We start from the raw sequence: 54,843 nt of genomic DNA, 5'->3' as shown, positions 1-54,843 counted from the left end.
TCAGAGGGGGCCGGAGGCCCAAATCCTCTATCACCGACCACTTTCAGAACCAGCCCTGGTCGCATGACCGGGGCTTTTTCGTTTCTAACGCACAACGCTGTTGTGCGGGTCAGAGGCCTGGGCGGGAGATCCCATTGCCCTCGCCGCTCAGCGCTTGCGCAACCAACACCAATATCCCATGATGTCTGCCTGCAACTTCTCCAGGACATCGGCATGACCGTATTGATCGACACCGAGCGACTGCGGATGCGCCACTTTACCCTGGCGGATCTGGAAGCCGTATACGCCTTTTCCAGCCATGAAGAGGTGACTCGCTATACTGGCGATGCCGGCATGGTCCGCAGTCGCGACGACGCTCGAAGAATCATTGAAGAGGTCTGGTTAGCGGAATACCAACGTTATGGCTATGGCCGCTACGCTCTGGTGCACAAAGGCGACAACCGGGTCATAGGCTTTTGTGGCATGAAGTATGAAACTCACATCGGGGCCACCGACATCGGCTATCGAATGCTGCCTCAATACTGGGGACAGGGCCTGGCCAAAGAAGCCGTTGCTGCCTTACTGCCTTACGCCCGAGACGTGCTGGGACTGAAGCGCATCGTTGGCGACGTGGTCGATGTCAATCTGGCCTCGGCGCGGCTGCTGCAACGCGCGGGCTTTAAGCAGATTGACCAGTTCGAAGATCAAGGCTTTACCCTGCTGCGATTTGAACTCAACCTCTGATCGGGGAGGGCAGCAAATCCTTCCCCGACTCGCGCAGCTTTACTAAGTGGGTTCAGCGAAGAAACAGTGCATAACCCACTGTTTAACTGTCTCATTTTTTATAGAATATGGACTAACTTGCCCTTAGAAGCCTACCGACAATGCCGACTAACCCAAACAACCGTGACCTGTTTGACCCCTTAACCAAGCTGGTGACCCAACTGGCCTGGCTGCTGGGCGGCCTGAGCCTGATCTTCGCCATTTTAGCCACGCTGTTTGTCCACACGCGTTTTCGCCACCTGGATGGCATCGAGGGGGCGATCATCAAGACCACCCAGGCCTTTGGTCAATTGGGACAGTCGGAGCTATTGACTCAAATCTTGATGCTGCCACTGGTGCTGCTGGAGTGGATAATTGACACTCCTAATGGCTGGATGATCGCCGCTGGCGTAGTTCTGGCGGTGGTGTTGTCCTTTGTCATCAGTGCCATCCCTCAGTGGTGGCAATCCCTGCTGCGACTGGTGATTATCACCCTGATCTACGGCTGGGTAGCACTGGCGGTGTTTGCTTTGGCCAGCACCTACATTGTCGACCCCAAAGCCGTGCTGGAGATGATTCGAGCCCTCTGGTATGTGGTGATGTTCTTGGTAGGGCTGCCCATCGCCTTAAAGGTTCTGGGCGTCACCTACCTAATCACGGAATCCTCATAAAACCCCAGGCAAGCCGGATGGGGTAACAGGCTGGCGTCAGGCTTTGAACTTCGCCAGTAACGCCCCCAGCTCGGCCGCCGTACCGTTTAAGCTGGCGGCGGTGGTTGCCACCGATTCTGACTGGCCGGACAGCAGCAGCGCGTCTTCGCGAATGCCGGCGGTACTCTGACTCACTTCGGCGGTGGCCGCCCGCTGCTCCTCGGCGGCAGCGGCAATCTGCTCAGACATCGACAAAATCTGCTCGATGGCTGAGGTGATGCTGGAGAGACTGTCGGTCACCGCGGTGGTCTTTTCCACACTCATCTCGGCCATCTGCTGCCCCTGATTCATGGCGCTCACCGCTCTGTGAGTATTGGCCTGCAGAGTTTCGATCATCTGTTGTATCTCCTCGGCCGAGCCCTGGGTCTTTTGTGACAACACCCGAACCTCATCGGCCACCACCGCAAAACCCCGGCCCTGGTCACCGGCACGGGCCGCTTCAATGGCAGCATTCAAAGCCAGCAAATTAGTCTGCTCGGCAATGGTCTGGATGGTTGCCAGAATCTTGTTGATCTCCTGAGCATTGCCATCGAGCTGAGTGATGATCACCGCCGCCTCTTCCACCTGCCCCGCCAAACTGCGAATGGTGTCGTTGGACTCACTCAGCACCACCTGCCCGCCATCGCAGGACTGACTGGCATGCTGAGCCGCCTCGGCAGTACTGGCGGCGTGATTCGCGACCTCATGGGCGGTCATGGCCATCTCTTCGACGGCGGTGGCCACCTGATCCACTTTCCCCTGCTGGCGATCAATCGCCTCGCTCTGTTGCACCACCACGTCACGGTTACTCTGTGACTGAGCATCCATGGATTGAGCCACGCCGCGAACCTGAACGATCATCTGTGCCAGTTGCGCCATAAAGGCATTGAGCTTTTCCGATACCCGGCCAAACTCGTCCCGGCGAACCACCTCGAGACGACGGGTCAGGTCCCCATCCCCGTGAGTCAGATCGTCCATGGCCAGCTCCAGATCCTGCAGCGGCTTCAACAATCGCTTCAGCATGAACGACGCCAGCATCACCGCCAGCAACAGACCGACCAGGGTAATGGCCCCAAGCCGCATCAATGCCGAGCTCATCTGCGCCTGCTGTTTGCTCAGATCCAGCGCCACCAACACCTGCCAGTCCATACCGGCAATCGCTACCATCGACACTTGAGTGGCCTTACTGTGACGTTCGATGGTCATCACCTCGCCAGAGGCCAACCTGGAAAAGGCACCAGGCTGCTGCAACACGCTGTTAAGGGGCTGCATCAGCTCATTGCGATCATTGGCGGCAATCACCCGCTGTTGCCCATCCACCAGCAACAGTTCCCCCTGCTCTTTGGGGAGCAATTGCAAAATCTCCTGGCTCAATGTGGCCAGGCTCAGATCACCACTGACCACCCCGGCCCGGCTGCCCGGCAGCGGCGTGGTCAGGGTAACCACCATCTTGCCGGTAACGGCATCCTGGTAGGGCGCCGTTAATACCGTGGCACCGGCACGCTGAGCGGTCTGAAACCACACCTGCTCCTTCACCCGCATCGCCGGCGGCTGGCCGTCGGCACTCCACACAATGCGGTCGTTATCGGCGTAACCCAGGTAAACCAGATCGAAGCCAAACGCCTTAATCAACTGCAACTGTTCCTCGATGGGCACGACCTGCGCCGACTGACGCGCCAGCTCCTCCAGCAGGACGCTGTGATCCTCAATCCAGGTGGACAACAGATCGGTGGCACTGCGCTGTGACAAGGTACGGGTCTGATCGACGGCATCGGCCTGGGCCTGACGGTATTGGGACAGCCCCAGGAAGGAGCCCACCATGGCCATGGTAAACACCGCCAGGGCGATAAGAAGTTGAAGTTTACGATTAAAGGTCATCAATGCTGCCTGAAAGAGAGAGAATCCGGAGGCCCGTCTCTGTCCATTGAATCGGTCTAACCGCTTAAGCATCCTGCTAAGTGCCTCATTTTCCAGCGAACCCTAGCACAATTCCACTCACAAAGATCAATCCCAGTCGCTCATTCAAGCAAAAAAATGCCGCCCTGCTTGGCAAGGCGGCATTGGCTCTAAGTGTTTATTTTAACTAAATATCATAATGAAGCCCGCATTCACGGCGAAAACCGGCGAAGCGGCTGTCCTCTTCGCTCATGCCCAGCTCCATCGGCCGGCTGGTGTGGACATCGCCCACTGACGCGTAGCCCTGATGCCATAACGGGTGGTACGGCAACTGATGCTGCTCCAGGTACTGGTGCACATCCTTATTGGTCCACTCCAGGATCGGCAGCAACTTGTAGCGTCCGGAGCGAATGGCCAGAAACGGCAGCTCGGCCCGGGATTGCGCCTGCTGGCGGCGCAGGCCGGCAAACCAGGTGCCCACCTGCAACTGTTCCAGGGCCTGTTGCATCGGCTCAACTTTATTGAGGCGGTTGTAGGTATCCAGCCCCTCCTGCCCTTGCTCCCACAGCTGGCCAAAACGAGCCTCCTGCCAGGCTGGCGTCAAGTGACTGCGATACACCTTGAGATTCAGCTTCAGTCGTTCAGTCAGCTCATCAATAAAGCGGTAGGTTTCAGGAAACAGGTAACCGGTGTCGGTGAGAATCACCGGCGTATCCGGCTTAACCGAGGTCACCAGATGCAGCATCACCGCCCCCTGAATACCAAAGCTGGAAGAGAGCGCATGCTGCCCAGGCAGCTCCTGCAGCGCCCAGGCCACCCGCTGCTCGGGCGTCATCGACGCCAGCTCAGTATTGACCTGTTCGAGCTGATGACGCTGCGCCTCACTGGGCAAGCGCTGCAACAGGGCATTCAAACTTTGACTAGGCATAGAAGTCCGTCCTCGACACAATCACCTCGGGCACAATCCCGATGCGAATCACAAAGTCACCGAACCCCTCTCCGTCGAGGCGCTCACGAGCCCAGCGGCCACTGAGGCTGTCCAGCTCCGCCAGGATGGCGTCTTCATCCAGGTTTTCTTTGTACAGTTTTGGCACTCGGGTGCCCGCCAGGTTGCCCCCCAGGTGCAGGTTGTATTTACCGGGCCCTTTGCCCACCAACCCCACTTCGGCCAGCATCGCCCGACCACAACCATTGGGGCAGCCGGTTACTCGAAAGATAATGGCGTCATCGGCGATGCCATGGCCAGCCAGTACCCCTTCGATGCGAGTGACAAAATCCGGCAGGAAACGCTCGGCTTCGGCCATGGCCAACGGGCAGGTCGGCAGAGACACACAGGCCATGGAGCTTTTACGCTGATTGCTGACGCCCTCATCAAATAAGCCATGCTCGCGTGCCAGTTGTTCAATGGCCGCCTTGTCTTCGCTGGCCACCCCAGCCACCACCAGATTCTGGTTGGCGGTCATGCGGAATTCGCCCTTGTGCTGACGGGCAATGCGCGCCATGCCAGATTTGAGCGGCTTACCCGGGTAATCCAGCAATCGACCGTTTTCGATAAACAGGGTCAGGTTATGCTTGCCGTCAATACCAGCCGTCCAGCCAAAGGCATCGCCACGGCCGGTCAGTTCATAAGGTCGAGTGGGCTCAAACTGGAAGCCGGCGCGTCGCTCCACTTCGGCCTTGAACACCTCCAAACCGACCCGATCCAGGGTGTATTTGGTCTTGGCATTCTTGCGGTTAACCCGGTTACCCAGGTCCCGCTGAGTGGTCACCACCGCTTCGGCGATGGCCAGAGTCTTGTCCAGCGGCAAATAACCAAACTCATCGGCTTTTCTGGGGTAGGTCGCCTCATCGCCGTGGGTCATGGCCAAGCCGCCCCCCACCAACAGGTTGAAGCCCACCAACTGGCCGTTATCGGCAATGGCGACAAAGTTCATGTCGTTGGCGTGCAGATCCACGTCATTCTGTGGCGGCACCACCACGGTGGTTTTGAACTTTCTGGGCAGGTAGGTCTTGCCCAGAATCGGCTCATCCCGCTCGGTGGTCTCCACCTTCTCCCCATCGAGCCAGATCTCGGCGTAGGCGCGCGTCCTGGGCAACAGGTGCTCGGAGATCGTCTTGGCCCACTCGTAAGCCTGGCTGTGCAGTTCCGACTGCTCCGGGTTGGAGGTGCAGAGCACATTGCGGTTGACGTCGCCGGCGGTGGCGATGGAGTCAATGCCGATCTTATCCAGGGTCTGGTGCATCAATTTAATGTCACGCTTGAGCACCCCGTGAAACTGGAAAGTCTGGCGGGTGGTCAAACGAATGCTGCCGGCGCCGGTGTGACTCTCGGCAAACTCATCGATGGCCAGCCACTGTTTCGGGGTGATCACCCCGCCGGGCATCCGCGCCCTGAGCATCACCGTGTGCAGCGGTTCCAGCTTCTGCTCGGTGCGCTCCTGACGAATGTCCCGATCGTCCTGCTGATACATGCCATGGAAGCGAATCAACTGAAAATTGTCTGACGTAAAGCCACCGGTCAGGGTATCGGTCAGATCCTCGGCGATGGTGCCTCGCAGCAGATCGCTGTCGCCCTTAATGCGCTCGTTATCCGCCAGCTTGCCGCTGACCTGCAGTTTGCTAATGTCGGTCATCAGTACACATCCTTCTGATAGCGTTTGCTGCTGCGCAATTCGCTCAAATAATCCTGGGCGGCTTCGATACTGAACCCCCCGTGTTGGGCCACCACGTCAATCAGTGCCTGCTCCACGTCCGCCGCCATGTGGTTGGCATCGCCGCACAGGTACAGGTGGGCACCGCGCTGCAGCCACTGGTACAGCTCTGCGCCCTGCTCCCGAATCCGGTCCTGAACGTAGATCTTCTGCTGCTGATCGCGGGAGAAGGCCAGGCTGATGTGGGTCAACAAGCCACTCTTGACGTAACCCTGCCACTCCAGTTGGTACAGGAAATCTTCGGTAAAGGTGGGGTTGCCGAAAAACAGCCAGTTCTGCCCCTGAGCACCACGGGCGTCACGCTCCTGCAAGAAGGCCCTGAATGGGGCGACCCCGGTACCGGGGCCAATCATGATCACCGGCGTGGTGTCATCACAGGGCAGGCGGAAGTTGTCATTGGCCTCCACATACACTCGCACCCCATCGCCTTCCTGCAGTCGATGAGCAAAGGCACCAGACACCGTGCCCTGGCGAACATGGCCGTCGCGTTCCTCCTCCACCAGCGCCACCGTCAGGTGAACCTCCTCATCGACTTCCGCCTGGCTGGAAGCGATGGAATACAACCGTGGCGTCAGTTTTCGCAGGGTTGCCAACAGGGCCTCGGCGTCGACGCTGGCTGGATAACGCTGCGCCAGGTCAATCAGTTGATGCTGCCCAATGAAGGTTTTCAGTTGGTCACGATCGGCGACGATCGCCGCCAGCGCCTCGCTGCCACTGAACTCGGCCCAGGCACCGACCAGGGCCGGATGCAGTAGCGTCAACTCGTAGTGATCCGTCAGCGCCTGGCGCAGCGACAGCGTCTGATCTTTCACCTCAACCTGCTGCTCGCCTTCCAGGGCCAGTAGCCGCAGTAAGGCTTCCACCAGCTCGGGGTCATTGCTCATCCATACGCCCAGCGCATCACCGGGTTGGTAGCTCAGGCCGGATCCCTCCAGGCTCAGCTCCACATGACGGGTGTCCTTGACCGAACCTCGGCCGGTGATCTTCTGACTGAGCAGCAGGGACGACTCAAACGGAGTACTGCGGCTATAGCCACTGGCTTGGGCCGGCGGGGCAGAAGCCACGGCGGCGCCGGTCGCCGGCGACACGGTCGCCAACCGCTCCAGCACCTGTGCCTGCCACTGGGCCGCAGTGTCTTCAAAATCCACATCACAATCGGCCCGCTCCAGCAGCCGCCGAGCACCCAGTTGATGCAGGCGCTGATCGAACTCCAGCCCGGTCTGGCAGAAGTTGTCGTAGCTGGAATCCCCCAACGCCAGTACGCTGTAGCTCAACTGCGGCAACTTAGGGGCTCGAGCAGAGTGCAGAAACTTGTGCAGCGCCATGGCATCGTCCGGTGGATCGCCTTCGCCATGAGTACTGACCAGCACCAACAGTTGCTGCTCCTCCTTCAGTTGCCGGGGCTTGTAATCCGCCATCGACACCAACTTCACCACTCGCCCCTGAGACTGGGCCTGCTGCGCCAAGGCCGAGGCCAGTGAGCGACTGTTACCGGTCTGGCTGCCGTAAAGGATGGTTAGAGACGACGACGGTGGCTGGTCTTCGGCAGGCGACTGCCCCGCGGCCCCCTGATTGGCAAAGGCCGCCAGGTAGCCGCTGACCCAGGCCAACTGCACCGGTGACAGGCCAGAAGCCAGCTGCTGCAACTGTGTTAATTGCTCCTGGCTCAGGCCGCCGGCCCCCTGTTGTAACTGCTGTAACTGCATGCTCTGCGCTCTTCTGATTATGGGATTGACACAGAGTAGGCTCAGTGGAATATATAAAAAAGAATAAAAAAATTCTTTTTATTCCATATAAGAATATAACGATAGCGGCGAAAAACTGTTCACATTTCACAAAAAATGCATTAAATGTAGATAGAGTAAAATAGTTGCTAAAAATGTGACTAATGGAATGGAAGCCTGAATCACATTCTGTCAGGGCGGCATGACCCCCGCCTCAGCACAGAATGCCAGCAAGCTGTCACCTCGACAGCGTGATAACCAGACGACTTCCATTCAATAAGACGATTGTGGCGATTGGGTTTTTTGACTTAGCATCGCATATTAATTAGTTCAAAATACTCAGTGGTTTGCGCTTAAAAGCCAACAATTAGTAATCGATAAACCCATCTGCTAGAGGATAGCGTTGTGAAGATCGCAGTGATCAAGGAGCAACTCGCCGGCGAAACCCGCGTCGCTCTGTTACCCGCCAACGTCACCAAGCTCGTTAAGGCGGGCGCCCAGGTAACGATTGAAACCCAGGCCGGATTCGAAGCCGGCTTTACCGATCAAGACTATCTCGACAGTGGAGCGACCATCGGCTCTGACCGCCAGCACACCCTGGACGGCGCCGAATTGATTTTGACCCTGCATGCCAAAGGCGAGCAACTGGAGCTGCTGCTCAACCAGTTGCAGTCAGGCCAGACCCTGATAGGCATGATGGATCCTCTCGGCCACCCGGACAGTGCCCAAAAAGCCGCCGACAAAGGGATCAACACCCTGGCCCTGGAGCTGATTCCACGTATCACTCGAGCCCAAAGCATGGACGTGCTGTCCTCCAACGCCACCATCGCCGGATACAAGGCGGTGATTCAGGCGGCCGAACTGACGCCGCGACTGATGCCGATGATGATGACCGCCGCCGGCACCCTGAAACCAGCCCGCACCTTTATTATGGGCGCCGGTGTAGCCGGTCTGCAGGCCTGTGCCACCGCCAAACGTCTCGGTGGTGTGGTCGAGGCCTACGACATCCGTCCGGCGGCCCGAGAGCAGATCCTCTCCGTTGGTGCCCGTCCGGTGGAGTTGGACATTGAAGACGCCGATACCGAATCCAGTGGTGGTTACGCCAAGGAGCAATCCGCCGAGTTCATTGCCAAGCAACAACAGGCCATGGCCAACGTGCTGGCACAGCAAGACATCGTCATCACCACCGCCGCCATTCCCGGCCGTAAGGCACCGACGCTGATCACCAAAGAGATGGTGGCGCAGATGAAACCCGGGGCGGTGATCGTCGACCTGGCCGCCGAAGGTGGTGGTAACTGTGAACTGACCGAACTGGGCAAGGTGATCACCGTCAACGGTGTCATCATCTCCGGTCCCGATAACATCGTCGCCAGCACCGCCAACCACGGCAGCCAGATGTTCGGCACCAACCTGGAAAACCTGATTCGTCACCTGATCACCGACGACGGCGATCTGTACTTCGATTTCGAAGACGAAATTGTCCACGACACCGTCACAGCCTACCAGGGCCAGGTGGTCAATGGCCGCATTCGTGAACTGCTCAACCTGCCCGCCATCGACAAGGAGGAGGCGTAAATGGAAACCCTGCTGTTGTTATTAACCCTGTTTGTTATCGCCATTTTCCTTGGCGTCGAACTGATCACCAAGGTACCGCCCACGCTGCACACGCCGCTGATGTCCGGCTCCAATGCCATCTCCGGCATCACCCTGGTGGGGGCCCTGTTGTCCGCAGGCTCCGGCTCCGGCATGCTGGTTAATGTGCTCGGCTTCATCGCCGTGACCCTGGCCACCATCAACGTCATCGGCGGTTACATGGTAACCAACCGCATGCTGGCCATGTTCAAAAGGAAGTAAGACACGATGAATACAGCCATAATCTACCTGGCCTACCTGGTGGCCGCGGTGTTCTTCGTGCTCGGCATCAAGAACCTGACCAAACCCAGAACCGCCGTACGCGGTAACCGTCTCTCGTCACTCGGTATGTTCATTGCCGTGGTGGTAACCCTGTTTGACCAGCAGATCCTCAGCTATGAGTGGATCATCGCCGGTGTGGTCACCGGTGGCGCCCTGGGCGCCATCATGGCCAAGCGGGTACAGATGACCTCCATGCCACAAATGGTGGCCGCCCTGAACGGCTTCGGTGGCGGTGCCTCGCTGTTTGTGGCCCTGGCCAACTTCATGGATCCGGCGGCAGCCACCGGCCTGGTGGCCCAGGTGTCGGTCGGCGCCACCATACTGATCGGTGCCGTAACCCTGTCCGGCTCCTTTATCGCCTTTGGTAAATTGCAGGAGATCATCTCCGGTAAGTCCATTGCCGTACCCGGCAACACCCTGGTCAACGGCCTGTTGCTGTTGGTGTCCGTCGGCCTGGTGATCGCCCTGGTGATGGATCCGAGCCCAATGCTGGTGTATGCCCTGGTGGCCGCAGCCCTGCTGCTGGGCATTCTGCTGGTACTGCCCATCGGCGGCGCCGACATGCCGGTGGTCATCGCCCTGCTGAACTCCTACTCCGGCATCGCCGCGGCCACCGCTGGCTTTATCTCCAACAACACCGTACTGATTGTGTCCGGTGCCCTGGTGGGGGCCTCCGGCCTGATTCTGACCCAGATCATGTGTAAAGCGATGAACCGCAGCCTGACCAACGTCCTGTTTGGGGTGATGGCCGAAGCCGGCGAGATCATCGATGCCGACGAGGTGTATCAAGGCAAGGTTAAGTCCTCCTCCCCGGAAGAGGTGGCGATGATGCTGGAAACCGCCGAGCGAGTGGTGATTGTCCCCGGTTTTGGTCTGGCCATGGCCCAGGCCCAACACGCGGTGCGGGAACTGGCCGACGTACTGGAAGGCCGGGGTACCGAAGTGAAATACGCCATTCACCCGGTGGCCGGACGGATGCCGGGTCACATGAACGTGTTGCTGGCCGAAGCGGAAGTGCCCTACGACCAACTGGTGGAGATGGACGCCATCAACCCTCAGTTTGAACAGACCGACGTGGCCATCGTGATCGGCGCCAACGACGTCACCAACCCCATGGCCCGGGAAGACAAGGGCAGCCCGATTTACGGCATGCCAATTCTGAATGTCGACAAGGCCCGCACCGTGGTGGTGGTAAAACGCTCCCTGAGCCCGGGTTTTGCCGGCCTGCCGAATCCGCTGTTCGCCAAAGACAACACCCTGATGCTGTTTGGCGATGGTAAAAAGGCGATCATCGACCTCACCGGTAGCCTCAACGAAGCCGACTAACGATTTGCTAGCGCAGCAAACAACCCAAAACGGAGCCATTAGGCTCCGTTTTTTTCATGGTCATCATTCAGAGCCAGGACAGCCCCGCCAGCAGCCCCCACTGGTTTGACGCCGGTGGCGTTGACCTTGGCCAATAACCACCAAACTCCCCGCCCCTTCGGCAAACATGCACCGGAAAACCGTAGAAAAAACAGGGGCAATTACCGTCTGAACCGCACTGCTCATCCATGGCAAAGCCAGATTTCTCGACTAGACTAGATTACCGAACCCCGCTCATAGCGGATGCGACTCCTCTCCAGCCCCGTCCCAAAGGAGAGCAGGTTACCGGTTACCAAACCAAGCCCGGATAGCATTGCCTGAGCCCTGTCACCCTTTTCTGGCCCGGATGGCTCGAGGGGAATGGCAGGCCTTTCACCCCCGTAGGGAGGCAACAGCCCCCCATGAAGTTCGACAGCAGGAGTAGCTGATGAAGAATGTAGTGCGCCTATTCGTTGCCGCAGTGGCAGTTGTGACCAGCCTGAGCGGCGTCGCAAACGGCAACGAGCAAGACCAGATTCTAATCAAGAACGTCAACGTGTTTGACGGCAAAAACGACTCACTGATTGAAAATGTCGATGTTCTGGTCGAGGGCAACCTCATCGCCAAGGTAGGCCGCGACACCGGCGCGCACACCAACGCCACCCTCATCGACGGCAAGGGAATGACCCTGATCCCGGGGCTTATCGACATGCACGCTCACTTCTGCATTCAGGAGGGGATGCTGGTGGGACGAGATGCCTATGACCAGATGGCGATGGGCGCCAGGGCTCACCAATCGATGATGCAGTACCTGGACCAGGGCTTTACCACCGCCCGGGACACCGGTTGCAACATCCTTGGCCTGGCCAAAGCGATCAACAATGGCCTGTTGCAGGGTCCCCGGCTCTATCCATCCGGAGGCTTTCTCAGCCAGACTGGCGGCCACGCCGACACCGGTAGCTTCAATGACGTGCCAGGACGGGTGGATGATCTTGAGCGTCACGGCTTCGGCTACATCGTCGATGGTGTTACCGAGGCCCGCCGGGCCGCGCGACAGAACCTGCGCGCCGGAGCCACTCAGATCAAGATCATGGCCGGCGGCGGCGTCGCCAGTGAGTTCGATCCCATCCACACCACCCAGTTCTCCGAGGAGGAGATGAGAGCCATCGTCGAGGTCGCCGAGGACTACGGTACCTATGTGATGGCCCACGCCTACCACGATCGCTCAGTCAACCGGGCCATCGACGCTGGGGTCAAGGTTATCGAGCACAACTTCCTGGTCTCGGAGAAAACCATTAAGCGAATGAAGAAAGAGGGAGTGGCATTATCAGCACAAGCGGTGATGTCTCTGGAAGCCTTCGCCGAACCGGAATCAATCACCTTCTTCAGCCCGGACCAGAAAGCCAAGGCCGCCTCGGTAAACAAGGGGGCCACCCAGATGTTCCAATGGGCTCGCAAACACGACCTGCTGATCGTCACCGGCGGCGACATGTTCGGCCCAGCCTACAATCTACGCCAGGCCGACAACATGGTGTGGATGTCCAAAGTGGGCTTCTCACCCTTTCAGATCATGAAGATGGGCACTTCCAGCGCGGCGGAGGTACTGAGCTGGTCCGGCGGCATGAATCCCTACAAGTACGGCAAGCTGGGGGTGATCGAACCGGGGGCGTACGCCGATCTGATCCTTGTCGACGGCAATCCGCTCGAGCAGATCGCCATTCTTAATGACTACACCGACAAGTTCAAGGTGATCATGAAAGATGGCAAGATCCACAAGAACTCCCTTTGATTCCAAGCACCTGACCGACCACCTTCAAGAGGGTTTGCGATGCACAACGGTTATCATCCCCATGCGGCGCTTGTGGGCCTGCTGTTGCCACTGGTTGTCACTGGTGCGGCCGCCAGCGATACCAATTTTGGCGGTCCCGACGCCGTCGACAACCAGATCAGCGCCGATAAAAGCGATCAGCAGACGCCCCTTCGGGAACAGTGGTCTGCCAAAGGGATTGAGTTAGGCCTCGACTACTCGGCGGTGGGTCTGTACGCCGACACCGTGCTGCCGGGCTCCGACAAGGAGGCGGTCAGCGGCATGGTAAGGTTCTACGGCTCCTGGCGCCCTCAGGGACAGCCGCAGAACGGGGGCGGCTCCCTGGTGTGGAAGCTGGAACACCGGCACAGCTACAGCGACACCTCGGTGAAGAATTTTGAGTTTGGCGCCGGCGGCCTGGGGTTGGTTACGCCCCCCTTCAGTGACGAGAAGGGCAGACTCACCAACCTCTACTGGAAACAGACCCTGTCCGACGGCGAGGGTACTCTGATCGCCGGCTTTATGGATGTCACCGACTATGTCGATGTCTACGCTGCCGCCAGTCCGTGGACCGGCTTTATGAACTTCGCCTTCAGCACTGGCACCAACACCATCGCCCTTCCCAGCGACGCCACCTTCGGCGTGGCCATGGGTCACATGCTCACCGACAGCCTGTTTGTCATCGCCGGCATCAGCGACATGGAGGCGGATCCCACCCGTCCCCTGGAAAGCGTCGACAACTTCTTCAGCGACAACCGTTACTTTAAGAGCTTAGAACTCGGTTGGACCTCTTCACAGCAGCAGATCTTCCTCAACAACATCCACCTGACCCTGTGGCAGTCGGACAACAGCGACTTTCTCAACCAGGCCAGCGACCAGGGTTTCAACCTCTCAGCCTCGGTGATGAAGGGCAACTGGCTGCCCTTTGTCCGCTACGGTAATGCCCAGGATGGCAGCCTGCTGGGTATCAAGGAGTCACTGAGCCTGGGCGTGGTCTACTACGGCATGCTGGCGCCCAAAAACCACTTCGGCTTTGCCGTCAACTGGGCTGACGCCGGCAGCGACCAGTACACCGCCGAAGCCTTCTACTACATGAAACTGGGCCAACACCTCGAGCTGACACCGGATCTGCAGCTTATCGTCGATCCCGCCCTCAACCCGGACCAGGACCAGATCTGGATCGCCGGCATTCGGGCCCGACTGTTCTGGTAATCCCCTCGACACCCAAGCCGCGGTTGGGCAAGCCTAGGGGACGAAGTCCAGCGCATCCGTATCACTTTAGTGATGCCGCCACCTCAAGCATCAAGCCGTTTGTGGTTATTGAGCCGGGCGGTAACGGAGCCCGTAAAGACTCAGAGGTGCCGAATCGCCTGGTCAACCTGATGGCCGCTGTCGGTCACCAACGCCTCCAGGGTTTCAATGCGCCGGCGGTCGTTTTCCGACTGCGCCTTGAGCGCCGCCAACTGCTGCTCGAGTTGCTGCAGGCGCTGCGCCATCGGCTCGGATTCCGCCTCCCCTGACGCATCCATCTCAGCGGCCAAATCGCCGCTCCCCAGCACCTTGTTGATAACGGAAGTGTACTTGTCGTAATGCTGCTTCAGCTTGGACTTGTTGCTGTCGTTCAATACCAGCGAGCCGAGGCCCCACAGGATCAACCCGGCAAATACCAGGATCAGAATCATGGATTCCATAGCCCCTCCCTATCCCAGCCGGGATATCTCCTGCTTGAGATCAAAGCCGGAATCGGTGACGATCTTCTCCAGCACTTCGACCCGCTCCTGCAGCGCCAGGGTCTGCTTGCGCGCCTGTTGCAACTCCTGCTGCAGCTTCTCCAGCTGGCCCCGGCTGGCCCGGCTCTGGCTCTTGTGTTTTGATTCAATCATCGCCACCAGGCATCCCATCACGATGGCGACGACTGCAATAATGGTTCCCGAGCTAAACATATCCGCTCCCTTTGGTTGTGTTGTTCTCGTCAATGCCCATCGCCGCCGAACCGAGGTCCAGCGGCGATGGGCGGTCGTTGTCGTCAAGGCGGGGGGTTTCCCGTCGCTGCCGGGAGGTCAAGCCCGGCAGTAACCACAATGTAGCAACTTTTACACCAAAAAAGTTAAACCATTGATTGGTTTGGAATTTTAAATTTGGGGTCAGCAGGGCAGTGACGAAAATCACCGTGAATTAGCGGATTTCACCATCATCGACTCCACCCGCTGACGATAGCTTGGGTAGTCTGCCGCCAGCAACAGCGACAGGGTCGGCTCCAGCATTCGCCACCAACGTTGCACCAGCGGCGGTGGCACATAGGGAAAGCCGCTGCTGTGGGGCGAGCCGCCAAATTGACGCTGGCCCAGCATGCGGTAATGATTCAGGTCTGACAGGGTAAAGCGACTCTCGAGCAGCATCGACTCGAACGATGCCTCGGCGGCACGCTGCAATCGCCGTGGCTGCGACAACCAGGGATACAGCACCGGCACACTCCAGTGGCTCCAGTCCGGTGCCGATTGAATCAGATTGATGTTGCGCAGGTGATACAGGCGCCAGGCCATGTCAAGCTCGCCGCGGCGGGCGCTCTGCCAAAGCAGATGCAGATCGGCCACCACTTCGTCGGCCCAGGGGCTGGGCCAATGGGGGGCTCGAAACGCCTGTCCCAGAGAGCGGGGCAGCAGGTGCCCCTGTTCATGAGCCAGGGCCAGAGACGGGCTATGAACACTGGGCCATTCGATGACCCTGCCGTCCAGCAACACGATGTGTGGTTGGGCAATGCGACGACGATCGGTCACGATCAGTGCCTGCTGTTCGAGCAGCAGGGTTACCGCACCCTGACCGTCCAGTTGCCGGCTCAAATGGGCGGCCTGTTGCTCGGCAGACTGCCCCCAGAGGGACGGAAACGATCGCCGCAGTGACGGCGGCAATGACGCCACACAGGCCGGCAGTTCGGCGCGATCGCACACCGGCGCCGACGGCATGGTCAACCCTGCCGCCAACAGCAGGGTAACCAGCATCAGTCGGCCCGGGACTGAATCGAGTTGATAATGGCCGTGGTGGAGCAGCCATCCTCAAAGCCCAGAATTTTAACCTCGCCACCGTTGGCCATCACCTCCTGACCGCCGGCAATCTCCTCGACCCGATAGTCACCGCCTTTGACCAGTACCGACGGCAACACCTCACCGATCAACCGCTGCGGGGTGTCTTCAGCGAACGGTACCACCCAATCCACCGCACCCAGTCCAGCCAGGACCGCCATGCGACGATCGACGCTGTTGACCGGACGGCCGTCCCCTTTCAGCTTGCGCACCGAGGCATCGGTATTGACCGCCACGATCAGGCGATCCCCCAACTCCCGCGCCTGTTGCAGGTAACTGACGTGACCGGCATGGAGAATGTCGAAACACCCGTTGGTCATGACCACGGTTTCGCCGCGAGCCTTGGCACTGTCGACCGCATACTTGAGCTGGGCTTCCGACATCACCCCGTAACCGCCCTCCTGATGGTTATGGGCCACCGCCTGCCCCAGTTCCAGCGCCGAAACCGTCGAGGTGCCAAGCTTTCCGACCACCACCGAGGCCGCCGCATTGGCCAGGGCGCAGGCCTGATCCAGCGGCGAGCCGGCCGCCAGCGCGGTCGCCAGCGCCGAGATCACCGTATCGCCGGCACCGGTGACGTCGTACACCTCACGGGCGGCGGCAGGCAGATGCAATTCCGGTTTCCCCGGCTCCAACAGGGTCATCCCTTTTTCCGAGCGGGTCACCAGCAAGCCATCCAGTTCCAGTTGCTGAATCAGTGCCTGGCCCTTGGCCACCAGATCCGCTTCATCGGCGACCGGTCCCACCACCTGCTCAAATTCGCTCATATTGGGGGTCAACAGGGTCGCGCCGCGGTACTTCTCAAAATCGCTGCCTTTAGGATCCACCAGTACCGGAACTCCGGCCTGGCGACCGAGTCGCACCAGTTCACCGACGTCGGTCAGGGCGCCCTTGGCGTAATCGGACAGCACCAGGGCACCGACGCCAGGCAGCAACGACTCGGTGCGCTCGGCGATCAGAGCCGGACTGATGGGAGCAAAGGACTCTTCGAAGTCCAGCCGAATCAGTTGCTGGTTGCGGGACAGCACCCGCAGCTTAGTGATGGTGGGCCATTGAGCCACCTCCACCAGAGATTCACGGACACCCAGGCCTTCGACCCCTTTTCTCAGGGCATCGGCGGCTTCATCCTTCCCCACCAGCCCCACCAATTGAGCCTGGCCACCCAAGGCGGCAATGTTCAGGGCCACGTTGGCGGCACCACCGGGGCGATCTTCGATCTGCTCCACCTTGACCACAGGCACCGGTGCTTCCGGTGAGATGCGGCCAGTAGGGCCGGTCCAATAACGATCGAGCATCACATCACCGACGACGAGCACTCGAGCTTGATCAAAAGCAGGCAGGGAAACTTTCATAGCGAATCTTAGTTAAATGCAATGCAGCAAAGTGTATCACAGCGCCCCGCAGGGCTGTTAGAATACCCAGCTCACTCTTTTTTAATGGGATTACCATGGTCACCGACGCTCAATTTGATCGTGCGTTTCTGCACCCCAGATTCTGGCCCATGTGGCTCGGCATTGCCGTACTCAAGGTACTGGTTTTATTGCCCTTGCCAATCCAGTGGCGGCTGGGGAAAGCCCTTGGCGGCGTATTGAAACGGCTGTTGAAAAAACGCGCTCATGTGGCTCGGGTGAATCTGAAGCTGTGTTTTCCTGACAAAAGCGACGCCGAGCGGGAAGCCCTGCTCGATGCCAACTTCGCCGAAACCGGCATGGCGCTGCTTGATTGCGTCAACGGCTGGTGGTGGAGCGATGCCCGCATTCAAAGCCACATGACCCTGAAGGGGATGGAGCACATCGATCAGGCCAAAGCGGACGGTCAGGGAGTGATCCTGTTTGCCGCTCACTGCCTGATGCTGGAGCCCGGCGCCCGGCTGTTCGGTCAGCACTGCCCCGGTGTGGGCGTCTACCGGCCCCACAACAACAAATTCATGGAATACCTGCAGGTGAAAGGCCGGCTGCGTTCCAACAAGGGGCTGATTCCAAAGAAAGAGGTTCGGCAGATGGTCAAGGCGCTGCGGGCTGGAGAGGTGATCTGGTATACCGCCGATCAGGACGCCGGCCGAAAAGGAGCGGTGTTTGCCCCCTTCTTTGCCGTAGACCAGGCCGTCACCGTGACCGGGGCCTCGACCCTGGCCAAGCTGGGTAAAGCCAAGGTGATGCCTTTCTTTGTCGAGCGCAATGCCGATCACTCCGGCTACACCATCGAGGTGTTGCCACCACTGGAGAACTTCCCCGGCGACAGTGATCAGGCCGATGCCGAACGCGGCAATAAGATTCTGGAGTCGTTGATCAGCCGCCGTCCCGAGCAGTACATGTGGCTGCACCGGCGCTTTAAAACCCGGCCCAACCCGGACGATCCCAAATTCTACTGACCCCTGCTGACGCCCGCTTCATCGCGGGCGTCTGTCCATTGACCGCCTGGCTCAGTGGCGAGCCGGCTTCTCCGACAACCACAGGTTGATCACCCCTTTGACCACCACCGTGCCTTGGTCGTCGTAAGCGGTGACGCTAACCGGCAGGTTACCCGGTTGCCAGGCATCGGCATCGGTCTCGGCCACACAGCGAATGTCTGAGCCCGCCTTGGCGGTGTAGTCCAGGCTCATCCCTTTGGGAATCCAGCGCAGGTGCTTGGGTATCGACGCTTCGGCCACCAGCCCCATCGCAATCTCCAGACCATTACAGATGGCGATCACGTGCACGGTGCCGATGTGGTTCTCGACTTTGCGCTTCTTGGGGATCACGCAGCTGGCACGGTTGGGCTCCAGCCCATCGAGACGGGCGGAGATGGTTTTAAAGTAGGGAGCCTTGTTGGCCACCACCCGCATCAGCAGCCAATCACCAAAGGGCAACACCCCGAGTCGCTTACGTAACTTGAGCAGATAGTTGTCTGACATACTCTTCCTTGTCACTGGTCGGATCAGTTTAGGGTGATTATTCCCGCTACTGTGATCAATGTCAAAAAATCGCCTGCCACAACGCCGCCACTTGCTCACACAGCGGCGGCCGGTCCTGCAGCGCAATCACCCCGCTTTGCCCCGCCAACACCAGGTGGTGATTGCTGTCGCGAATGTCGGTATAGGTGCGCACCAGCAAGTCGGCCTGCTCGGCGCTGAGCAAGCCTTTCTCCAGCGCCAGTTCCAGAATCCGGACATTGTCGGACCAGCGGGTCAATTCCGGCATCGCTTCGCCGTGGGCCAGCACCAGGTATTGAGTAATGAACTCGATGTCAGTAATGCCGCCGGGGCCTTGTTTCAAGTCGAACTGGTCGGCGCCGCCTTTGAGCAGGTGATCGCGCATCTTCTGACGCATCTCAGCCACCTGCTGGGTCAACACCGACCGATCGCGGTGCTGACACAACACCTGCTCACGAATGCCGTTAAACTGTTTCACCAACTCCGCGTCACCGTACACCATTCGCGCCCTCACCAGGGCCTGATGCTCCCAGGTCCAGGCTTCCTGGCGCTGATAGTCGGCGTAACTGTTGATGTGGCTCACCAGCAACCCGGAGGCACCGGAAGGCCGCAGGCGCATGTCCACCTCGTACAAAATGCCGGACAGGGTGCGAGTGGAGAACAGGTGCAACACCCGCTGAGCCAGCTTGAGGTAGAAATGACCATTGTCGATGGGCTTGTCGCCGTCGGTGCTGCCCGGTTGGGCGTTATGCAGAAATACCAGGTCCAGATCCGAGCCATACCCCAGCTCCAGCCCCCCCAACTTACCGTAGGCCACCACCGCAAAGCCCTTGTCCGGCCCAACCCCCGCCGGCGCTCCGTGGCGCACCAGCAGCTGTTGCCAGGCCTGATTGACCACCTGCTCGATGATGGCTTCGGCCAACCAGCTCAGGTGGTCACTGACTTTCATCACCGGCAACACTCCGGTGACATCGGCGGCGGCGATGTGCAGCTGACTGATCTGCTTAAACTGCCGCAATGCTTCCATCTGCTGCTCCATGTCCTCCTCAGGCACCCGCATCAGGAACTCCCGCAGCTGGGCCGCGTAGCCATCCTGGGGCAGCACCTGATACAGCTGCATGGGATCGATCAGTTCATCGAGCAGGATCGGATAGGCCGCCAGCTGTTCGGCGATCCAAGGGCTGGCAGCACACAGGCGCACCAACTGCTGCCGAGCGGCGGGGTTTTCCAGCAGCAACTCCAGGTAGGTGGTCCGGGTTAAAATGGTGGCCACCACCGCCACCGTGCGCTCAAACAACTGCACCTGGCCGACATTGCCCGCCAGCTCCAGCAGCAGCCTCGGCATCAACTTGTCCAGGGTATCGCGTCCCCGGGGGCCGATGGTGCGACGGGAGAACTCGCTGCGAATCCGCATCAACGGCGCCGCCAGCTCGGCCTCCAGCCCCTGTTCAGTCAAGATGGCGTCCACATCCGGCTCCGGGTGCTGCCACAATGCCGGCAGCTCACCCAGCTCCTCCTCGTCCTGCTCGCCACCACCGATGGTCTCCTTGAACACCATATGGATGCCATCCATATGGGTCTGAATCTGTTCCAGCAACTGCGGGTAATCGGCGTACCCCATGGTCAGCGCCAGCCGCAGCTGATCCTCCCGGTTGTCCGGCAGGGTCTGTGTCTGTTGATCCGCCAGCGCCTGCAACAGATTTTCCAGCCGCCTTAAGAAACGGTAACCGTCATGGAGGCGACGAAAATCCTGACCGGTAATGCAGTTACTGCGCTGCAGCTCCGCCAGCACCGGCAGCAGTTGCTGACGCCGAAGTGCTGGCTCCCGGCCGCCGCGGATCAGTTGGTGAGTCTGCACCACGAACTCCACCTCACGAATGCCGCCGCGGCCAAGTTTAATGTTATTGGTCAGGGCGCTGCGCCTGAGCTGAGACTCGATCAACGCCTTCATCCGCCGCAGGGCATCGATGGCGGAAAAGTCCAGATAACGACGATAGATAAAGGGTCGCAACAACTTCGCCAGCGCGTCTCCGGGTTCGCTGGCCCCCATCACCCTGGCCTTGACCATGGCGTAACGCTCCCACTCACGCCCCTGTTCCTGATAGTAGTCCTCGATGGCATCGAAGCTGACGGCCAGCGGTCCGGCCTCGCCAAAGGGACGCAGTCTCATGTCTACCCGGTAGCAGAAACCGTCACCGTCCACGTCGGCCAGCAAACCGATCAGCTTCTGGCCGAGACGAATAAAATACTGCTGATTGTCCAGTTGTCGGTCGCCGTCGGTGCTGCCGTTCTCCGGGTAGGTAAAGATCAGATCGATGTCAGAGGAAAAATTCAGCTCACCACCGCCCAGCTTACCCATCCCAAGAATCAACAGGCGTTGCCGTTCCCCCTCGGCGTCACAGGGGTAGCCGTAGCGCCCGGACATAAACTCCGCCAGCCAGTCGCGGCTGGCCACAATCAGCGCCTCGGCCAACTCTGACAGGTGGGCCAGCGACTCGTCCAGTCCGGCGTAGCCGAGAATGTCGCGACTGGCGATCAGCATCATCTGCCGCTGCCTGAACTGCCGCAGTGCCCGCTTGGCCTCGGCTTCTGACTGACACCGGGCCAGTGTTTGTGTCAACTCGGGCAGGTACTGAGGATGCCGCAGGTGCTGTGACAAGGACGCAAAGAACGGTGGCAACCACTGGCTGTCGCGGCTCATCTGGGTACCGATGAAATCAGAGATGGCGAACAACAGCAGCAATTGCTGCCGCTGCAATGGCGGCAGATTTGCCGCCGCCGCGGAATCCAATCGGCCAAAATGATGCCGAGCCTGCTGCTGCAGCGGCGAAGGGAGGTTGTCGAACTCAAACGGCAGGCTCATAATAACTTCCTGTGATGACGGATTTTTCTGCGATTACCTTAGCAGAAACCAGGGAGGAAGGCAGCGGGTGACAATGGCTCAATGGTGGCAACCAGACTGGGGATACCTGGGTTTGGATATCGGTGTCAGTCTGGCGCTGTTTACCCTATTACGCTTCAGCCAGGGCTGGTGGGAGGGGGTCAGCAGTCAGCAGGAACTGGCCGACCGTGACAACGTTGCCTTTGGCATCAGTACCTCTGGGTCGTTGCTGGCCATGGCCATGGTCATCAGTGGCATCCTGCCGCGGACGGCCGCGGCCGGTTATCTCGAGCAGGGACTGAGTCTGGCCAGCTTCGGCCTCGGTGGCCTGCTGCTGATCCGCATCAGCCTGTGGGTCAACGACCGTTTCGCCATCGATCGCGTCGAGAAGAAAACCCAGATACTGGCGGGCAACCTGGCCATGGCTCTGACCGATGCCAGCGCCGCCATCGCCGCTGCCCTGGTGGTGCGCGCCCTGCTTCAACAACTGACCCCCGCCCCCAACTTCATGGCGTTCATCAGCTACAGTCTCCTCTACCTCGCCAGCCTGGCGCTGCTGACCGCCATCAGTCACGGTATTCAGTGGCTGCACAACCGCCGAAGCTATGGCCCGTTTCAGCAAGCCATTGGTCAGGACCAACGTTCGGTGGCCCTGAACCACAGTGGCATCATCCTGGCCTCGGCCATGGTGATGGCCAATGCCATCCCTCTGACCGATGGCAACGTTCATCAGCCGCTGTCCCTGTTGTGGCAATGGCTAAGCATCAGCCTGGTAGGCCTGGTGATTCTGGTCCTGTGGCAGCGGTTGCTCAGTACCTGGGTGATGCTCAAGATCAATCCGGACAAAGAGATTGCCCTGCAGGACAATGGCGGTATCGCCGCCCTTGCCGCCGCCCAATGGATCGGCGTGGCCTGGTTACTCGATGCCATCATGAATTGAGAGAATTATGAATAAAGACTCACTAAGCCCCAGAGAACTGGGAATGATGCTGCTGTCGCTGCTGTCGGTGATCATCGTGCTGGTCATCGCCTTCAACGACGAAACCAAGGAATCGATTCGGCTGTTGATCCTCCTCGATTTCGCCATCTGTATGGTGTTCATCAGCAACTTTTTCTGGGGGTTGTTTAAATCGGTTCACAAGGGGCACTTCATTCGCGACCACTGGATCGATCTGGTTGCCTCGTTGCCGATGATCGAACAACTGCGTTACGCGCGGATTTTTCAAGTGCTGCGGGTCATCCGCCTGGTGCGCATGAGCCGATCGCTGTTGACGCCGTTTCTGCAGCACAAGCGGGAAACCACCGTCACCAGCCTGCTGGTGGGGCTGGTCACGGTACTGACCCTGTCGTCGGTGCTGATTCTGCTGTTTGAAGACGGCGTGGCGGGCGCCAACATCACCACCGCCGAAGACGCCATCTGGTGGTCGTTGGTGACCATCTCCACCGTGGGCTACGGCGATTTCTATCCGGTGACCATGGAGGGACGCGTCATCGGCGCGGTGGTGATCGTCTGTGGCGTCAGCTTCTTCGGCATCGTCGCCGGTTACCTGGCGTCGGTGTTTGTCTCCCCCGAAGAGGAAGAAAAGCTGCACCAGCAAAACCAGCAGCTGCAGCAGCGCTCCGATGAGCTTGAGCGACAGCTCAAGCATCTGCATCAACAAAATGAACAGATTCTGGCCCGGCTGGAAACCCTTACTCCGGCTCCTGCGCCAGTACCCGTGCCAACAACGCCAACTGAGCCTGACCATAGCCCGGATTCGCCAACAACGCCCTGAGCCGACGCTCGGGGTCCTCGGCGTCCATCAAAGATTGTCCCAGCGCCCCCAGGCGCATCGCCAGCGCCGGCTCAGTGGCCATCAGCGCCTGGGTCAGCGCATTGAACTGAGTGACCAAAGCCTGGCAGGCAGCGGCACCCTCGGCCAGCAAAGCCGATTCATTGGCCTGCCAGGCCGCCAGCCCCTGCGCCAGGCTGGGGGCCGCTTCCGTCTCCAGAGCCATCGGCGGCTGCAATCCCGCCAGCCGGTAGCCCCTGGCCGCTTTACTGGCCCGCCCCAGGCGCAGCGCAAATCGCTGTGCCAGCCCCTGGGCCAGGGTCAGCGCACTGGCCAGCGAGCCCTCGATCAGCTCCAGCTCCAACTCATCGATGGCGTCACTACGACCAGCCGCCAACACCTGCCCCTGATCCAGCGCCACCTCCAGCCGAGTACCGTCCGCCAACAACAGTTCGATGGCGTGACGCTCAAAATTGGTGGCAAACTGCTGCTGCAACTGACGCTGCAATTCGGCCACGTCCGCCCCCTGCCACACCCCGGCCGGAAACGCCCTCAAGTCCGGCCAGTCACCCTCGAGGTCAAGGTTATACTCCGGCCGACTGTGGACACCGGCGACCGAGGTACCGGCGGTTTTAATGGTTTGTTCACGGGCCTGGCCCTTTTGGCGTACCCTTAGACCAATGTCCATTCGACGCAGATCCAGGGCCGGCGTATCGAAATAGCGATTAATTAGATAGTGCCGTGATTCTCCCAGCACCTGGCCATGCTCCGACAGGGCATCGGCGAGCTGATGGTGGTTCACCCCGGTCAAAAGAAGCTTTAATTCAGTTTCCATAAGCAGTTAAAATTAGTGAAATCTTCAATTTACTGTCAGCAAGGTGTCACATTGTCATATAAGTGTCACACAACTGTCCTAGGATTCGCCCGGCCTTGAAAATCGATGCGTTTATAGCGCATGGTTCTAAAACGAACCCCCCAAGGTCGACTATTTGATGTTGCTTATATTGGTGCATAGGGTAACATGCGCGCGCCAATGCAATTGAGCTCAATACCCAGAAGGTTATTTGGCTATGCCAGTGAACTCGATCTTAGGTGTCTTTGCAAAGTCACCGATTAAACCGCTTCAAGAGCACATGCAGAAAGTGCATGAAGCGTCCAAAAAGCTGATTCCATTTATGGAAGCGGTAATCGACCAACAGTGGGATGACGCCCGCGCCCTGCAAGCGGAAGTAAGCCGCCTGGAACGCGAAGCCGACTCTCTGAAGCGGGAGATCCGTCTGACCCTGCCCGGGGGCCTGTTCATGCCGGTAGAACGTACCGACATGCTCGAGCTTCTGACTCAGCAGGATAAGATCGCCAATAAGGCCAAAGACATTGCCGGCCGCATTATTGGACGAGAGATGGTGATGCCTGCAGAACTACAGGAAGATTTAAAAGCCTATCTACAACGCTGCATTGACGCAGTATCTCAAGCCGCCAAGGCCATCAACGAACTGGACGATCTTCTGGAAACCGGCTTCCGTGGCCGTGAAGTGAACCTGGTCGAAGAGATGATTCAGCAACTGGACCGCATCGAAGACGACACCGATCACATGCAGATTATTCTGCGCCGTCGTTTGTTCAGCATTGAGGACACCCTTAATCCTGTGGATGTGATGTTCCTGTACAAAATTCTTGAGTGGGCCGGCGATTTGGCCGACCAGGCAGAGCGTGTAGGCTCACGTCTGGAGTTGATGCTCGCTCGCGCATGATGCGAAAACAATAGTTAAGGTTTTACCATGGTTGAAGTACTGGTAAATTACGGCCCCTGGTTGATTTTGGTGGCTGCAGTATTCGGTTTTCTGATGGCTTACGGTATTGGCGCCAACGACGTCGCCAATGCGATGGGAACCTCGGTGGGTTCCGGCGCACTGACCATTAAGCAGGCCATTATCATTGCAATGATTTTCGAGTTCGCGGGTGCCTATCTGGCTGGTGGCGAAGTGACCTCGACAATCCGTAAGGGGATCATCGATTCCGCCTACTTCGTCGATAGCCCAGAGCTATTGGTGTACGGCATGATCTCCGCTCTGTTGGCTGCCGGCATCTGGCTGGTTGCGGCCTCCTTCCTCGGTTGGCCGGTGTCCACCACCCACTCCATCATTGGCGCCATCATCGGTTTTGCCTCCGTGGGAGTCGGGGTTGACGCCGTCTCCTGGAGCAAGGTTGCCGGCATCGTCGGCTCCTGGATTGTGACCCCCGCCATCGCCGGCTTTATCGCCTATCTGATTTTCCAAAGTGCCCAAAAGCTGATTTTTGATACCGAAGATCCGCTCAAGAACGCCAAGCGCTGGGTGCCTTTCTACATGGGTCTGGCTGGCCTGGTGATCTCTCTGGTGACCATCAAGAAAGGTCTGAAGCACGTCGGTCTGCATTTCGACAATGCCGAAGCCTGGGCGCTGGCCCTGCTGGTTTCGGTGATTGTTGCCGTCATCGGTAAGTTCTTCATCGGCCGTCTCAAGCTCGACCCCAGTGCCAACAAAGACACCCACTTCGCCAACGTGGAGAAGGTGTTCGCGGTACTGATGATCGTCACCGCCTGTGGCATGGCCTTTGCGCACGGCTCCAACGACGTTGCCAACGCCATTGGTCCGCTGGCCGCCGTGGTCTCCATCGTCCACGCCGAAGGTGCCATTACCGCCAAAGCCGGTCTGGCCTGGTGGATTCTGCCTCTGGGTGGCGTCGGTATTGTTATCGGTCTGGCGACCCTGGGCAGCCGGGTAATCACCACCATCGGCAAGAACATCACCCACCTGACCCCAAGCCGTGGCTTCGCCGCCGAACTGGCCGCCGCGTCGACCGTAGTGATCGCCTCCGGTACCGGCCTGCCAATCTCCACCACTCAGACTCTGGTCGGTGCGGTATTGGGTGTGGGCATGGCTCGTGGCATCGCCGCCCTGAACCTGGGCGTGGTACGCAACATCGTGGTGTCCTGGGTCATCACCCTGCCTGCCGGTGCGGGTCTGTCGATCGTAATCTTCTACCTGATTCGCGCCATTATGGGTTAATATCAGGGTAAGATAATACCCGCTGTCTTAACGGGCAGCGGGTTTTTTTGGTTTTGAAAAGGCACAAAAACATGCGCAAGACATTAGCAGGTTCTGCTTTTCTGCTCAGTCTTCTGTTTGCAGTAGGCGCGCCGGTAAAGGCACAAGAGTTCAGTATCTCCGAAGACATCTACGTCTACCTGGTCGCCGGGCCCGGCACTCAGTTCCGCATCCTGGGTTCGGTTTCCGCCGGCACACCGGTCACCCCCACCGGAGAGACTCAGGGTGACTACGTCCAGATCACCGATGACAAAGGCCGCACCGGCTGGATCAAGCAGGACCAACTGGCCCAGAGTGAGAGTTTTCGCCTGGCGGTTCCTCGCCTCAATCAGCAGGTCGACAACCTGCAGCAGCAACTTCAGCAACAGCAGCAGCAAAACAGCCAGTTGCTGAGTCAGGTTGAGCAATTGAACAGCCAACTCGAGGACGGCCAGCGCGCGGCCATGAACGTCGAGGCCGATCTGAAAACCAACCTCGACGCGCTCTCCATCGAGAATGAGCAGCTCAAGCGAGAAAACAAGAGCATGAAAAACAACGAACGTTGGCAGTGGCTGCAGCAAGGGGGCATGGTGGCCGGCGGCGGCCTGCTGGTGGGGTTGATTCTGGCCTACCTGCCACGACCTCAACGTCGACGCAAATCCCAGGGTGGCTGGGTCTAAGACGGTCGGCCAACATTGAGTGATTAATGACTCAATAGGCTGATTCTAAAGCGATTACTCCTCATGCTACCGCGACAATTCAGGCGCCCCACAGGGGCGCCTTTTGTTTGTCCGCCGACCACTGAATAATCCTTAGCCAAGAGCTGTTCCAGGTCACAATTTAGCGATATACTGTGCGCGCCATTGGCGCGGATTGTATACAAAAATAACCCAGATCACAGCAATTCGTGCCCCCCCATGGAATTAGAGGGACACGCGATGTTTAAAGCAAGCCAAGTACTGGCTAATGGAACCCCTGCGGATCTCAGCAGCCTGAGAGAGGCCATTAGCCTCAATCACTCTGCCGATGAGCAGGGCTATCTGAAAGAGCTACTGCAGTTGGTTCCGCAGGACCAGCAAACCCTGACCCGCATCACCACTCGGGCCGAGGCCTTGGTAACTGAGGTCCGCAGCGTCGAGAAGAAGGGACTGACCGTCGGCATCGATGCCTTCCTGCAGGAGTACAGCCTCGACACTCAGGAAGGCATCATCCTGATGTGCCTGGCGGAGGCGCTGCTGCGCATTCCCGACGCCGCCACCGCCGATGCCCTGATTGAAGACAAACTGTCCGGTGCCAACTGGGCCAAACACCTGAAAGGCTCAGAGTCGGTACTGGTTAACGCCTCCACCTGGGGGCTGATGCTCACCGGCAAGGTGGTCACTCTGGACAAGACGCTGGACGGCAACCCCAACAACCTGCTGGCGCGACTGGTAAACCGGGTCGGCGAGCCGATCATTCGCAAAGCGATGTACGCGGCCATGAAGATCATGGGCAAGCAGTTTGTGCTGGGACGCAACATCGACGAGGCACTGAAAAACAGTGATGCCAACCGTGGCATCGGTTACACCCACTCCTACGACATGCTCGGCGAGGGCGCCCTGACCCAAAGCGATGCTGATCGCCATTTCCGCGAGTACAGCCAAGCGATCAATACTCTGGGCAATCATCGCTATAACAACAGTGACGCTCCCCTACCCAGCATCTCGGTCAAGCTGTCCGCCATCCACCCCAAATACGATGCCGCCAACGCGTCACGGGTGCTGGATGAGTTGTACCAGACCATGATCAAGCTGATCACTCAGGGACGACAACTGAATGTCGGCATCACCCTGGATGCGGAAGAGGCGGATCGGCTGGAACTGTACCTGTCCCTGTTTGAAAAGCTGTATCGCAGCGACGCCAACCGCGGTTGGGGCAACTTCGGCGTGGTGGTCCAGGCCTACGCCAAGACCGCCCTGCCGGTCCTGTGCTGGTTCAACGCTCTGGCGAAAGAGCAGGGGGATCGCATCCCGATTCGACTGGTAAAAGGCGCCTACTGGGATACCGAAATCAAGCACTGCCAGCAACTGGGAGTGAAAAACTACCCGGTCTACACCCGCAAAGCCGCCACCGATGCCTCCTACCTGGCCTGCGCCCGCTTCCTGTTGTCAGAACTGACCCAGGGCAACATCTACCCGCAGTTTGCCAGCCACAACGCCCACACCGTGGCGGCCATTCTGGATATGGCTGGCGAGCGGGAATTTGAGTTCCAGCGTCTGCACGGCATGGGCCAGGAGTTGTATGATCCTGTGATCCGCCAGCATCACCCACGGGTACGCATCTATGCCCCGGTGGGCGCCCATGAAGACCTGTTGCCCTATCTGGTTCGCCGGTTGCTGGAAAACGGCGCCAACACGTCGTTTGTGCACAAACTGGTGGATCCCAACACCCCAGTCAGCAGCCTGATCGCTCACCCCGTCAGCACCCTAACCGCCTGCGCCACCCTGCATAATAATAAGATTGTTCTGCCAGCGGCCATCTTTGGCAATGAGCGTCAGAACTCGAAAGGAATCAACATGAACATTGCCGCAGAATCCCGCCCCTTCTTCGCCAAACTGGACAGTTTTAAAGACAGCCAGTGGCAGGCCGCCCCGCTGGTGGACGGCGTCGCCCTGCTCTGCGGCGAAGAGCAATCGGTCACCAGCCCGCAGAACCACACTCACAAGGTAGGCCAGGTGCACTTTGCCGATGCCGACACCATCGAGAAAGCGGTTCAGGTCGCCAATGCCAGTTTCCCAGTCTGGAGCCGCACCGACGTGGATTTGCGGGCCAGTGCCATCGAAACTCTGGCCGATCTGCTGGAAAGCCACCGGGAGGAGCTGATCGCCCTGTGCACCCGCGAAGCGGGCAAGACCCTGCAGGACGGCGTCGACGAAGTGCGGGAAGCGGTGGACTTCTGTCGCTACTACGCGGTACAGGCCCGAAAGATGCAAGGTGAGCCGACCACCCTGCCCGGTCCTACCGGCGAACTGAACGAACTCTTCGTTCAGGGACGAGGCACCTTCCTGTGCATCAGCCCATGGAACTTCCCGTTGGCGATCTTCCTGGGGCAGGTGGTCGCGGCCCTGGTTACCGGCAACACGGTGATCGCCAAACCGGCGGAACAAACCAGCCTGATCGCCTACCGGGCGGTGCAGTTGGCTCACCAAGCGGGTATCCCCACCGGTGCGCTGCAACTGCTTCCTGGTACCGGCGCCCTGGTTGGTGGCACCCTCACCGGTGACGACCGCATCGCCGGCGTCTGCTTTACCGGCTCGACCCAGACCGCCAAGGTGATCAACCGCTCACTGGCGGGCCGTGAAGGGGCCATCGTCCCTCTGGTGGCGGAAACCGGAGGCCAGAACGCCATGGTGGTCGACTCCACCTCCTTGCCGGAGCAGGTGGTGCTGGATGTGGTGCAATCGGCCTTTGCCAGTGCCGGCCAGCGTTGCTCGGCCCTGCGGGTGCTCTACGTGCAGGACGACATCGCCGACAAAATGATTGAACTGCTCAAGGGCGCCATGGCCGAGCTGCATGTGGGCAACCCGGCCCTGTTCAAGACCGACCTCGGCCCGGTCATCGATGCCACCGCCCAGGCCAACCTCAACGGCCACATCGATCGCATCGGCAAAGAGGGCACACTGATCTTCCAGACGCCCCTGTCGGCGGAGTGCGACCACGGCCATTTCGTTCAGCCGACCGCGGTCGAGATTCGCCACATCGGTCAGCTGGAGCAGGAGCACTTTGGTCCGATTTTGCATGTGATTCGTTACCCGGCCAATCAACTGCAGCAAGTGGTGGATGAGATCAACAGCACCGGCTTTGGCCTCACCCTGGGGATCCACAGCCGCAACGAGTCTCACGCTCAGTCCATCGCCGATCAGGTTAACGTCGGCAACGCTTACATCAACCGCAACCAGATTGGTGCCGTGGTCGGAGTACAACCGTTCGGAGGCCTGGGCTTGTCCGGAACTGGCCCTAAGGCGGGTGGTCCTCACTACCTGACCCGGTTTGTCACCGAGAAGACTCGCAGCAACAACATCACCGCCATTGGCGGCAATGCCACCCTGCTGTCTCTCGGCGATGGCTAACCCGTCCGCAATTCAATAAAAAGCCCGCGCTTCGGCGCGGGCTTTTTTGTCCGAGGCTCGATCAGGGACCGGCGTCCAATTCCAGAATCACCTTGGCACCACTACGATCCAGCTCCACCCGGCTCTCGCGAATGAACACCCGGTTCGCCGCCAATCCCAGATCGTCACTCAGTACTCGCTTAACGGCATCGGCGCGGGCCGCCGCCAGCGCTGCCAACTCGTCGTCGGCCACCTGGGTCTGAGCCAACAACTGCCGGTACAGTTCAGCCCGCCAGTCGGCATCGGCGTCGGGGTAACTGACTTTCAGGGCTTCGGCGGCGCCGACCTCCCGGGTTGCATCGAAGGCCGCCACCAGGGCTGGCTCCAGCGCCGGATCCGGCGCCAGTTCATCGACCTCGGCGCTGGCCCCAAGGCGAGGATCCAGTCTGGCCTTGGCCAGGGCGTGGCCATCCACCGCTGGCATCACCGCCCCCTGCACCGACAGAGTCAGCTTAGGCCGCTGCGCTAACGCCGACACCAGCTGTTTCAACTGCCCCTTTTGCGCCGGCGCCACCTGATCGCTGCCGGCCACAAACACCACCTCATTGGCCGGCTCTTCGCCACCGAGGAGGCTGCCAAGCAGGGAAAAGGGTGAAGTAACAATCTTGGTAATGGCATTAAACAGCGCCTTGCCAATCAATGGACCGATGGCAAAATCCGGCTCGTCGACGTTACCACTGACCTCCAGCCCCAGATCGATAACGCCATTGGCGTCCTGCATCAAGGCAATGGCCAAGGCAACCGGCAGGCTGGTGGCCTTGTCTGAGTCACTGCGCTTACCCAGTTTCAATTTGTCGACCACCACCTGGTTACTGCCTCGAAGCATTTGATCCTCGAGGGCATAGTGCAGCGCCAGATCCAGTTGTCCCTGATCGATGTAGTAACCGGCATAAGTGCCGGAGTAGGCGTTGAGGGAGGTGAGATCGAGGTTATCAAACGTCAGCGCCAGGTCGATAAAACTCTCTACCGCCAGCGGCTGCAACTCGCCGGTAAGGCTCATCGGAGCATAACGATCCACCTGTCCTCGAATATCAACCACCGCGCGGGAGGCGGGGTCCGAATTCAGCCCTTCGACGCTGCCAGCGAGGGTTTCGATGCCGGTGGCGAATTTCGGGGTCAGGCTGTTATCCGCGAAGAAGGCGCCACCGTCGTTCAACTCGATCCGCTTAATCGCAATCGCTATCGGTGCCGCCTCAGTCTCCTGAGACTGAGGCGCTTCAGCCGCGGGCTTGGCACTGGCGGGCGCCGCTTCAGCAGGCGCGGTCAATGCCTGAATATTGGTGCTGCCATCCTCCTCGATGATCACCCGGGCATAGGGCTGATCCACGGTCACCGTATCGATGGACAACGCCATTGGCACAGTGGTGAATGACAGATCCGCCACTTTCAGCGACTGCCACTTCACAAAATCGCGCCCCTGTTCCGGGTCCTGAGTGACCAGGTCTGCCACCGTTAACGCGCCATCGTAGCTCAGTGCCAGTGGCGACAGCCCCTGAATCACCAATCCCCCCTGGGTAGACAAGGCCCCCTGGGTCAAAGACAGCGGCACCTGGGACTGCCAATAGGGCAAGGTATCGGTCAGGGCGAACGTGGACAGACTCAGTTGACTGGTTAGTGAAAATGGCTGCGGGGTCACCTGTCCATCAAAGGTCAGTGGGCTACGTTCGTTAATGCGACTGGCCAAAGCCACGTCGATGCTCTGGCTCAGATCCGAACTGATGGGGCCCGCACTGGCCTGGTCCAGGTCCAGGCGCCAACTCACCGGCTCAGCCTGGGTGGCATCGGTGAAGGCCAGCCCCAGGTCGCGCAGCTGCAGCTGCGTTAACCTGACCTGCCAGGGGGGCGCAGGCTGCTGTTGCACCGGCTCCGCCGCCGGCGACTCACCACTGTCGGCCAGCAATTCGGCCCAATCCAGCCCCTGAGGGTTCAATTGCATTCTGGCCTGGCCACCCGATAAGGTCACACTGTCCAAGCCAAGGCGTTGCTCCAGCAGCGACATCTCAACGCCCGTCACGGCCAGGGACTCCAGCTTAAGCAAGGGCTGCTGCGCTCGGGTCAGAAGCAATTGACTCAGTGTCAATTGGCTCTGGGACAGTGCCAACTCCAACTCCTGCTGCTGTTGAGCCAGGCGTAATGAAAATTGCGCGTCCAACAGCCCCTGCTGCAGATCAAAATTGAACAACCTGGCCACGAAGGGCCAGTAACGGGTCAGATCCGCCTTATCGAGCCGACCATCCACGGTCAACGCCAGTGGGTTCAATCCCGCCACCACCGACAGCGCCAGGGTGCCGCCGCCTTTTCCGGTCAGCGCCAATTGCAGCCGGTTGTCCTGGGCCGCCAGCGCCAGGTCTGTGGCTTGCAACTGCAGTTGAGTCAGTTCGGTACTGGCACCATCCTGCTGCTGATAACGAACCCGGCCTTGGGACAGTTGAATCCGGTCGATGGTGACCCCGGGCGGCTTAGCCGCTGGCGCAGGCGTCGGAGTATCGTCTTCCGGTGCGTTAAGCACCGGCGCCAGAACCTGCATCAGGTTAGAGTCACCTTCAGCCCGCTCGATGTAATTCACATAGGGGGCCGTCAGGGACACCTCACGCAGACAGGCTTGCCAGCTAAACAGGGAACGCCAGGGATCCAGATCCACCGAGAAATGCTCAAAGCCCGCCAACGACTGGCCATCGGCATCCATCAGCGCCAACCGGTGCAACTGCAGTTGCCAGGTGAAGGGGTGAAACTGAGCCTGGCCCAGTGTCAACTGGCCATTGAGCTGTTCGCCTGCCAGTTGCGGTAGCTGGCGCTCAATCACTCTTGGTAATACCCAGCCGCTCAGCAGCAGATACAGACCCAGCAGCGCCACCACCACAGTGATGCGCTTTGTCCAGGGTCGCGCCCACACAGTTTTAATATCCACACGGCTCCCTAGTCGAAAACGACAACCTTAACTGCCAGTTTTGCGGCGAGTCTTAATCATAGACCGCCGCGGCTCTTTCCCTGGCTGACAGTGCTTATTCAGTCACGGCACGCCGTTTAATGACGCCGCCGAGATCATAGAGTTATGGCGATCATTATACCCGCAGCCACTGGATAAGTTGCTGTCGCAATGACATTTCTCAGCTGCTTTTTTTGTCGCGGTAAGAACCACAAAAAAAGGAGCCCGCAGGCTCCTTGGTGTTCACGGCCGCAATCAGAGTTGACCCAGGGCGGGCACGCTGAATGCCTGGCCGGCTTTCTCGAGAATCACCTCATTGGGACGAATCTCTTTCAGGGTGACACCGGGCGCCACTGCATCTCCCTCCTGAAGCTCTCGACCGTTGGCCCGCAGCCAGCGGTTGTCAGCGTCGGAGGAGTACACATGGGCGGTGATGTTGATGTCCGGCAAGCCCTTCTGGAAGGCCCAGGGTAAGGTGCCCAGCTTGGGCGCCTCGGTCGGTTGTTGGCTAGCCACTTCGGCAGGCTTTGGCGCCATCAGCGCTTCGGCGCTCAGTGACGTCGCCTCAGGCTCGCTCACTGGCGTCGGCTCCACGGCTGGTTCCTCGGCCGGCTCCGCCAAATCCAAATCCGCCACCGCCTGTTCAAAGGCCGCCAACAGCTTGGCATTGGCCGGTTCACTGACCTCGGCCGGCGTCGAAGCCACGACCTCAGGCTCGGTAACAATGGCAGCGTCGCTGCGAACCTCCTTGCCGGTCGGGGCTGCCGGCTGGCTTACCTCGGTCGTCATACGCTGCTGCTCGGGTTGGTACAGATACTGCACCGGCTCTGGCTCTGGTTCTGGTTCTGGCGCGACTTCGAAGGCCACCGGAATCGGCATCGCCACCTGCTTGACCCGCACCACCTCAGCCGCCACCTGGGCTGGCGCCTCAATTTCGGGCACCGGCTGCAGGGCCAGTACGGCGTACATCGCCACCGCCCCCGTCAGGGCCCCCGCCAGCGGCCAGGCAAAATGCCAGGGCAGGGCCGACTTCGGTGCCAGAGGCACCGCCACGGTGGCATCGAGTTGGCCTTGCTGCTGCTTTTCCCGACCCACTGCATCCAATAAATACGACATTAGCCCTGGCCTCCATCACTCAGGCGCGGGCCATGGGAATTCCCCAGCACGCTGATCAACTCCAGAGTCTGCCTGCCGGCCACTCCATCCACATCCAGACCATACCGCCGCTGAAAGCGCTCCACCGCCTGACGAATGCCCTCGTCGTAATGGTCAACAATTCTGGCCTGGCGCTGTTGTAACCGGCTCAGGCTGTTCTCCAGCCACTGCACCTGGCCTTCAGGGCTGCCCTGGCTGATGAGCCGCGGCAACGACTCGGAAGCCTGCCACAGCAGGGTGTAATGGCCATCGAAATGACGAATAAACCACTCCTGGGATACCGCCACCCATTGGTCACCAAACTGCAACGTCAGTTGCTGTGACTCTCGGCTGAGTAAAGCCCCGTAATAAGGCGAGCCATCGTCATCCCGCAAGCCCACCACCGCCGGATAATCCATCTTCAGCAACTGCTGCCAGCTGCTGACTCCTGCCAGGCAGGCCAGGCCCTGAGTCTGGGCAAAGTCGCAGGGGGCGTTGGCCGGCACTGGCTTATGCCAATGATGAAACAACGCCTGATAGGCCTGCAGATCCTGTTGGAAGCGCGCCAAATCCGGCGCCGGCTCCGCCGCCTCCACCGCCTGGGACACCGTCACCGGTTCCGGTTTCGGTGTCAGGGCATAGACCACGGCGGCACTGGCCAGCGCCGACACGGCGGTGGCTGCCAGCCAGGGCCAACGCCCCCGAGCCTTGGCTTTGATCCCCAGCACCTCTGCCGCGGCCGCCTCCACTTCGCGCCGTCCGAGGTGAATTTTCTGGTGGGCAAAGCCCCCCATCAACGCCCGCTCACACAACAGGTTGATCACCCGCGGCACCCCGCCGCTGTACTGGTGCAGGGCACGAATGGCCCCGGGCTTAAACAGTGGCTGAGGCCGTCCCGCCACCTGCAACCGATGCTGCACGTAAAAGGCCACCTCTTCCCGGGTCAACGGCAACAGATGGTAGCGAGCGGTAATTCGCTGGGCCAACTGACGCAGTTCCCGTCGCTGCAACAACTCCTGCAACTCCGGCTGACCAATCAAAATCACCTGCAACAGTTTGCGAGTGTCGGTCTCCAGGTTGGTCAGCAGTCGCAATTGCTCCAGCACCTCGGGTTTCAGGTGCTGAGCCTCATCGATGATCATCACCGTGTTGCGGCCAGCCTGGTGGTTGGCCAACAGGAAGGCGCTGATCTTATCCGTCAGCTGCTTCAGGGTCGGGTCTGGATCGTAGCCAATCTTCAGTTCGTCACACAGAGTTGCCAGCAACTCCAGCTCGGTCAGGGCCGGGTTCAGAATGAAGGCGGTGTCGGTATTGTCCGGCAACTGAGCCAGCAGGCTGCGTGACACCGTGGTTTTGCCGGTTCCGACCTCGCCGGTTAACAGCACAAACCCCCCGTGCTCGCCGAGGCCATAGGTCAGATGGGCCAGGGCTTCTCGGTGGCGGCCGCTGAGAAACAGAAACGCGGGGTTGGGGGCGATGGAAAACGGGCTTTCCGTTAGCCCGTAAAATCCCTTATACATAGCAGGTGTGCGCTCTCGAACGAATTTGCCCCAAGGTACGACCTGGCTTCTGGCTTGTCAAAGCCGAGAAGTCATATAATGACCGAGCTAATACTATTGGGAGCAACAAGTGCAGATTTACTTAGTAGGCGGAGCCGTCCGGGATCAGTTGTTGGGCCTGGAGATCAAAGACCGGGATCACGTGGTGGTGGGCGCCACCCCTGAGCAGATGCTGGCACAGGGATACCAGCAGGTGGGTAAGAGCTTTCCGGTGTTCCTGCATCCCGACAGCCACCAGGAGTACGCCCTGGCCCGCACCGAGCGCAAAGCCGGCCATGGCTACACCGGCTTCGACGTCTGTGCCGACCCGAGCGTCACCCTGGAAGCGGACCTGTTGCGCCGGGACCTGACCATTAACGCCATCGCCCAGGCCCAGGATGGCAGCCTCACCGATCCCTATGGCGGCCAGCAGGATCTGGAGAAGCGCCTGCTGCGCCACGTCTCCGGGGCCTTCGTCGAAGATCCGCTGCGGGTGTTGCGAGTAGCCCGGTTTGCCGCCCGCTTCCATAGCCTGGGTTTTACCGTGGCCGACGAGACTCTGGCGCTGATGCGTCAGCTGGCCGAGTCCGGCGAGTTAGCCCACCTGACGCCGGAACGGGTCTGGAGTGAGACCGAGCGCGCCCTCTGCGGCCCGACCCCCAGAGTCTATTTCGAGGTACTGCACGCCTGCGGCGCCTTGACGGTACTGATGCCAGAACTGGCGGCCCTGGCCGGCGTGCCCCAGCCGCCGGCCCACCACCCGGAGGTTGACAGCCTGGAGCATACGCTGCTGACCCTGAACCGGGCGGCGGCGCTGTCGCCGTCTGTGACTATTCGGTTTGCCGCCCTGGTCCACGATCTGGGCAAGGCGCTGACCCCCAGGGAGCAATGGCCCCAGCACATTCGCCACGAGCAACTGGGACGAGAGCCCTTGTTGGCACTGTGCCAACGCCTCAAGGTACCCAACGCCTGCGCCGAACTGGCGGAGATCGCCTGCGTACAGCACCTCAAAGTCCATCGGGCCAAAGAGTTGAAGCCGCAAACCCTGCTGAAGCTGTTTGACCGGGTCGATGCCTGGCGCAAACCGGAGCGGTTTGCCGACCTGCTGTTGGTTTGCCAGGCCGATGCCCAGGGACGACAAGGCTTTGAGCAACGGCCCTACCCTCAGGCGGATTACCTGAGCCAGGCGCTGGCGGTAGCCAACCGGGTTCAGGTGCGCCCCATTGTCGAAGCTGGCTTCAAAGGCCCGGCCATCAAGGCCGAACTGGCTCGACAACGCATCGAAGCGCTGAGCCGCTATAAAGCCGACGCACAATGAGCCCCGGGTCGATGGCGGCCTTGTGCGCCATTGACCTGCTATGCTCCCCGACTTTGCTGATCCTGTTGCCGGCACCGCCACCGACGCTCCCCGGGCCATATACTGAGATCAGCCTCCTTTATCAGGATCCTTGTTATGCCCCACTCTCTGCTGCAGCAGCACTTCGGTTTCACTCAGTTTCGTCCTGGTCAGGAAGCGGTCATCGGCCACCTGCTCGGCGGGCACAGCAGCGCCGCCATTTTTCCTACCGGCTCCGGCAAGTCGCTGTGCTATCAACTGCCGGCGCTGGCCTTGCCCCACCTGACCCTGGTGATCTCGCCGCTGCTGGCGCTGATGCAGGACCAGCTGGCCTTCCTGCAATCCAAGGGCATCGCTGCCGCCAGCATCGACTCCAGCCAGAGTTACGACCAGGCTCAGCGGGTGATGCAGCAGGTGCGCCAGGGCGAGATCAAGATCCTGATGATCTCGGTGGAACGCCTCAAGAACGAGCGTTTTCGCCGCTTCATCAGCCAGGTTCCGTTGTCCCTGCTGGTGGTGGATGAAGCCCACTGCATCTCGGAATGGGGACACAACTTTCGCCCGGACTACCTGAAACTGCCGGATTACCGTCGCTGGCTGAAGATCCCACAGGTGCTGCTGCTCACCGCCACCGCCACCCCCAGAGTGATTGAGGACATGGCAGCCCGGTTTGAGATTCCGCCGCAACAGATCGTGACCACCGGTTTCTACCGCCCCAACCTGGATCTGAATGTGGTGGCACTGACCCCGGCCGAGCGCCAGCCCTATCTGCTGGAATACCTGCTCCCCAGGCAGGGGCAGCCGACCATCGTCTATGTCACCCAACAAAGCAGCGCCGATGATCTGGCCCGCTACCTGTCCGATCATGGCGTCGCTGCCCAGGCTTACCACGCCGGCATGGACCATCCGCGGCGTCAAACCCTGCAACAGAGCTTCATGGCCGGGACCTGCAACACCATTGTTGCCACCATCGCCTTTGGCATGGGGGTGGACAAAGCCGACATTCGCCAGGTGGTGCATTTCGATCTGCCCAAATCCATCGAGAACTACTCGCAGGAGATCGGCCGCGCCGGCCGCGACGGCGAGCGCTCCGAATGCCTGCTGATGGCCAACACCGCCAACCGTTCGGTGCTGGAGAATTTTGTCTACGGCGACACCCCGGAGCTGGCCGGCATTCAGGAGGTGGTCAATCAAATGGCCGCCGCCGGGCCGCAGTGGGAACTGCTGGCCACCGCCCTGTCCAACGACAGCAACGTCCGCTCCCTGCCGCTGAGAACCCTACTGGTGTACCTGGAGATGGCAGGGGTCGTGCAGCCCCAGTACAGCTACTTTGCCGAGGTCAAATTTAAGCTGCTGGCCGATGAAGCCACGTTGTTGACCCGCTTCGACGGTGAACGGCGCCAGTTCTTGCAGGCGCTGCTGACTCACTCCAACAAGGCCCGCACCTGGTACCAGCCCGACTTCGACGCCCTTCATCAAAGCTATGGCTCCGATCGCAACCGCGCCATGGTGGCGCTGGAGTACCTGGCGGACCAGCAGTTGCTGGAGCTGCAAAGCAAGCAGATGACCGAAGTCTATCGAGTGACTCAGCCGCTGCCGCCGTTACCCCCTCTGGTGCAGCAGTTGCATCAACAGTTTCTCGACAAGCAGCAGAGTGAGATCGACCGCATCGCCCAGATGCTGGCGTTGCTGCAGGAGCCCAACTGCCTGAGTCGCGCTTTGGCACAGTACTTCGGTGACCCAGACGCGCCGCAACGCTGCGGTCACTGCTCGGCCTGTCGCGGTCAGGGGGTCTCCCTGCCCGCCACCCCACAGGCCGACGATGCATCGATGCCGCAATACCAACAGTGGCTTTCGCCACTGGCCGAGGCGGTGGAACGACGTTACCAGACGCCGCTGACCCCAGAGTTGGCCAGTCGCTTTCTGGCGGGAATCCCCACCCCCTGGCTTGGAAAACTGCGGGCCCGCTCCCTGGCCGGATTTGGTGCCCAGACTCAGGTGCCCTTTGCCCGGCTGCTGGAACTGTGCCGCCAGGCACTGGCATGAACCGCGGTCATCGCTCTCACCCAGCAAACATAAAAAGTAAAAAAATTCCTCAAAACCAGTAGATAATTCCCCATTAAAACAGGCAACTGCGACCGATTGTCGCAGTTTGCCCCGGCGCGATTGCCGCCCTGAGACTAAGACAAAATAATGGCATTCATTCCAACATTACTTGTCTTAACACTCAGGAAGAGAAATGAAATTTGCATTGTTACCCAGTGCCATTGCAGTCGCCGGTCTGCTGTCCTGGCCCGCCGCGGCCGAGCCCACTGATAGTCAGGATGACGGTCAGTGTGACCATCAACGCTGCGACGAACGGATGGTGATCACCGCCGAACCCATGCAGACCCCGCTGACCATCGTCACCGATCCCAAGCAGCCCAGGCAGCCGCTGCCGGCGTTTGACGGCTCCGGTTTTCTTCGCACCATTCCCGGCTTTACCGTAACCCGCAAGGGCGGCTCCGGCGGCGACATCAGCCTGCGTGGCCTGGGAGGATCTCGCATCAATGTGGTCAACGACGGTCAGCAGGTCGGCGGCACCTGTGGCGGCCGCATGGATCCGCCCACCAACTACATCTCACCGGAAACCTATGAGCAGGTTACAGTCATCAAGGGCCCGCAGACGGTCAAATACGGTCCGGTGGGCAGCGCCGGAACCGTGTTGTTTGAGCGCACTCACTATGGCCTGGCCGAAGCGGGTACCGAAGGCCGCGCCAGCCTCACCGCAGGCAGTTTTGATCGCAAAGATTACCTGATGGAGCTGAGCGCCGGCACCACCGAGCACTACTGGAGCCTGGACATCAACGGCTCCCAGAGCGACGACTTCAAAGACGGCGACGGCACCACCATGCAGTCGGAGTACGACCGCCAGAGCGTACATACCGCCGTGGGCTGGACGCCAGACGAAGATACCGTGGTGGAGCTGGGTTACGGGTACTCTCAAGGCAGCGCCGAGTACGCCGACCGCGCCAACAAAGCCCGCCAGATCGACAATGAAAATCTGACCCTGTTGGCCCGGACGGGCCTCGACTGGGGCTGGATTCAGGGGGTGGAATGGCAGGCCTACGCCAATGAAAATGACCACATCATGGATCAGTTCGATCGGCCGGTAACCGATCCGGACAACCTGCCCATGGGCATGAACCCCAAACGCACCAACTACGGCGGCCACCTGTGGCTGGAGCTGATGCCCAATGTCAACTGGGGGGCCACCGTCGGCCTGGATCTGCTCGACAGCACCCAGGAGATGCGCGGCGGCAAGAGTCTGGATGAACTGGAAAGCGCCAGCTTCGAAGAGGTGTTTAACAAACAAAACCTGGGGCTGTTTATCGAATCCGATGCCGCGGTGGGTCAAGGCACCCTGTTTACTGGGCTACGATACGATCGCTGGCGTACGCGTCTCAGCGGCAGCTGGGCCGGCGCCGGCAAAGACAACGATCGTGACGACGACCTGTTCAGTGGCTTTGTCCGTTACGAAATCGAGCGCGGTAACCACCAATGGTACGTCGGCGCCGGCCACGCCGAGCGTTTGCCGGATTACTGGGAAGTGATGAAAGCCGGTAAACGCCTGACCCTGGACCCGGAAACCACCGACCAACTCGACATCGGCTGGATCCATCAGGGGCCGCTGGAGCTGTCGCTGTCGCTGTTCTATGCCGACATTCAGGACTACATCCTCATCGACACTCAGACCATGCCTAACGCCCGCAACATCGACGCCACCCTGTGGGGCGGCGAAGCCGGCCTGACCTACCGGTTTGCCGAGCGCTGGAGCTGGGTCACTACCCTGGCCTACAGCCATGGCGACAACGACAGCGACGATACCCCCTTGGGCCAGGTGTCACCGCTGGAGGGTAAGCTGGCGCTGAACTACGACGGCGATGCCTGGAACTTCGGTGCCCTGTGGCGGCTGGTGGCGGCCCAGGATCGGGTCACCGTGGGCCAGGGCAACATCGTTGGCCAGGATCTGGGGGAGACCGCCGGCTTTGGCGTGCTGTCGCTGAACGGCGCCTGGAAACCCACCGCCGCGGTCGCAGTCAGCCTGGGTATCGACAACCTGTTCGATAAAACCTATGCCGAGCACGTCAGTAAATCCGGCGCCGGTAACGACCTGTTGCCCCCCGAGGAGCGCACCGTGCAGGTGAACGAACCCGGCCGCAACCTGTGGGTCAAGCTGGACTACCAGTTCTGATTCCGAGGCCGGCGCCGTTACGGCGTCGACCCGCACAAAAAAACGGCCACTGAGGCCGTTTTTTTATTGTTGCCTGACTTCAGACAAAGAAGGCGAACAGCACCCCGGCCAGCGCCAGGCGATAGATCACGAAGGGCAGCATGCCCATTCGACTGATGATCTTCAGGAAGAAGTGGATGCACAGATAGGCGGAGATAAAGGCCACCACCAATGCGGCACTGAGAGAGGTCCAGTCTACCGGCTCTGGATTGCTGACCAACCCCAAGGCCTCATAGCCTCCGGCCAGGGCACCGACGGGAATCGCCAGCAAGAAGGAGAACCGGGCCGCCGCCATGCGGCTCAGCCCCAGAAACAGCGCCGCGGTAATGGTGGCTCCGGAGCGGGAAGTCCCCGGGATCAGCGCCAGGGCTTGAGCCAGACCAATCACCAGCACGATCTGCCAGGTGATGTCGGCGATCTCCCTCTTCTCGCTTGGCTTACTGTCGGCCCACCACAGCAACAGACCAAACACCAACGTGGTGGAAGCCAGTACCCAGGATGCCCGCAGCTCGGTGGAGATAAAATCGTTAAACAGGATGCCCGCCAGGCCGACGGGAATGGTACCCAGAATGATCAGCCAGGCCAGGCGACTGTACTCACTGTGCTGGCCGGTCAGAGATCGAAGCCAGGCCATCAACAACTTGCTGACATCCTCTCGAAAGTAGATCACCACCGCCACCCAGGTGCCCAGATTAATGATGGCATCAAAGGCCAATCCCTGATCCGGCCAACCCAGTACCTGAGAAGGCAAAATCAGGTGCGCCGAGCTGGAAATCGGCAAAAACTCGGTGACGCCTTGAATCAGCGCCAGCCAAAAGGCTTGAATCAGGTCCATTTACTGTTGGTCTCCCGCACGCGGCCAGTGAAAGCTCACCGGCCACAGCTTCTGTGTAGTCTTATCAAATTTCTGCCACAGCTGTGACAGGCTCGCACCACTCCCTGGCAAGATCATGGTCGGGGCCAGCTCCGACAGTGGCCACAGCACAAAGGCGTTGTAGCGAATTTCCGGCCTGGGCAATACTACGGGGTGCTGACAACACAAATCGTCGTACAGCAGCAGATCGAGATCGACGCTGCGACTGGAAAATTTTCTGGCATTCAACGGCCGGCCATGGGCCAGCTCAATGGCTTTCAACCTGGCGATGGTATTGGCCACTGACTCATTCGAATCGCAGGCCACCACAAAGTTCAGAAAATTGTCACCGGAGAAGCCAACCGCTTCACTTTCAAACACCTGGCTCAACTGCAGCGGTCCGAACTGGCGCTGCAGATCGTCCAGAGCCGGCGGCAAGGCCCAGTGCGGGTCGATGTTACCACCGACGCTGATGAAGATGCGTGCCATCACCCCGCCCGCTGACCACGGGCGATGCGTACTCCCAGCGTGGTGGTATTGGCCACCGCGCCCGGTTTATGCACCGTTACCTGGACCCAGTTGACGGAAAAGCGGCTACGGATCAGCTCGGCCACCTTTTCCGCCACGGTTTCAATCAGTTCATGAGGTGCCCCTTCGACCAGCTCCACCACCGCCTTGGACACCGTGTCGTAACACAGGGCCTGGCGATAGTCGTCACTGCTGGCCGCTGGCTTGATGTCCCAGCTCATCTCCAGATCGAGATACAGGGCCTGACGAATCTGCTTTTCCCAGTCGAAAACGCCGATCACCGACTCACATTTCAACTGCTGAATAAACACCGTATCTGCTTGCAAGGCTGGTACTCCCATCAAAGGTTAGATACCCTAACGCTCTGTCTGTTTTAGGTTTGCGCAGGATAATAATCGCTTTCGGCGTCTGTCAGCAAACCCAATCCGGCCGCGTCGGCATTAGCGCCAGAATTTAGGTTGCGAAGGAAACCCTCACTCTATGGTTCCACTGATGATTGTACTGGCCTACCTACTGGGATCGATTTCCAGTGCGGTTTTGGTGTGCAAACTGAAAGGGTTACCGGATCCCCGCTACCATGGCTCCAACAACCCGGGCGCCACCAACGTCCTGCGTCTGGGGGGCAAGGCGGCGGCGGTGATGGTACTGCTGTTCGACGTCCTCAAAGGCACCATTCCAGTCTGGACCGGCTACTACCTGGGCATCGACCCTCTGTCGTTGGCCTTCATCGGTATTGCCGCCTGTCTGGGCCACATCTACCCGGTATTTTTTGGCTTCAAAGGCGGTAAGGGCGTGGCCACCGCGCTGGGAGCGCTGGCCCCCATCAGCGACTGGATGGGCTTGCTGATCATCGCCACCTGGCTGGTGATCGTGTTTATCACTCAGTACGCGTCATTGGGGGCGGTGCTGACCTCAATGCTGGCACCGCTGTATACCTACCTGATCAAGCCCCAGTACACGTTGTCGGTGGCGCTGCTGTGCCTGCTGATCATCTGGCGTCACCAGGACAATTTGGTGCGGTTATGGCAAGGCAAGGAACCCAAGGTGTCCGAGCGCATCAAGCGCAAACGCGACGGACACCCCTGACTCAGCTTCCCGGCTTCTCCAGGCTGTCCAATGGCCAGCGCGGCTGCCCTTTGACGGCCAGAGGCTGGGTCTCACCCGCCTTCAGACGCTGCAACCCCGCATAGGCGATCATGGCGCCGTTATCGGTGCAGAACTCATTGCGCGGGTAAAACACCTCACCGTTGAGCTTATCCATCATCGCCTTTAACTCCGCCCGCAAGTGACGGTTGGCACTGACGCCTCCGGCCACCACCAGCCGGTTCAGGCCGGTCTGCTTCAGGGCTCGACGACACTTGATCGCCAGAGTGCCCACCACCGCATCCTCGAAGGCGCGGGCGATGTCGGCCCGAGTCTGATCGCTGTCGTCTTCGGCGGCAATGGTGTTGGCCGCGAACGTCTTCAGGCCGGAGAAGCTGAAATCCAGGCCGGGGCGATCACACATGGGACGGGGAAAGGTAAATCGGCCACTGTGCCCCTGCTGAGCCAGCTTGGACAGCAGCGGGCCACCTGGGTAATCCAACCCCATCAACTTAGCCGTCTTATCGAAGGCTTCACCGGCAGCATCGTCGATGGACTCGCCCAGCATCTGGTACTGACCAATGCCGTCCACCTGTACCAGCATGGTATGGCCCCCGGACACCAGCAGTGCCACGAATGGGAACGATGGCGGCACCTCCTCCAGCATCGGTGCCAGCAGGTGCCCCTCCATGTGATGCACGGCCACGGCGGGCTTGTCCCAGGCAAACGCCAGGCTACGACCGACGCAAGCGCCCACCAGTAACGCGCCAACCAGACCCGGGCCGGCGGTGTAGGCGATGCCGTCGAGCTGCTCAGCCGTGGTGTCGGCATCGATCATCGCCTGCTTGATCAGCGGAATGATCTTGCGAACGTGGTCCCGGGACGCCAGTTCTGGCACCACGCCACCGTAATCCGCATGCAGTTTCACCTGGCTGTAGAGGGCATGGGACAGCAATCCCTGCTCATCATCGTAGATGGCAATGCCGGTTTCATCACAGGAAGTTTCGATTCCCAACAGTCGCATGCTAGACTCTCTTGCTAAAATTTGAAGGACGCAATTCTACCTGTGCTCAGCGCCGGATACCAACCCAGCATTCTGCCGGGACAGTAACCGGGGGACGGTCCCGCCGTACGGACGGGCCCGACAAGGCGGAAAAATACCAATAAATTGCTTAATTCAGAGCAGTTTGCGTTACCACCCTTGGGCCTGCCCAAGGGTGTGGGTGACTATTGGGTCAGTTATCGACATGACTGCCCTTTACAAGCCTGCCTTGTTCAGAGTAGAATTTCGCACCATTTTGAAGTTCTGCTGGTCAAAAGATGACCAGCGTTAACCCCATTTATTGAGGTGAGTGGCAGATGCCAGTAATTAAAGTACGTGAAAACGAACCGTTTGACGTAGCCCTACGTCGCTTCAAGCGTTCTTGTGAAAAGGCAGGTATCCTGTCTGAAGTACGTCGTCGCGAGCACTACGAGAAGCCTACCACTGCACGTAAGCGTGCTAAAGCTGCCGCTTCCAAGCGTCACGCTAAGAAGCTGTCTCGTGAAAACGCACGTCGTACTCGTCTGTACTAAGTAGAGACGACTATGTCTGTAATTGAGCGTTTAAAAGAAGAGCAAAAAGCTGCCATGCGTGCCAAAGCTAAGGCGCGTCTGGGAGCCATTCGTCTCGCTCTGGCTGCCATTAAGCAGCTGGAAGTCGATGGCCAGAAAACACTGTCTGACGACGAAGCCATCGCTGTACTGACCAAAATGGTTAAACAGCGTCGCGATTCCATCAGTCAGTATGAAGCTGCCAATCGCCAGGACCTGGCCGACGTGGAAGCCGCCGAAGTCGTGGTGCTGCAGGAGTTCCTGCCACAACCTCTGACCGACGACGAACTGGCCGCTCTGATTGAAAAGGCAATGGCTGATTCCGGTGCCAGCTCAATGCAAGACATGGGCAAGGTGATGGGGCTGCTGAAGCCTCAGGTTCAGGGTCGTGCCGACATGGGGGCCTTAAGTGGTCTCATTAAGGCGCGTCTGGGCTAAGTCAGCTTGCCTTCGCGTGAAACAAGCCGTGCCCTGCACGGCTTGTTCGTCTCTATTCGATCGCTTTCAGGAGACTCTGAAGTAAGTGGCAGGCCGTATCCCAAGAGATTTCATTGACCAGCTACTGGCCCGAGTCGACATTGTCGACCTGATCGACGCACGCGTAAAATTAAAGAAATCAGGCAAAAACCACAGCGCCTGTTGCCCTTTCCATAACGAAAAATCCCCCTCCTTCACCGTCAGTCAGGATAAGCAGTTCTATCACTGTTTTGGCTGTGGCGCCCACGGTAACGCCCTGGACTTTGTGATGGAGTACGACCGTTTGGAGTTCGTTGACGCCATCGAAGATCTGGCGGCAATGATGGGTATGGAAGTCCCCCGGGAGCAAGGCAATCAACGCAGCAATGCGGCCCAGGCCCCCAAACTGACCAGCCATTACGAATTAATGGACTGGGCAGCCAAATTTTTTCAATTGCAGCTGAGAAAACACCCCAGCCGCCAAGCCGTCATTGAGTACATCCAGCAGCGTGGGCTGGACGGTGACACGGTCAAACGCTTCGGAATCGGCTTTGCCCCCGATGGCTGGGACAACCTGCAATCGCAACACAAGCACAACCCCAGCGGCCTGGCGACGCTCACCGAGTGTGGCATGCTGATCGCCAAAGAGGGCGGCGGCCGCAGCTACGACCGCTTCCGCGACCGGCTGATGTTTCCCATCCGCGACCGTCGCGGCCGGGTGGTGGCCTTTGGTGGCCGGGTACTGGGTGACGGCACCCCGAAATACCTGAACTCGCCGGAAACCCCTATCTTTCACAAGGGACGGGAGCTGTATGGGCTGTATGAACTGAAACAGCACCAACGCAATCCGCAGCGAATCCTGGTGGTGGAAGGCTACATGGATGTGGTGGCCCTGGCCCAGCATGGCATCCCTTACGCGGTGGCGTCTCTGGGCACCTCAACCACCTCGGATCAGATGCAGTTGCTGCTGCGCACCAGCAGCCAGATCATCTGCTGCTATGACGGCGACAATGCCGGTCGGGAAGCGGCCTGGCGCGCCATGGAAACCGCATTGCCGCACCTGCGCGATGGCGTGCAGCTGAAGTTTATGTTCCTGCCGGACGGCGAAGACCCTGACAGCCTGGTGCGCCAGCAGGGGCAACAGGCTTTTGAAGCCCTGGTGGACGACGCCACGCCGTTGTCGGACTACCTGTTCTCCACCATGTTGAAACAGGCGGACCTCTCCAGCCAGGAAGGCAAGTCCAAGTTAGCCACCAGCATGGTGCCACTGTTGAATCAAATCCCGGAGGGGCTGCTGAAAGAGAGTTTATTCTCACAGCTGGAGCGCTCTCTGGGCTGGGGAGCCCGCTCCCTTCGAACCCAATCCACTCCCGCGGTGTCTCAACCTAAGGGAGTGCAAGGCCGAGGCACACCGGTTCGCCGGGCCATCGCCTTGTTGCAACAACACCCTCAGTTGGGTTACCAGCTGCCGGCCCAGGAGGAGTTAGCTCACCTGGACCTGGCCGGTCTGCCACTGCTGAGGGAGATGTTGGAGCTGTGCCGTCCAGAGCCTTTGACCACAGGGCAGTTGATGGAACGGTTCCGCGGGCGCCCGGAATATGGCGCCCTGAGTAAACTCCTTGGCTGGAAACTGGAGATCGAAGACGAATCTCTTTTCGAACAAGAGTTTACCGATTGTTTATTGTGGTTGAATCAACGATTTTTTGAGCAGATGTCAGAGCAACTGCAGCGTAAAGCGCGTGATGGTTCGATAACCACCGAGGAGCTTAGGCAGTTACAAGAGATGAATCTGTTATTACAGGGGCTGAAAGCGTCCCGAAAGGCTAGCGATTGAACATGCAAAAAGCTATAATTGGCTATTTGCGCGCCAATCGCCAAATACCCGTATTCACAACCGTAAGTGGATGATATCTATGGATCAAACTCCGCAGTCACAACTTAAGCTTCTGGTAGCAAAAGGCAAAGAGCAGGGCTACCTGACCTACGCCGAGGTGAACGATCACCTGCCGGCGGATATGATCGATTCCGATCAGATCGAAGATATTATCCAGATGATTAACGACATGGGCATCAAGGTCTTCGAGACCGCACCTGACGGTGACACCTTGATGATGTCGGAAGACGCAACGGATGAAGATGCCGCCGAAGCGGCAGCCCAGGCGCTGGCCAGCGTCGAAGGTGAGCTTGGCCGTACCACCGACCCAGTCCGCATGTACATGCGTGAAATGGGCACCGTGGAACTGCTGACCCGTGAAGGTGAAATCCTGATCGCCAAGCGCATTGAAGATGGCATTAACCAGGTTCAATGTTCCGTTGCCGAATATCCGGAAGCCATCTCGTTCCTGCTGGATCAATGGGACCGATACGAAGCCGATGAGATTCGCCTGGCGGAGATCATCTCCGGCTTTATCTCCGACGACGAAGACGAAGCGAACGTGGCCCCCACCGCCACCCACGTGGGTTCTGAGCTGTCGAAAGAGGAGCTGGAAGACGAAGACGAAGACGACGAGGATGACGACGACGACACCCCGTCCGGTCCGGATCCAGAGGAAGCCCGTGAGAAATTCGCCGAACTGCGCCGCCATTATGAGCTGGCTCAGCAGGCGATCGCCGAGCACGGCCACGACTCTCTGGAAGTGGCAATGATCGTTACCCGGCTGTCCGAACTGTTTAAGCAGTTCCGTCTGGTTCCTAAGCAGTTTGATCATCTGGTCGGCAACATGCGCACCATGATGGACCGAGTTCGTGTTCAGGAACGTCTGATCATGAAACTGTGTGTCGAACAAGCCAAGATGCCGAAGAAAAACTTCATGAAGGCGTTCGCCGGCAGCGAAACCGATCCTGCCTGGCTGACCACAGAGTGTGACGCCGGCAAGAGCTACAGCCCCGCCCTGGCGCTGGTGCAGGAAGAACTGAACCGCTGCATGGGCAAGCTGAAGCTGGTGGAGCAGGAAACCCGCCTGACCATCGGCCGCATCAAAGACATCAACCGTCGCATGTCCATTGGTGAAGCCAAGGCCCGTCGCGCCAAGAAGGAGATGGTGGAAGCCAACCTGCGTCTGGTGATCTCCATTGCCAAGAAATACACCAACCGGGGCCTGCAGTTCCTGGATCTGATTCAGGAAGGTAACATCGGCCTGATGAAGGCGGTGGACAAGTTTGAATACCGTCGCGGCTACAAGTTCTCCACCTACGCCACCTGGTGGATCCGTCAGGCCATTACCCGCTCCATTGCGGACCAGGCCCGAACCATTCGGATTCCGGTGCACATGATCGAAACCATCAACAAACTGAACCGCATCTCCCGTCAGATGCTGCAGGAGATGGGTCGAGAAGCCACCCCGGAAGAGCTGGCTGAACGGATGATGATGCCGGAAGACAAGATCCGCAAGGTACTGAAGATCGCCAAAGAACCGATCTCCATGGAGACGCCCATCGGCGATGATGAAGACTCCCATCTGGGCGACTTTATCGAAGACACCACCCTGGCTCAACCCATTGATGCCGCCACCAGCGAAAGTCTGAAAGTGGCCACCAATGAGGTGTTGGAAGGCTTGACCGCCCGCGAAGCCAAGGTGCTTCGTATGCGTTTCGGTATCGACATGAATACCGACCATACCCTGGAAGAAGTGGGCAAGCAGTTTGACGTAACCCGGGAGCGGATTCGTCAAATCGAAGCCAAGGCGCTGCGTAAACTGCGTCACCCTTCCCGTTCAGAGATTCTGAAAAGCTTCCTGGACGAATAGGATTTCGGTTACCGAAACAATAAAAACGCCCTGCCATTGCAGGGCGTTTTTTTATATCAACCAACCACTATCTGGGTAAATAATTTCGCTCTTTCCCCATCTGTTTGGCCACCGCTATTCGCTGGTTTTTAGACAGCATCATTTTAATCTGGCCCCAGGTTTCGCCAATCAGAATTCGGCCATTTGAGGCAAAGCCCCGCCGTCGATATAAACGCTTCACTTCCGCCAGGGCATTCGGAGAACGCTCCATCAGGGCCTGCGCCAATATCTCGGCGCGCTGTTTGGGCTGTTCGGCCACTTCGGTGACCAGGTTCAGCTGCCGTGCCCGCTCCGCTTCCACCGGCTCCGCCAGCATCGACAACATCAGCGCCTGATCCTGGGGCAATTGTTCCCGCAGGGCCAATGTGCCGCCCATATCAGGAATCAGCCCCCAGCGCCCCTCCATCACCGCCAGGCTGGCGTCGGGCGCAGCGATGCGAAAATCGGCCCCCAGGGCAATCTGCATGCCACCGCCCCAGCAACGACCCTCGATGGCGGCAATCACCGGCACCGGCAGATCCCGCCAACCGGTGTTGACCCTCTGAGCCAGGTTAGCCCGCCAGGGAAACACCTTAAACAACAATTTCATTGCCGAAGAGGGAGAATTAAACAACGACTTAATATCGATGCCCGAGCAAAAATCTCGCCCCTCACCGGACAAAATAACCACTCGCACATCTCGACGTCGATGCAGCTGTTTTTGCACGGATACCAAGGCCTTGAACAACGCATAATCCAACGCATTGCATTTATCCGGGCGATTCAATGACACCCAGGCAACACCATCTTTTACTGCCAATTTTACTTTTTCCGACATGACCACTCCTTTGCCGTCAGAAATTCATCACCGTCAGGATCATGACATTCTCGAATTAATTCAATAGAATGTTCACTAATACCACTGAATAAGAAGGTCTTTTGACCCAAGGGCACGGAGGCACCACTATCAAGGTTCTAATATGCGATGACTCAGCACTGGCCAGAAAGCAGCTGGCTAGGACCTTGCCGTCTGGCCTCTGCAGCGACATTGCGTTCGCCGAAAGTGGCGAGCGAGCGCTGGAAATGCTGAGCCAATCTGATTATCAGTTGCTGTTTCTCGACCTGAATATGCCAGGAATCGACGGCTATCAGGTGTTAGAAACGCTATCTGGTCAGACCTCCAAGCCTCAGACTATCGTGGTTTCCGCCGATATCCAAGCCCGGGCACTGCAAAGAGTCAAAGAACTCGGCGCGTTGGACTTCCTGAAAAAGCCCCTCAGTGCCTCGGATCTGGCCAGTGCCCTGGCCCGCTATCAGTTGCACGACGACAGCCCACCAACCCGGGTGGACGCCCAAAACGTCAGCCTGGAAGACGCGCTGCGGGAGATCTGCAACGTCGCCATGGGGCGTACCGCGTCGCTACTGGCGAAGGTGATCGATGACTTTGTGCACCTGCCGGTCCCCAAAGTCTCTCACTGGAGCGCCAACGATCTGGAGATGATGCTGACCGGTGCTCGCCAGGACAACGGCACTCAGATTCTGTCCCAGGGGTTTATCGGCGCCGGCATCGCCGGTGAAGCACTGCTGCTGTTCCATGACATCAATGAAACCGATCTGGGCCAGCTGTTTGGCTTCCAGGGGTGCAGCATCGACCAGCAGGAAGAGGTACTGATGGACGCCGCCAACCTGCTGTTTGGTGCCTTCCTCAACAGCCTGTCAGAACAGCTCAACGTTGCCTTCAGTCAGAGCCCGCCACTGATCTGGCGACACTCCAGCGAAGACACCCGGCTCTCCGGCGAGGTGTACGCCATCGAAATCAGTTACCGTCAGGAGCAGCACAAGCTCAATTGCGACCTGCTGCTCCTGCTGCCCCAACCCAGCTGGCAACTGTTGCAAGTTCAACTAAAAGACCTCGTCTGAGCCCACCATGTCCAATAAAATCAGTCCCAATCCCGAACTGGATGCCCTGCACCTGCTCACCCAACTGGTGCAAACCATCGAAGTGGGGCTGGTGGTACTCGACCGGGATTGTCGAGTGCACCTGTGGAACAGTTTCATGGAAAACCACAGTGGCAAGCGTGCATCGCAACTGCGTGGCAGACGCATCTTTGATGTCTTTGCCGAATTGCCGGAGCGCTGGCTGACCAGCAAGCTGGAAACCGCCTTTCTGCTCAATAACCGCGCCTTTACCACCTGGGAGCAACGGCCGTTTATTTTTGAGTTTCCCAACTCGCGGCCGGTTACCGGGCAAAGCCCTTATATGTATCAGAACCTCACCATTCAGCCTCTGAGCAACCGTCTGGGCGAGGTTAACCATGTGGCGCTGGTCGTTTACGATGTCACCGTCGAGGCCAATCACCGCATGGCCCTGGCGAGAATGAGCCAAATCGACACCTTGACCGGACTGGCTAACCGGCGCCTGTGGCAGGAACACCTGGATAAAGAGTTTGAACGCAGCCGTCGCTACCAGCACCCTGCAACACTGATGGTACTGGATATCGACCACTTCAAATCCATCAACGATACCCTGGGCCACAGTGCCGGCGATACCGTCCTGGCCCAGGTCGGACAGCAACTGCGTAAGCTGCTCAGAAAAAGTGACATTGCCGCCCGGTATGGCGGTGAAGAGTTTACCCTGCTGCTGCCGGAAACCGGGCCCGAACAAGCGGCCCTGTTGGCCGAGCGGATTCGAAGTACCATGGAAGCGCAAGAGGTCAGCACTGAAAGCGGTTTAGCCCGCTTCACCGTCAGCATCGGTTACGCCATGTTTGAGCCGGGATTCAGTGACGATAAACAGTGGTTCAGGGCTGCCGACAAGGCCTTGTACGAAGCCAAACGCAGTGGTCGCAACCGCTGCATCCTCTACAGCGACACCCTGGATGCTCACTGATTCGGATAGCTGAAGGGCCCGTCTTCACGACGCCTGCCGCCCCCGTGACGCCGCTCAGCCTTGCCGGGTTCCCAGCGAATGTACTGACGACGATCTACCGTCTGGCGACGATGGATGCTGCGGCGTTCGACGCCGGATTGATGCTCTGCCATGGCCCCACCCCTCAACAGTCAGGTTGTTGAGCCACTCACTATAGCTACAAACGCACCACCTCTCCAGAAAGGCTGTTGTAACGAAATCTTAGACTGGTGTCTGATAGCAGGGTATAGCGACAACTCTGGCTGCCGATGTATTCAGACTGATAGGTGGCCAACTCTTTGGAAACGGCCGGAGCGCGGTTGTCGGAGGCACTCCAGACCCCCTGTTCGGTATCAAGAATGGCATCCCATAGCAGCAGGCAGTCGTGTTCGTTGCCCACCGACTTGGTGCCGCCGCCCTCCAGGGTACCTACTGGAAAGCCCTCGGCGTTATAATCGACGCTGTTGTACAGGGCCTCGTTGGAGCAACTCAGGTTTTCCTGATCGCTGCCGCCACCACGGAGGCGCCAGCACAAATGGCTCTGATTCACGGCCTGACGAAACGCGGCAAAGGTGGTTTCAAACACGGCGGTTTCGGATTCGGAGTTAAGATCGATGAAGCGAGGTGCGGCGACAACCGCCAGAATGGCGAGCAGGATGATCACTACCACCAGCTCGATTAATGTAAACCCTTTGTTCATTCGCCCTCCCTGGCGCCTAAACCTAAGCGCCTTCATCAGCGCATCAGAATACCACCTGAGTGGTTACTCTACAAAATAGGTTCCCCAACCGTCGTACTGAACACCGTGTTTTTCGGCAAGTTCAATCAAAGTTTTGGCATCGCTGTTCAGGCGTTCGATATCGAGCTTATGTTCGATGATGGCATCAAACGCAAACACGGTGGCACCGTCATCCAACTCCAGTTCTTCGGCGTCATCCACCTCAAAACCGGCCTTAAAGGCATCCACCGCCGCCTTCTCCAGTTTGTCAAAATTGGCACCGGAAAAATGGTGCTCAATGGTGTAGTCGGCATCGGGATTGGAGCCGTCTTCCAACAGCGCCTCGACAATATCCTGATTCTCTTGCAACTGCTCCTGAACCAACTCTTCAATGGTCATCGCCATCTCCACTAATAAACAAGTTTAGCCAATTATATCAGGCTGGCGTCGCCTTAGCTCCAGCCAGGCTCAATGCTTCCTGATTCAATTCATTGAGGCGCTGCTGCATCCGCTGATACACCTCTTCGGCCAACTCGCGAACGTGCTCCCGGCCATAGCCCTTGGTGGGAATCGGCTCCAGAGTCTCGACAATCACCACGCCATTGTTTTTCTGGTTCAGGTGTATGCCCTGCTGGTTGGAGGCCACCACCGGCACAATGGGCACCCCAGCCTGAATGGCAGTGTGGAAGGCGCCAGTCTTAAACGGCAACAAGCCGCGGCCACGGGAACGGGTACCTTCGGGAAAGATCCACACCGACAGCGACTTGGCGGTGATCTTCTCCGCCGCCTGCTGCAGGGTTCGTACCGCTTTGGAGCGATTAGCGCGATCGATCAGAATGTTGCCGGTCAACCAATACAACTGGCCGAAAAATGGAATCCATTTGAGGCTCTTCTTACCCATGGACACGGTTCCCGGAGGCACCGAACCGGTATGAGTAAACAGATCGTAGTTATTCTGGTGATTACTGACGTACACCACCGGCTCGTCACTGTCAGACTGGTGACCACGGTGGATCACCTTGATGCCCAGCACCGGCGCGACGCTGGAAA

At 59.1% G+C, this 54,843-nt stretch carries 47 protein-coding genes (1 of these 47 running past the window's edge); 24 read left to right on the top strand and 23 right to left on the bottom strand.

Annotated elements, in window-relative coordinates; genetic code table 11:
- Positions 1–213 precede the first annotated feature (213 nt).
- Together H598_RS0119260 and H598_RS0119255 are read left to right on the top strand one after the other, a co-directional pair.
- Entirely contained in the window at positions 214–723 is a 510-nt protein-coding gene (locus H598_RS0119260) for a GNAT family N-acetyltransferase (RefSeq protein ID WP_028114458.1), read from the top strand.
- A 140-nt stretch (positions 724–863) separates the two neighbouring features.
- Positions 864–1,412 carry a hypothetical protein gene (locus H598_RS0119255; protein WP_028114457.1) on the top strand — a complete coding sequence of 183 codons (549 nt, stop codon included), beginning with the start codon at positions 864–866 and terminating at the stop codon, positions 1,410–1,412.
- A 36-nt stretch (positions 1,413–1,448) separates the two neighbouring features.
- Here the strand turns inward: H598_RS0119255 and H598_RS0119250 are convergent, their stop codons facing one another.
- The 4 genes from H598_RS0119250 to H598_RS0119235 form a co-directional block, all read right to left on the bottom strand.
- On the bottom strand, positions 1,449–3,308 hold the full coding sequence (locus H598_RS0119250; RefSeq protein ID WP_028114456.1) for a methyl-accepting chemotaxis protein: 1,860 nt from the start codon (positions 3,306–3,308) through the stop codon (positions 1,449–1,451).
- 205 nt (positions 3,309–3,513) lie between these two features.
- Positions 3,514–4,254: a phosphoadenylyl-sulfate reductase gene (locus tag H598_RS0119245; RefSeq protein WP_028114455.1), complete on the bottom strand. Its 741-nt coding sequence runs from the start codon at positions 4,252–4,254 to the stop codon at positions 3,514–3,516.
- Positions 4,247–5,959 (bottom strand): assimilatory sulfite reductase (NADPH) hemoprotein subunit, encoded by a 1,713-nt coding sequence (cysI, locus tag H598_RS0119240; protein WP_028114454.1) that lies wholly within the window; start codon positions 5,957–5,959, stop codon positions 4,247–4,249. The genes H598_RS0119245 and cysI overlap by 8 nt, the downstream gene beginning before the upstream one ends.
- Entirely contained in the window at positions 5,959–7,743 is a 1,785-nt protein-coding gene (locus H598_RS0119235) for an assimilatory sulfite reductase (NADPH) flavoprotein subunit (protein ID WP_028114453.1), read from the bottom strand. The genes cysI and H598_RS0119235 overlap by 1 nt, the downstream gene beginning before the upstream one ends.
- 423 nt (positions 7,744–8,166) lie before the next feature.
- Between H598_RS0119235 and H598_RS0119230 the strand changes: the two genes are divergently transcribed.
- The 5 genes from H598_RS0119230 (at position 8,167) to H598_RS0119205 (ending at position 14,038) form a co-directional block, all read left to right on the top strand.
- The gene (locus tag H598_RS0119230; RefSeq protein WP_028114452.1) at positions 8,167–9,336 is read left to right on the top strand and encodes an NAD(P) transhydrogenase subunit alpha; all 1,170 of its coding nucleotides are present in this window, start codon (positions 8,167–8,169) and stop codon (positions 9,334–9,336) included.
- Positions 9,337–9,615 (top strand): NAD(P) transhydrogenase subunit alpha part 2, encoded by a 279-nt coding sequence (locus H598_RS0119225; RefSeq protein ID WP_028114451.1) that lies wholly within the window; start codon positions 9,337–9,339, stop codon positions 9,613–9,615.
- Between the two features lie 6 nt (positions 9,616–9,621).
- A complete protein-coding gene (locus H598_RS0119220; RefSeq protein ID WP_028114450.1) occupies positions 9,622–11,001 on the top strand; it encodes an NAD(P)(+) transhydrogenase (Re/Si-specific) subunit beta in 1,380 nt (459 codons plus the stop codon).
- 466 nt (positions 11,002–11,467) lie between these two features.
- On the top strand, positions 11,468–12,808 hold the full coding sequence (locus tag H598_RS0119210) for a metal-dependent hydrolase family protein (protein WP_028114449.1): 1,341 nt from the start codon (positions 11,468–11,470) through the stop codon (positions 12,806–12,808).
- A gap of 39 nt (positions 12,809–12,847) precedes the next feature.
- A complete protein-coding gene (locus H598_RS0119205) occupies positions 12,848–14,038 on the top strand; it encodes a carbohydrate porin (RefSeq protein ID WP_051252886.1) in 1,191 nt (396 codons plus the stop codon).
- 140 nt (positions 14,039–14,178) lie between these two features.
- Here H598_RS0119205 and H598_RS0119200 read toward each other — a convergent pair whose 3' ends face one another.
- The 4 genes from H598_RS0119200 to hldE all read right to left on the bottom strand — a co-directional run bounded on the left by H598_RS0119200 (position 14,179) and on the right by hldE (position 17,258).
- Complete coding sequence (locus H598_RS0119200) at positions 14,179–14,517, bottom strand: hypothetical protein (RefSeq protein ID WP_028114447.1); 339 nt, start codon at positions 14,515–14,517, stop codon at positions 14,179–14,181.
- A 9-nt stretch (positions 14,518–14,526) separates the two neighbouring features.
- Complete coding sequence (locus H598_RS0119195) at positions 14,527–14,769, bottom strand: hypothetical protein (protein ID WP_028114446.1); 243 nt, start codon at positions 14,767–14,769, stop codon at positions 14,527–14,529.
- A 222-nt stretch (positions 14,770–14,991) separates the two neighbouring features.
- On the bottom strand, positions 14,992–15,825 hold the full coding sequence (locus H598_RS0119190) for a hypothetical protein (RefSeq protein ID WP_028114445.1): 834 nt from the start codon (positions 15,823–15,825) through the stop codon (positions 14,992–14,994).
- Positions 15,825–17,258, bottom strand: coding sequence for a bifunctional D-glycero-beta-D-manno-heptose-7-phosphate kinase/D-glycero-beta-D-manno-heptose 1-phosphate adenylyltransferase HldE (gene hldE, locus H598_RS0119185; RefSeq protein WP_028114444.1), 1,434 nt, complete (start codon positions 17,256–17,258; stop codon positions 15,825–15,827). The genes H598_RS0119190 and hldE overlap by 1 nt, the downstream gene beginning before the upstream one ends.
- A 95-nt stretch (positions 17,259–17,353) precedes the next feature.
- Between hldE and lpxL the strand changes: the two genes are divergently transcribed.
- Entirely contained in the window at positions 17,354–18,277 is a 924-nt protein-coding gene (lpxL, locus tag H598_RS0119180; protein ID WP_028114443.1) for an LpxL/LpxP family Kdo(2)-lipid IV(A) lauroyl/palmitoleoyl acyltransferase, read from the top strand.
- Between the two features lie 51 nt (positions 18,278–18,328).
- Here the strand turns inward: lpxL and H598_RS0119175 are convergent, their stop codons facing one another.
- Positions 18,329–18,799 carry a hotdog fold domain-containing protein gene (locus tag H598_RS0119175; protein WP_028114442.1) on the bottom strand — a complete coding sequence of 157 codons (471 nt, stop codon included), beginning with the start codon at positions 18,797–18,799 and terminating at the stop codon, positions 18,329–18,331.
- 61 nt (positions 18,800–18,860) lie between these two features.
- Positions 18,861–21,680, bottom strand: coding sequence for a bifunctional [glutamate--ammonia ligase]-adenylyl-L-tyrosine phosphorylase/[glutamate--ammonia-ligase] adenylyltransferase (glnE, locus tag H598_RS0119170; RefSeq protein ID WP_028114441.1), 2,820 nt, complete (start codon positions 21,678–21,680; stop codon positions 18,861–18,863).
- A 73-nt stretch (positions 21,681–21,753) separates the two neighbouring features.
- Here glnE and H598_RS0119165 point away from each other — a divergent pair, with 73 nt between their 5' ends.
- Together H598_RS0119165 and H598_RS25040 are read left to right on the top strand one after the other, a co-directional pair.
- Positions 21,754–22,638, top strand: coding sequence for a DUF350 domain-containing protein (locus H598_RS0119165; protein ID WP_028114440.1), 885 nt, complete (start codon positions 21,754–21,756; stop codon positions 22,636–22,638).
- A 7-nt stretch (positions 22,639–22,645) separates the two neighbouring features.
- Positions 22,646–23,473: a potassium channel family protein gene (locus H598_RS25040; RefSeq protein ID WP_084144541.1), complete on the top strand. Its 828-nt coding sequence runs from the start codon at positions 22,646–22,648 to the stop codon at positions 23,471–23,473.
- Here the strand turns inward: H598_RS25040 and H598_RS25035 are convergent.
- Positions 23,391–24,305, bottom strand: coding sequence for a CYTH domain-containing protein (locus H598_RS25035; RefSeq protein ID WP_051252885.1), 915 nt, complete (start codon positions 24,303–24,305; stop codon positions 23,391–23,393). The genes H598_RS25040 and H598_RS25035 overlap by 83 nt on opposite strands.
- Positions 24,306–24,540: 235 nt before the next feature.
- Here H598_RS25035 and H598_RS0119150 point away from each other — a divergent pair, with 235 nt between their 5' ends.
- The 4 genes from H598_RS0119150 (at position 24,541) to putA (ending at position 30,644) form a co-directional block, all read left to right on the top strand.
- Positions 24,541–25,221, top strand: a complete 681-nt coding sequence (locus H598_RS0119150; protein ID WP_028114439.1) for a TIGR00153 family protein — start codon at positions 24,541–24,543, stop codon at positions 25,219–25,221.
- 27 nt (positions 25,222–25,248) lie between these two features.
- On the top strand, positions 25,249–26,517 hold the full coding sequence (locus tag H598_RS0119145) for an inorganic phosphate transporter (protein WP_028114438.1): 1,269 nt from the start codon (positions 25,249–25,251) through the stop codon (positions 26,515–26,517).
- Between the two features lie 71 nt (positions 26,518–26,588).
- Positions 26,589–27,215 carry a TIGR04211 family SH3 domain-containing protein gene (locus H598_RS25030; RefSeq protein WP_051252884.1) on the top strand — a complete coding sequence of 209 codons (627 nt, stop codon included), beginning with the start codon at positions 26,589–26,591 and terminating at the stop codon, positions 27,213–27,215.
- 258 nt (positions 27,216–27,473) lie between these two features.
- Complete coding sequence (gene putA, locus H598_RS0119135) at positions 27,474–30,644, top strand: bifunctional proline dehydrogenase/L-glutamate gamma-semialdehyde dehydrogenase PutA (RefSeq protein ID WP_028114437.1); 3,171 nt, start codon at positions 27,474–27,476, stop codon at positions 30,642–30,644.
- Between the two features lie 61 nt (positions 30,645–30,705).
- On the opposite strand, the gene H598_RS0119130 is transcribed toward putA, so the two are convergent.
- The 3 genes from H598_RS0119130 to H598_RS0119120 form a co-directional block, all read right to left on the bottom strand.
- On the bottom strand, positions 30,706–33,591 hold the full coding sequence (locus tag H598_RS0119130; protein ID WP_156897111.1) for a DUF748 domain-containing protein: 2,886 nt from the start codon (positions 33,589–33,591) through the stop codon (positions 30,706–30,708).
- Between the two features lie 273 nt (positions 33,592–33,864).
- Positions 33,865–34,725 carry a general secretion pathway protein GspB gene (locus H598_RS0119125; RefSeq protein ID WP_028114435.1) on the bottom strand — a complete coding sequence of 287 codons (861 nt, stop codon included), beginning with the start codon at positions 34,723–34,725 and terminating at the stop codon, positions 33,865–33,867.
- Complete coding sequence (locus tag H598_RS0119120; protein ID WP_028114434.1) at positions 34,725–36,263, bottom strand: ExeA family protein; 1,539 nt, start codon at positions 36,261–36,263, stop codon at positions 34,725–34,727. Before H598_RS0119120 ends, H598_RS0119125 begins: the two co-directional genes overlap by 1 nt.
- 109 nt (positions 36,264–36,372) lie before the next feature.
- Here H598_RS0119120 and H598_RS0119115 point away from each other — a divergent pair, with 109 nt between their 5' ends.
- The 3 genes from H598_RS0119115 to H598_RS0119105 all read left to right on the top strand — a co-directional run bounded on the left by H598_RS0119115 (position 36,373) and on the right by H598_RS0119105 (position 41,851).
- Entirely contained in the window at positions 36,373–37,599 is a 1,227-nt protein-coding gene (locus tag H598_RS0119115; RefSeq protein ID WP_028114433.1) for a multifunctional CCA addition/repair protein, read from the top strand.
- Positions 37,600–37,734: 135 nt separating this feature from the next.
- Positions 37,735–39,663 (top strand): RecQ family ATP-dependent DNA helicase, encoded by a 1,929-nt coding sequence (locus H598_RS0119110; protein ID WP_028114432.1) that lies wholly within the window; start codon positions 37,735–37,737, stop codon positions 39,661–39,663.
- A gap of 193 nt (positions 39,664–39,856) precedes the next feature.
- Entirely contained in the window at positions 39,857–41,851 is a 1,995-nt protein-coding gene (locus H598_RS0119105; RefSeq protein ID WP_028114431.1) for a TonB-dependent copper receptor, read from the top strand.
- 79 nt (positions 41,852–41,930) lie between these two features.
- On the opposite strand, the gene H598_RS0119100 is transcribed toward H598_RS0119105, so the two are convergent.
- Genes H598_RS0119100 through folB form a run of 3 tightly spaced genes read right to left on the bottom strand, consistent with a single transcriptional unit; the run spans position 41,931 to position 43,597 of the window.
- Entirely contained in the window at positions 41,931–42,725 is a 795-nt protein-coding gene (locus H598_RS0119100) for an undecaprenyl-diphosphate phosphatase (RefSeq protein ID WP_028114430.1), read from the bottom strand.
- Positions 42,726–43,232, bottom strand: a complete 507-nt coding sequence (gene folK, locus H598_RS0119095; protein ID WP_028114429.1) for a 2-amino-4-hydroxy-6-hydroxymethyldihydropteridine diphosphokinase — start codon at positions 43,230–43,232, stop codon at positions 42,726–42,728.
- Entirely contained in the window at positions 43,232–43,597 is a 366-nt protein-coding gene (gene folB / locus H598_RS0119090; protein WP_245595624.1) for a dihydroneopterin aldolase, read from the bottom strand. The genes folK and folB overlap by 1 nt, the downstream gene beginning before the upstream one ends.
- Before the next feature lie 154 nt (positions 43,598–43,751).
- Between folB and plsY the strand changes: the two genes are divergently transcribed.
- Positions 43,752–44,357, top strand: a complete 606-nt coding sequence (plsY, locus tag H598_RS0119085; RefSeq protein WP_028114427.1) for a glycerol-3-phosphate 1-O-acyltransferase PlsY — start codon at positions 43,752–43,754, stop codon at positions 44,355–44,357.
- A gap of 1 nt (position 44,358) precedes the next feature.
- Here the strand turns inward: plsY and tsaD are convergent, their stop codons facing one another.
- Entirely contained in the window at positions 44,359–45,378 is a 1,020-nt protein-coding gene (gene tsaD, locus H598_RS0119080) for a tRNA (adenosine(37)-N6)-threonylcarbamoyltransferase complex transferase subunit TsaD (RefSeq protein ID WP_028114426.1), read from the bottom strand.
- A gap of 335 nt (positions 45,379–45,713) precedes the next feature.
- Between tsaD and rpsU the strand changes: the two genes are divergently transcribed.
- The 4 genes from rpsU to rpoD all read left to right on the top strand — a co-directional run bounded on the left by rpsU (position 45,714) and on the right by rpoD (position 50,149).
- Positions 45,714–45,929, top strand: coding sequence for a 30S ribosomal protein S21 (rpsU, locus tag H598_RS26175; RefSeq protein WP_084144540.1), 216 nt, complete (start codon positions 45,714–45,716; stop codon positions 45,927–45,929).
- Between the two features lie 12 nt (positions 45,930–45,941).
- Positions 45,942–46,385 (top strand): GatB/YqeY domain-containing protein, encoded by a 444-nt coding sequence (locus H598_RS0119075; protein WP_028114425.1) that lies wholly within the window; start codon positions 45,942–45,944, stop codon positions 46,383–46,385.
- Positions 46,386–46,470: 85 nt separating this feature from the next.
- Complete coding sequence (gene dnaG / locus H598_RS0119070; protein WP_028114424.1) at positions 46,471–48,237, top strand: DNA primase; 1,767 nt, start codon at positions 46,471–46,473, stop codon at positions 48,235–48,237.
- Between the two features lie 79 nt (positions 48,238–48,316).
- The gene (gene rpoD, locus H598_RS0119065) at positions 48,317–50,149 is read left to right on the top strand and encodes an RNA polymerase sigma factor RpoD (protein WP_028114423.1); all 1,833 of its coding nucleotides are present in this window, start codon (positions 48,317–48,319) and stop codon (positions 50,147–50,149) included.
- A gap of 67 nt (positions 50,150–50,216) precedes the next feature.
- Here the strand turns inward: rpoD and H598_RS0119060 are convergent, their stop codons facing one another.
- Positions 50,217–51,005: a crotonase/enoyl-CoA hydratase family protein gene (locus tag H598_RS0119060; RefSeq protein WP_028114422.1), complete on the bottom strand. Its 789-nt coding sequence runs from the start codon at positions 51,003–51,005 to the stop codon at positions 50,217–50,219.
- A gap of 101 nt (positions 51,006–51,106) precedes the next feature.
- On the opposite strand from H598_RS0119060, the gene H598_RS0119055 reads away from it, so the two are divergent.
- Together H598_RS0119055 and H598_RS0119050 are read left to right on the top strand one after the other, a co-directional pair.
- Positions 51,107–52,087 carry a response regulator gene (locus tag H598_RS0119055; RefSeq protein ID WP_028114421.1) on the top strand — a complete coding sequence of 327 codons (981 nt, stop codon included), beginning with the start codon at positions 51,107–51,109 and terminating at the stop codon, positions 52,085–52,087.
- 7 nt (positions 52,088–52,094) lie between these two features.
- Positions 52,095–53,057, top strand: a complete 963-nt coding sequence (locus H598_RS0119050) for a GGDEF domain-containing protein (protein ID WP_028114420.1) — start codon at positions 52,095–52,097, stop codon at positions 53,055–53,057.
- Here the strand turns inward: H598_RS0119050 and H598_RS26805 are convergent.
- The 4 genes from H598_RS26805 to H598_RS0119035 form a co-directional block, all read right to left on the bottom strand.
- The gene (locus tag H598_RS26805) at positions 53,051–53,209 is read right to left on the bottom strand and encodes a hypothetical protein (RefSeq protein ID WP_169629313.1); all 159 of its coding nucleotides are present in this window, start codon (positions 53,207–53,209) and stop codon (positions 53,051–53,053) included. The two genes, H598_RS0119050 and H598_RS26805, sit on opposite strands and share 7 nt — an antisense overlap.
- Positions 53,210–53,253: 44 nt before the next feature.
- Positions 53,254–53,775, bottom strand: coding sequence for a type II secretion system protein (locus tag H598_RS27120; RefSeq protein ID WP_051252882.1), 522 nt, complete (start codon positions 53,773–53,775; stop codon positions 53,254–53,256).
- A 63-nt stretch (positions 53,776–53,838) separates the two neighbouring features.
- Entirely contained in the window at positions 53,839–54,192 is a 354-nt protein-coding gene (gene rraB / locus H598_RS25020) for a ribonuclease E inhibitor RraB (RefSeq protein ID WP_035416282.1), read from the bottom strand.
- A 37-nt stretch (positions 54,193–54,229) separates the two neighbouring features.
- A protein-coding gene (locus tag H598_RS0119035) for a 1-acylglycerol-3-phosphate O-acyltransferase (protein ID WP_028114419.1) crosses the window boundary here: on the bottom strand, positions 54,230–54,843 show its 3' portion. The gene runs 124 nt beyond the window's last position; 614 of the gene's 738 nt are visible here — the last part of the coding sequence; its start codon lies off the right edge, out of view — the gene reads right to left on this strand; its stop codon occupies positions 54,230–54,232.

This window comes from Ferrimonas kyonanensis DSM 18153 (assembly GCF_000425405.1).
GTDB lineage: Bacteria > Pseudomonadota > Gammaproteobacteria > Enterobacterales > Shewanellaceae > Ferrimonas > Ferrimonas kyonanensis.
Note: the sequence above shows the minus strand (reverse complement) of the source record. Positions and strands in the feature narration are given on the sequence as shown.

Excerpts from the sequence above, each read along its gene's own strand:
- H598_RS0119260 (WP_028114458.1), top strand. The coding sequence starts at position 214 with ATGACCGTATTGATCGACACCGAGCGACTGCGGATGCGCCACTTTACC.
- H598_RS0119255 (WP_028114457.1), top strand. The coding sequence starts at position 864 with ATGCCGACTAACCCAAACAACCGTGACCTGTTTGACCCCTTAACCAAG.
- H598_RS0119250 (WP_028114456.1), bottom strand. The coding sequence starts at position 3,308 with ATGACCTTTAATCGTAAACTTCAACTTCTTATCGCCCTGGCGGTGTTT.
- H598_RS0119245 (WP_028114455.1), bottom strand. The coding sequence starts at position 4,254 with ATGCCTAGTCAAAGTTTGAATGCCCTGTTGCAGCGCTTGCCCAGTGAG.
- cysI (WP_028114454.1), bottom strand. The coding sequence starts at position 5,959 with ATGACCGACATTAGCAAACTGCAGGTCAGCGGCAAGCTGGCGGATAAC.
- H598_RS0119235 (WP_028114453.1), bottom strand. The coding sequence starts at position 7,743 with ATGCAGTTACAGCAGTTACAACAGGGGGCCGGCGGCCTGAGCCAGGAG.
- H598_RS0119225 (WP_028114451.1), top strand. The coding sequence starts at position 9,337 with ATGGAAACCCTGCTGTTGTTATTAACCCTGTTTGTTATCGCCATTTTC.
- H598_RS0119220 (WP_028114450.1), top strand. The coding sequence starts at position 9,622 with ATGAATACAGCCATAATCTACCTGGCCTACCTGGTGGCCGCGGTGTTC.
- H598_RS0119210 (WP_028114449.1), top strand. The coding sequence starts at position 11,468 with ATGAAGAATGTAGTGCGCCTATTCGTTGCCGCAGTGGCAGTTGTGACC.
- H598_RS0119205 (WP_051252886.1), top strand. The coding sequence starts at position 12,848 with ATGCACAACGGTTATCATCCCCATGCGGCGCTTGTGGGCCTGCTGTTG.
- H598_RS0119200 (WP_028114447.1), bottom strand. The coding sequence starts at position 14,517 with ATGGAATCCATGATTCTGATCCTGGTATTTGCCGGGTTGATCCTGTGG.
- H598_RS0119195 (WP_028114446.1), bottom strand. The coding sequence starts at position 14,769 with ATGTTTAGCTCGGGAACCATTATTGCAGTCGTCGCCATCGTGATGGGA.
- H598_RS0119190 (WP_028114445.1), bottom strand. The coding sequence starts at position 15,825 with ATGCTGGTTACCCTGCTGTTGGCGGCAGGGTTGACCATGCCGTCGGCG.
- hldE (WP_028114444.1), bottom strand. The coding sequence starts at position 17,258 with ATGAAAGTTTCCCTGCCTGCTTTTGATCAAGCTCGAGTGCTCGTCGTC.
- lpxL (WP_028114443.1), top strand. The coding sequence starts at position 17,354 with ATGGTCACCGACGCTCAATTTGATCGTGCGTTTCTGCACCCCAGATTC.
- H598_RS0119175 (WP_028114442.1), bottom strand. The coding sequence starts at position 18,799 with ATGTCAGACAACTATCTGCTCAAGTTACGTAAGCGACTCGGGGTGTTG.
- glnE (WP_028114441.1), bottom strand. The coding sequence starts at position 21,680 with ATGAGCCTGCCGTTTGAGTTCGACAACCTCCCTTCGCCGCTGCAGCAG.
- H598_RS0119165 (WP_028114440.1), top strand. The coding sequence starts at position 21,754 with ATGGCTCAATGGTGGCAACCAGACTGGGGATACCTGGGTTTGGATATC.
- H598_RS25040 (WP_084144541.1), top strand. The coding sequence starts at position 22,646 with ATGAATAAAGACTCACTAAGCCCCAGAGAACTGGGAATGATGCTGCTG.
- H598_RS25035 (WP_051252885.1), bottom strand. The coding sequence starts at position 24,305 with ATGGAAACTGAATTAAAGCTTCTTTTGACCGGGGTGAACCACCATCAG.
- H598_RS0119150 (WP_028114439.1), top strand. The coding sequence starts at position 24,541 with ATGCCAGTGAACTCGATCTTAGGTGTCTTTGCAAAGTCACCGATTAAA.
- H598_RS0119145 (WP_028114438.1), top strand. The coding sequence starts at position 25,249 with ATGGTTGAAGTACTGGTAAATTACGGCCCCTGGTTGATTTTGGTGGCT.
- H598_RS25030 (WP_051252884.1), top strand. The coding sequence starts at position 26,589 with ATGCGCAAGACATTAGCAGGTTCTGCTTTTCTGCTCAGTCTTCTGTTT.
- putA (WP_028114437.1), top strand. The coding sequence starts at position 27,474 with ATGTTTAAAGCAAGCCAAGTACTGGCTAATGGAACCCCTGCGGATCTC.
- H598_RS0119125 (WP_028114435.1), bottom strand. The coding sequence starts at position 34,725 with ATGTCGTATTTATTGGATGCAGTGGGTCGGGAAAAGCAGCAGCAAGGC.
- H598_RS0119120 (WP_028114434.1), bottom strand. The coding sequence starts at position 36,263 with ATGTATAAGGGATTTTACGGGCTAACGGAAAGCCCGTTTTCCATCGCC.
- H598_RS0119110 (WP_028114432.1), top strand. The coding sequence starts at position 37,735 with ATGCCCCACTCTCTGCTGCAGCAGCACTTCGGTTTCACTCAGTTTCGT.
- H598_RS0119105 (WP_028114431.1), top strand. The coding sequence starts at position 39,857 with ATGAAATTTGCATTGTTACCCAGTGCCATTGCAGTCGCCGGTCTGCTG.
- H598_RS0119100 (WP_028114430.1), bottom strand. The coding sequence starts at position 42,725 with ATGGACCTGATTCAAGCCTTTTGGCTGGCGCTGATTCAAGGCGTCACC.
- folK (WP_028114429.1), bottom strand. The coding sequence starts at position 43,232 with ATGGCACGCATCTTCATCAGCGTCGGTGGTAACATCGACCCGCACTGG.
- plsY (WP_028114427.1), top strand. The coding sequence starts at position 43,752 with ATGGTTCCACTGATGATTGTACTGGCCTACCTACTGGGATCGATTTCC.
- tsaD (WP_028114426.1), bottom strand. The coding sequence starts at position 45,378 with ATGCGACTGTTGGGAATCGAAACTTCCTGTGATGAAACCGGCATTGCC.
- rpsU (WP_084144540.1), top strand. The coding sequence starts at position 45,714 with ATGCCAGTAATTAAAGTACGTGAAAACGAACCGTTTGACGTAGCCCTA.
- H598_RS0119075 (WP_028114425.1), top strand. The coding sequence starts at position 45,942 with ATGTCTGTAATTGAGCGTTTAAAAGAAGAGCAAAAAGCTGCCATGCGT.
- rpoD (WP_028114423.1), top strand. The coding sequence starts at position 48,317 with ATGGATCAAACTCCGCAGTCACAACTTAAGCTTCTGGTAGCAAAAGGC.
- H598_RS0119060 (WP_028114422.1), bottom strand. The coding sequence starts at position 51,005 with ATGTCGGAAAAAGTAAAATTGGCAGTAAAAGATGGTGTTGCCTGGGTG.
- H598_RS0119050 (WP_028114420.1), top strand. The coding sequence starts at position 52,095 with ATGTCCAATAAAATCAGTCCCAATCCCGAACTGGATGCCCTGCACCTG.
- H598_RS26805 (WP_169629313.1), bottom strand. The coding sequence starts at position 53,209 with ATGGCAGAGCATCAATCCGGCGTCGAACGCCGCAGCATCCATCGTCGC.
- H598_RS27120 (WP_051252882.1), bottom strand. The coding sequence starts at position 53,775 with ATGAACAAAGGGTTTACATTAATCGAGCTGGTGGTAGTGATCATCCTG.
- rraB (WP_035416282.1), bottom strand. The coding sequence starts at position 54,192 with ATGACCATTGAAGAGTTGGTTCAGGAGCAGTTGCAAGAGAATCAGGAT.